A 57,671-nucleotide genomic window follows, 5' to 3' on the forward strand; every position below is an offset into this window, starting at 1 on the left:
CAAAAGAGTTCTGAAGCCAATGCATGTTCTCCATTTCTTCTTATAAATGACAAATAAGTCGTTTTATTTGGTGTAATAGGAACTATCACAACCTTATCTGTTAATAAATTGGTCACCGTTTTTTCCATCACAATTGATACCCCAAATTCGTTAGAAACCATGTTCATAATGAGGTCAATTCTAGTTCCTTTATACGTAATATTAGGATGGAAGCCCACTTGATGACATAAGTCAATAACCGGTTCGTAAAGATTCGTCTCTTTTCCTAACAAAAGAAAGTTATCATTTTGCAACTGAGATAAATGAATGTTATTTTTTCTTGCTAAAGTATGCTGTTCAGGCAGGAGCGCGACAAATTGATCTTTCTCAGTCATAATCGTTTCAAAATTCCCTGCTAATGGACTGAAAGTTCTTGCAAAAACGATTGTGCTGTTCCCGTCCCATGGAAAAGGAACTAATGCAGCACTTTCAGATTCTTTTAATTGGACTTGGATTTCAGGATGTTGCTTCACAAAATCAGTTAACCTTGAAAAGCCTTCATAATTCGGCATGGTAGGAATGGAATAAACAGTTAACATTAAATTTCTTTCCGTTTCATACTCCCTTAGGGTTTCTTTTAAAGAGTAATATTGTTCCACAACTTTTTTAGCATAAGGCAATGCTAATTTTCCCGCTTCTGTTAATTCAATTGTACGATGTGACCGGTGAAATAATTTAACAGCCAATTCTTTTTCTAAAGCTATAATTTGTTTAGAGACATTTCCTTGAGTTGTATATTGTCGTTCAGCTGTTTCTGTGTAATTTTGTGTTTTTGTCAAATCAATAAAAATCTCTAATTTCTGAATTTCCCCTTTTAATCCTTCCTTACTATTCCATTTAAGAATACTGTACCAAAAATTTGAATTGGTATGAGAAATATAAGTTGCTAGAATAAATTCGCATTAAATTTTTTGTGGTGGATTAAGATAATTTGTCATTAAGGTCTACCATACATTTTTTCGAGAGGAGTTTTATTTTTATGCCAACAGGAGTTATTATCAATGCATTGTCAGTTTTACTTGGGGGTTTAGCCGGCGGCTTTTTAGGAGATAAACTGTCAGAGAAATTTAAAACAGAAATCACTATGATTTTTGGAGTTTGCTCAATGGGGATGGGAATTTTTTCTATTGCACCCATGAAGTATATGCCGGCAGTTATTTTTGCCTTAGTGATTGGGACTGGAATTGGTTTAGCTGTACATTTGGGAAACTACATCAATCAAGGGGCAATGTTGATGCAACGCCCTATTTCCAAGTTATTTCCAAATGATAAGCACGGAATGTCACAAGATGAATTCATCAGTACACTAATTACAGTAATTGTACTCTTTTGTGCTAGCGGTACTGGTATCTATGGTAGTTTAGATTCTGGCATGACCGGTGACAGTTCAATTTTGATTGCAAAATCGATTCTTGATTTTTTTACTGCTGCTATTTTTGCTTGTAATTTAGGCTATGTCGTTTCAATTATAGCTATTCCACAATTTATTTTCTTTTATATCTTGTTTTTATTAGCAACAATCATCTTCCCATTAACTACACCTGATATGATTCTAGACTTTAAAGCTTGCGGTGGTTTTTTGATATTGGCTACTGGTTTTCGGATGATCAAAATAAAGATGTTTCCAGTTGCTGACATGATTCCCGCAATGATCCTTATCATGCCCTTAAGCTGGGTCTGGGTAAATTGGGTTTTACCATTACTTTAGAATGGGGAAAAAGCCCACAACCTTGTCTTCTTAATTAAGACTGTATTTTTGAACGTGTTCTAAAAGCTTGAAACATGCCTACAAATAGAACTCCAATTATGACAAAAAAATCTCATAATTGGAGTTCTATTTGTATTCAGTGGTCAAACCACTTTTGCATAACTCTAATATGGTTAAAGTAATAAACATACTACTTTATTATTCTCGGATGTTTCTTCCATTTATTTAGTATACGTTTTTTTCACAAACTCTAATGCGTTATAGGCCGTTATTTCATGTTGCTCAACGGCTGATATAACGGCTTTACCATCTCCAGCTTGATTACCATAATTTCCAAACTGAGCATGGTTACCGCCCTCTATAACAATTTCTGTTAATTTGCGCAACTCACTAAATGCTTCTAAGTAGGAATCCATATTTAATACTTCATCATTGGTCCCATAAATAGAAAGTGAATCTAGTGATGTCTGAGATAATTCTCCTGCTGGATAAGAAGCTAAAAAGATAACTCCTCTTAAAAGTGAAGAGTGATCTTCTGCAAATGAAGATGCCATAACTCCGCCTAGAGAATGGCCTGAGACATACCAGTTACTGATATTTTCATTTTCTTGTATTACTTTACCTGCCGCTTGACTATCAAAAACCGCCAAGTTAAACGGCATTTTCAGCAAATAAACTTCTATTCCCTTTTCTGCTATGCGCTGCATCAAAGGCGCATAAGCTTCTTCTTCTACTTTTCCGCCTTGATAAAATACTAATCCAGCATCGTATAGGTTTTCGTTTGGTTTGAACAGGAAATAATCCTCAGTCTTTACCACTTCCACTTGATTTGTAGTGGATAGAGCTTCAATGGCTCTTTCTTCTGGTTCATAAGCTGAAGAAACATACCAGGTAAAAGCTGCACTTAAAATCAGCACCAGCACTCCTACAATGATCAGTCCTGTTTTTAATTTTTTCTGTTTCATTCGGCAACGACTCCTTTTTGTTCATATTAGGATTTCTTAGAACAGCATAGCATTTTAGCCGCTAAAATAACGGTTCTTCATCTTCTAATGTTGGTAAAGAAATTTCCTTTTTCACCCATTTGGTGCATGAAAAAAAAACCTTTCTGTTAATGTAGATTTTGATAAAAATACAAAACAGAGGGGTTCTATATGTCAAATTCAGGTGATAATCGTTTAAGTTTCAACAAAAAATATTCAAATTTCTTCAAAAAATGAAGAATTATCTTCCTATGGTGGACTCATTCTAATACGTGAATTCCTTGAAAAGATTCATTTTGACCAATTGACAAAGAAAAATGTGTACTTTGAAGATAATCGAAAATACTTTCCCCATTCAAAAGACACAACTTTTCTTCAATTACTGTATCAAATCATTTCAGGTTATAAGGCGGATAGCACAGCCAATTCCTTGCGGCATGATTCCATTTGTAAGCTCATCTTAAATGAAGATGAAGGAAGTTCACAGTCGACTATCTCTCGGCTTCTTTCAGAAGCAACAGAAAAAATACTGGAATAACTGTTACTCATCAAGGCAACTTGCTCCTTGATGTTCAAACACTATTCTTCATCAAGGAAACTTGCTCCTTGATGTTCAAATACCATTCTTCATCAAGGCAGTTTGCTCCTTGATGTTCAAACACCATTCTTCATCAAGGCAGTTTGCTCCTTGATGTTCAAACACCATTCTTCATCAAGGCAGTTTGCTCCTTGATGTTCAAACACCATTCTTCATCAAGGCAGTTTGCTCCTTGATGTTCAAACACTATTCTTCATCAAGGAAACTTCTTCCTTGATGTTCAAACACCATTCTTCATCAAGGCAGTTTGCTCCTTGATGTTCAAATACTATTCTTCATCAAGGCAGTTTGCTCCTTGATGTCCAAACACCATTTTTCATCAAGGAAACTTCTTCCTTGATGTTCAACGCTCATTCTTCATCATCATGGTTTACTTCTAGGTACTCTACGCCCCAAATGGATGAATAAACACGAGTTTTGAGTATCAACTCATAAAACTATGAATTATTCAGAACCGACATCACATATTGTAGAACCAAAATAACTTGCTTAAAAGCTAAGAAAAAGAAGCTAGGTTCTATACCTAACTTCCTTCAAAAATCGTTTATTTGTGTTTTTCCAACACTTCTTCAATTTGCTCTTTGCTGTGGTAGCCGATCAATTTATCTACTACTTCGCCATTTTTTTTCACTAGTAATGTTGGGATACTCATAATTCCAAATGAAGCTGGAATTTGAGGGTTTGCGTCTACGTCCATTTTAACAAATTTTACTTCATCGCCGATTTCTTCGTCTAATTCATCTAAGACTGGAGATTGCATACGGCATGGCCCACACCAAGTTGCCCAAAAATCTGTTACTGATAAGCCATCTTTTGTTTCTGTTTCAAAAGTTGCATCTGTTACTGCTTGTACCATAGTTGAATTCCTCCTATAAATTTCCTTACTACATTCACTTAACTTATAAATAGTAAGTTCTAGTTATTCATATTATAACAAACTCTAAAATAAATTTCTACCCTTATGCTCTAATTTTTGAATTCTACAATTGTTGCACCATTTCCACCTTGATTGGCGGGAGCATAACTAAATCCTTTAACCGATGGATGCCGTTTTAAGGCCTCTGTTACACCTTTACGCAATGCTCCGGTGCCTTTCCCGTGGACGATGGTTACTTGCGGGTAATTAGCTAATAGCGCCGAATCCAAGTATTGATCCATTCGGGCTAATGCATTTTCATATCGTTCGCCTCGCAGATCCAATTGAGGAGATACATGACTTTGACTAGCTGATTTTAAGGAGGTCATTTTACGAGCCGGTTCTTTTTCAGGAGCTGTCAATACTAGATCACTTTCATCTAGTTTCATCTTCAACATCCCCATTTGAACAACCCATTGTTTATCGCCAGCTTTTTCAACGATCGTTCCTTTTTGTCCGAATGATTGAACTTTAACGTCATCTCCTTGTTTCAAGGATTGTTTAGCCTTTTCTTTTTTCAAGACTTTGTTCTTGGCTAGTGCTTCTTCGTGTTTTAAATTTGCTAAACGAGTCTTCGCATCAATAAATTCATGTTCTTTTACAGAACCGTCAAATCCGCTTTCCACTTGTTTATTACGCAAGTCAGCAATGACTTTTTCAGCTTCTTCTTGTGCTTCTTCAATGGTTTGATTGGCTTTAAGTCTAGCTTTCTTCACTAATTCATCTCGCTCGTGCCAAAAGTCTTGAACAGCAGTTTTTAGATCTTGTAATAAAGCATCGGCTTCATCGACGTGTTCTCTTACTTCTTGGTATTCCATTTCTGTCATCTTACGGGTATTTTCTAGATCAGCAATCATTTCATTCAGGTTTTGCGTTTCTCCATCAATTAAGTGACGAGCATTTTGAATGATGTCTGGACTCAGACCCAATCGCTTAGAAATCTCAAAAGCATTACTTCTACCAGGAACACCAAACAGCAAACGATATGTTGGACTCAATGTATCTACATCAAATTCCATACTCGCATTGATCGTTTTAGCATGGTTGTATCCATAAACTTTTAATTCCGGATAATGAGAGGTTACCATAACAGAGCTGCCAATTGAACCAATTTGATCTAAAATCGCAATGGCTAAAGCTGCTCCTTCTTGTGGATCCGTCCCAGCGCCTAGTTCGTCTAAAATAATCAAACTCTTATCGTCCATTTTTCTCAATATCGAAACGATATTCGTCATATGAGAAGAAAAAGTACTTAAACTTTGTTCAATGGATTGCTCGTCGCCAATATCCGCGAATACTTCATGAAAAATACCGATTTGACTTTCTTCAGCTGCAGGAATTTGTAACCCTGACTGCCCCATTAATTGAAGTAACCCTAAAGTTTTCAAAATAACGGTCTTCCCACCAGTATTCGGACCGGTAATAACGACAGCTTGATACTCACCCCCAATAAAGATATCATTTGCTACTACAGCATCTTGATCCAACAAAGGATGGCGTGCACTGTATAACTTCACTTCATTTTCTGAATGAATCTCTGGTCTGACTGCCTGGATACTTTTCGCATAACTTGCTTTAGCACCAATAAAGTCTAGCTGAGCAAGCAACTGCATATTATTAGTGATTTCCTTACTGTATGGTGCAATCTCATTAGATAATTCCGCTAAGATGCGATCTACTTCATGTCTTTCTTCAATTTGCAATTGTCGCAAACGGTTGTTTAATTCCACCACTGCTTTCGGCTCAATAAACAAGGTCTGTCCTGTTGAACTTTGATCGTGCACGACACCACCAAAATATCCTCGGTATTCTTGCTTCACAGGAACTACATATCGGTCATTTCGAATAGTAATCAAGGCATCACTTAAGTACTTGGCACTTTTTCCCCGAATAACCGATTCTAATTTTTCACGAACTGCATTCTCCCCTTTTTTGATTCCCGTTCGAATGCCTCTTAGAGCAGTACTAGCATCATCCAAAACATGTCCATCTTCATTCACTGTAGAGCGAATACGTTGATTTAACCGCGGTGTAGTAACAAATTGTTGTGTGATGTCATACAACCGATAAAATTCAATTCCCGTTTCTTCCAAATCATCAAAAAAACGGCGGATCTCAGTCGTTGTCGTTAATATTTTTCCTATTTGGGAAATTTCTACACCGTTCAAGGAAGCACCAATATCCAATCTTTTCAGATGAGGTCGAACATTCTCCAATCTGGGTATCGGCATCCTTCCGCGTAACCGTTCAATCTGCACACCATCAGCTGTTTCATCTTGCCATTGCTGCACCGCTTCCAAAGATTGGGAAGGTTTCAAGTCTAATACTAATTCTTTTCCCAGACTAGAAGATGCATGAAAAGCTAATTCTTGAATGATTTTTTGAAATTCTAATGTTTTTAATATTTTTTGATTCATGTTTTCACCTCGTTTAAGCTGTTTCTTCTCATTTTGTTCAAAAACAGTCATCCATACGCCAAGAAATCGTTTCTGCTGTATCGAAGAAACGATTTCTTTTTTTCTATCAAATTAGACATCCTATTAAATGATAGTACTTACCCACCAATTGTAAATCTGGTTGGATAGTGCTGGTGTATTCTCCACGATCATTCTCGCTAAAGCACTATTGGCAAATTGTTCTTGGATAAAATCAATAGGAAGCATCGTTAGAACGAACAATACTAAAAAGATACCTACATAAGAAACAATTCCACTCAATACAGCCCCGCCGATTGAATTTGCCTGTTTAACGATAGGCAGGAATTTAACCCCTTGAGCTAAACCACCTATAAAACGTGTTAATAACCAGCCAATAAATAAAATCAGCAAGAAAGATATCCCATGATAAAAGGCCTCATCCAATTGTAATCCTAATGCGCTATTGTAAAACACAAAAGAATCGTTGAGTGACGCTGATGGATAAGGAATCATCAATTGCAAATATTCGCTTAATGCTAGGTAATATTTTCCAGCAAAATAATAAGAGGCTAGAAAACCTAACGAAAGAATCAATTGTAATACCAAACCTCTTCTTGCTCCGCTATATATACCAATCAATAAAAAAACAATGATTCCAATGGTCATCCACATACTTTTTGCTCACCCTTTTATTGTTCGTTCAATTCTTTTTGTTGAACAGTCTCTATTTGTTGTTTAAGAAGTTGCATTTCTTCTTCCATACTCTGCATTTTGATCTGCATCTCGATTTGATCTGAAACCGCATTAACAGCTGCCAACACAGCTCTTCGCTCCGGATCTAATCCTTTAGTTAATTGTTCGATTTGCTTTAATTGTTCATCCAGTGTTTTTTCCACGACTTGCAGATGTTTTACCGAGCGTGCCCCGATAATGGTATACTCTTTGCCTGCTATCGTTGCTTTATACCGTATTTTATCTTTAGACACTGCACACCCTCCTAGTTAAGCACATTTCATTTTATTTTAACATGAAATGAATGTAAAATGTAGGTTTTTGAAAAAAAACCAGGAATTGAAGCATAGCGCTTCTTCCTGGTAATTGAACTTACTATATTTTTGGATTCTAAACGATACAAAGGGGCAATAAATTTATTCACCAGAGTCTAATCGCTTCTGAGCAAAAATCATTTCGATATAGTCTTTTAGCTGGCTCCAATTGCGGTTGTTCGGAGAGTAGGTAACACCGATAACTGGTATGTCTTCGTCTAGTTGCAGTTTGATTTCTGCTACCTCATGATCAGTGACGATTAGTTCGATTCCATCTTCAGGAAAATTTTCCTCGGTTAAAAGAAAACTTTTGAATGTATAAGGGAACCGCACATCAATTATTTCTTTTAAATATCTCTCATGATATAGTCCAAATTGAGAGAGAATAAGCGTATTGATTCTCCTGCGTTTTTTCAAAATTTCAGATGTCAAATTTTCCCAAGTAGAAATGAGAATATAGAAAAAATCAGTAGTATCCGATAAAACGACTCTTCCCCATTTTGTATCTTTAGACTTATGCAGTAACCTTTGGGCTGTTCCCAAAAAACAATCATAAGTCCCTTCATTATTTAAAACACTAAGTTTATTATTACCTACCAGCGAATAGTTTAGTCCTTTAAACTCTAGTTTATAAATATATTGACTAAAGAGACGGTTCTTAAGCTCCTGTTTATTTACTAAAAAAACAGACGCTTCTTTAGATAGCGCTTCCAAAAAAAACTCAATATCATTGTACACACCCAATAATTCAGGGTTAGTTTGTATTGCTTCCTGTTTAAAATTTAAGTAACGGCTTTCCAAAAAAAAGCTGATCATCGTGACATCTGCTATAGTTATCTCAAATGGCAAATGATAGGTAGATTCAAACATAAAGTCTTTTATCCGTTTTGATATAGGAATCATAGTTTGAAAATTTTCTTCGACATGGTATCCTTGCGACAAACGCTCAAAGTAAAGAATAAGCCAAAGAGTGATTTTACTGATCAAAGTAACCGATAGAGAAAGATCCATTTTTTCTTTAAATGCTTTGACCAATTCATAAGCTTCTTTTCTATAGGCGTAATCTAACTTTAGAAAAGAACTTCCGTATTCTTCCCAGAACAATACCCCATAAAAAAATAAAATGTGTTTTTCGCTTCCGCTTATACGAATCGGCTTCTGTTGAATGTCTAGATTATACTTCTTTAGAACAGCTCTTACTTGTTCAATACTTCTTTTAATAGAAGACGTACTCGTATAAAGCGCATCAGCATATTCTTCTAAAGTATGACAAGACTCAGAAAAGAGTAGATTGATAAACTGGACATTTAAACATTCGTGCATAATTTGTTGATAAAAGCTGTCCATATAAAAAGTATCTTGCACAATTAAACGAACACCATTTTGTTTGGAGGTTTCAAAATCTAATTCATTTGAAAAAGAAAGTCGAAAATAGTTGATGTCAGACTTTACTGTACTTTCGGAGCAAGAAAGTTGTTCAGCAATCTTTTCAATTTTCCGCCAATCTTTATTTTGAATCAGACATTCAATCAAATTGAGCCTTCTTAAACTACTTGAATCTAATAATTCACGCAAGATGCTCACCTCATTCAATTAAGTTAAGTTAAGTTACGTTAGATTTAACATTATTATACCATAACGTGTCTAATTGTAGGTTCAGTTTTCTAACTTCCTAACACAAAAAAACTGCTTATGAGGATAAGCAGTTTTTTTGTGCATAAGATGATGACGTAGAGCGAGGTAGTTTGTCTGCTTCTCCTAGAAAGGAAGCGAAGAGAGGCGTTTGGTTCTTCTGTTGTCTTTTTTATCCTTTGAGATTTTGATAAGTAAAAAAATACTTCCTTAAAGTTGCTATTCATTACTGACTAATTTGTGACAAAAATAAGGCAGCAGAACAACTATTTTAAAGAACTTTACTCTTCAAGAATCAAAATAGATGTTTTTATCATATATGATATTTTTAAACGAATATTTAAAAGTTTTTTTTATATTTATTAAGTCCAATGAATTTACGAGTGGCACAGTGCAGGGCAATTGACAGAGAGTATTGTAGGTAAGAAACCTTTACTTGCAATTCGTCACCCCTTTGCTATATATTAAGTTCACTTTAACAAAAAAACATGAACTTTACTTTTCATTTTGTATACTTTGAAAAGTATATTTTGACCGTTATTTTATCTCCATCTATTTGACATTTGATAAAAAATTTATTTCCATTAAATACTTGTGTCATATGTGATAATTTTTCATCTTAAATAAAAAACTATTTTTGGGTTCTGTCTCGTAAAATAAACTTTTTCTTGTACAGCCTGTTATACTATTAAAAGAAACATTTGGACAACAAACGATTAGTTGTCTTTGAAAAGAAATTTTTATGAAATGAGTGGTAGGATGTCTAACGAAGTGCTTTTAGTATCTAAAACGACACTAAATGAAATGAAAGAATATTACAAAAGTTATTTAAAGCCAAATACACCTCCAGGTAGTCTCTTTGCTGCTAAAAAAGGAGCGGTCAACATTACGGCATACAAATCTGGAAAAGTGTTGTTTCAAGGAAACAACTCTACTAATGAGGTAACGATTTGGAAAGCTAAAGGAGAAATCACCAAGAAGAAACCTAAAGTAAAAAGCGTTGACTCTTCTTTGCCTAACGGCTTTAGTGACTGGTCTGTTTTAGGTAGTGATGAGGTAGGAACCGGCAGCTATTTCGGACCATTGACGGTCGTTGCAGCTTATGTCGATCGCTCTCAGTTTGAACTATTGAGAGAATTGGGCGTGCGTGATTCTAAGGAAATGACGGATAAAGAAATTTGTCGTGTGGCAAAAGATTTGGTTACTTTCTTACCATATAGTTTACTGAATGTAATGCCAGAAAAGTACAATCATATTCAACCAACAATGACTCAAGGAAAAATGAAAGCCGTACTGCATAATCAAGCTTTGCATCACGTGTTAACTAAAATTGCACCTATTACACCTGAAGCGATTTTAATTGATCAGTTCGAACTGCCGACAACTTACTTTAAACACATTCAAGATCAAACTGTCCAAGTAAAAGAAAATGTTTATTTTCAAACAAAAGGCGAAAGTCATCATTTAGCAGTAGCTGCGGCTTCCATCATTGCTCGTTATGCTTTTTTAACTGGTTTAGAGGACCTGACAAAAGAAGCTGGTACAAAAATCCCATCGGGAGCCGGATCCAATGTGGATTTAGTCGCTGCAAAATTATTAAAACGCGGCGGTGTGTCTTTATTGAACAAATATGTTAAACTTCATTTTGCCAATACTGAAAAAGCTAAAAAAATTGCAGGATACAAATAAAATAAAACTAGTAGAACATCCAAAATGGACATTCTACTAGTTTTGTTTTTAGCGTATTTCTGCGTTTAGTTGTTTTGCTAAAGCTGTTTTCACTTCTTCAAAAGCTTTTGTGACTTCTTCTTCCACTAAAGTTGCTTCAGGATTTAGATAAGCTAATGTATAAGCCATTGATTTTTTACCCGTTGCAATATGTTCCCCTTGGTAAAGATCGAACAAACGAACGTGTTGCAAGTATTTTCCGCCTTTTTCCACAATAACATCTGCAATTTGTTGGTTTGTAGTTGTTTCATCCACTAATAACGCAACATCTCTTGTCATACCAGGGTATTTAGGAATCGAACGATAAATTGTCGGTTCTTTTTCTGCTTCAATAACAGCATCAAAATTGATTTCAAAAGCATAAGTCTCATTCAAATCTAGTTCATTTGCTGTTACTGGATGAATTTGACCCATAAAACCAATTTCTTTGCCTTCTAAAGTAATAGCAGCCGTACGACCCGGATGCATCTCAGTGTAATTAGCCTCTTGTACATAATCTATTTTGCCCACTAGTCCATAAGTTAAAAGCAACTCTTCTAGAATTCCTTTAAGAACATAGAAATCAACTTTTTGCCCTTCTTCTTGCCAATCCGTTGCAAGCATTGAGCCAGTCAATACACCGGCTAAATGTTCTTGCTCATGCGGCAATACTTGGCCTGCTTCATGATAGAACACACGACCAGTCTCAAACAAGGCTACATGGTTGTTATTGTGAGATAAATTATATTGGACATCATCCAACAAACCGCTTAACAGATTCATTCTTAATGTGCTGCGTTCTTCACTCATCGGCATGTCCAGTTGTGTAGCTTCGCTTTCACGCATCATAAAGCGGCTCGCTTTTTCTGGAGTCGTCAATACATAACTAATGGCCTGCGTTAAACCAGATCCTTCTAAAAAGCGTCTGGTATGACGAACTAAGCGTTGTTTTGTAGACAATCCACCAGGAATAGACTCTGTTTTTGGAAGTGTAGAAGGTAGATTATCGTACCCATAGATTCGAGCGATTTCTTCAATCAAATCAGCCTCGATATGAATGTCCCAACGTCTAGGTGGTACTACGACTTCAACGTTGTCTGCCGAGATCGTTACGCTAAAATCGAGTTGTTGGAAAATAGCTTCTACATCTTCAGCAGAAATTTCAGTCCCCAATGAACGATTGATTTTAGTTAACGTAGTAGTCACAACAGCAGCATTTACCTCTACTGTATCTACCGCTGACACGCCAGAAACAACTGTTCCTTCTCCTAATTCTGCCATTAAAGCAGCAGCGTGTTCACTAGCTTGTTGCAACGTTGCCAAGTTGATCCCTTTTTCAAAACGTGAACTGGATTCACTACGTAAATTCAATTCTTTAGCCGTTTTACGGATCGAGATGGGTTCAAATAAAGCCGCTTCTAAAGCTACTGTAACCGTATCGTCTGTAATGTGAGAATCTAGTCCGCCCATCACTCCGGCTAAAGCTACTGGTTTTTCACCATTCGTGATCACAATGTTAGCTGGAGTCAATTTGCGTTCTTCTTCATCTAACGTCACTAATATTTCGTCTTGTTTTGCACGACGAACTAAAATTTCTTTTGATTTTAACTGATCATAGTCAAAAGCATGTAGCGGTTGACCGTATTCCAATAAAATATAGTTTGTGATATCGACAATATTATTTAATGGACGAATACCTGCATTCATTAATTTCGTTTGCAACCACATAGGACTTTCTTTTACTTTTACGTCTTTGATGACTCGAATCGAATAAATTGGCGCATCCTCTTTATTTTCAATCGCTACTGATAGATAATCTTCAGCTTTTTCTGACGCGTCTTCTTTCAATTCTATCGTTTCAAATACAGGTTTTTGATTGTAAACAGCTCCAACTTCGTGAGCAACACCGCGCATACTTAGTGCATCTGCTCTGTTTGCTGTAACAGCCAAATCAAGAATAGCATCATCCATAGCTAAATAAGAGAAAACTTCTTCTCCGGGAACAGCTTCTTCGGGTAAAACATAGATACCGTCTGCGTATTTTTTGGGAATCACTTTGTCTGAGTATCCTAATTCTTCTAGAGAACATACCATACCATTTGAAACTTCTCCGCGCATTTTACTTTTTTTGATTTTTTTATTGCCTGTAATACGTGATCCAGGCAAAGCCACGATAATTTTTTGCCCAGCCTCAATATTTGGTGCGCCACAAACAATTTGCGAAAGCTCTTCTTCTCCAATATCAACTTGGCAAATATGCAAGTGATCTGAATCAGGATGATCCACTACAGATACTGCATGTCCAACCACGATTTTTTTCAATCCTTCTTGAGGAACGGTCACGTCTTCTACTTCAATTCCAGTACGACTTAACTTATCCGCTAAATTTTCCGGAGTAATCGATTCTAAATTCAAATATTCTGCTAACCATTTATAAGATACGTTCATGTGTCTACTCCTTTACCTTGAATTGATTTAAGAAACGCAAATCATTTTGATAAAAATGACGAATGTCGTCAATTCCATATTTCAGCATAGCTACGCGCTCTGGACCAAGACCAAAAGCAAAACCACTGTATACAGAAGAATCAATTCCTGACATCTCCAACACGTTAGGGTGTACCATCCCGCCACCTAAAATTTCGATCCAACCAGTGTGTTTACATACATTACAGCCGTCTCCTCCACATTTGAAGCAGCTGACATCAACTTCAACAGAAGGTTCTGTAAACGGGAAGTAACTTGGACGCAAACGGATCTCACGATCAGCACCAAATAATTTCTTCGCAAAAAGATCTAATGTTCCTTTCAAATCAGCCATACTGACTTGTTCTGAAACAACTAGTCCTTCAATTTGATGAAATTGGTGAGAGTGAGTCGCATCATCACTGTCTCGACGGAATACTTTCCCAGGACTGACCATTTTTAAGGGTCCATTTGAAAAATCATGTTTATCCATTGTACGAGCTTGTACAGGGGAAGTGTGTGTTCTAAGCAATACTTCATCCGTAATATAGAATGTATCTTGCATGTCTCGAGCTGGATGGTCTTTAGGCAAGTTCATTCGTTCAAAGTTGTAATTGTCTTCTTCAACTTCTGGTCCTTCAATAACTTGATACCCCATGCTAATAAACAAATCTTCGATTTCTTCCATGATTTGTGTCAATACATGGCTTTGTCCTTTAGCAACTTGCTTTCCAGGTAAAGTCACATCGATCGTTTCTTCAAGCAGAGCTTGATGAATCGCTTCTGTTTCTAAAATCGTTTTGCGTTCTTCAATAGCCCCTTGAATAGCATCACGGACCACATTAGCTAAAGCACCTACTATTGGGCGTTCTGAAGGATCAAGATCCTTCATACCTCTGAGTACTTCTGTAATAGGACCTTTTTTACCAAGATACGCTACGCGAACTTGATCTAAAGACTTTAAATCAGCAGCTGATTCAACCTTGTTTAACACTTCAAGTTGCAGCGTTTCAAGTTTCGTTTTTAATTCCATTTTTCTACTCCTATCCAATTATCATTTTTGAACACACAAAAAGCCCCATCCCTATAAAAGGGACGAGGCTTAGATTCGCGGTACCACCCTAGTTTAAGTCAAATAGACTTACACTCAATTGCATAACGGCGCATACCGGAACTTTTTTCATTACGTTAGTGTAAATTCCAAAGTCAACTCAGGAAGTGAACTTCATTCGACTGTTTTTACAAATGCTTCCAGCCAACGGCATTTGCTCTCTTAAAAAAACTGTTCAAATTACTCTTTTCCGTCATCGTTTCTGTGAACTATTCAATTCTCATTTAGTTTAACCGAATCCAAGTGAATCCGTCAAGCTTATTTAGGGGTTATTTGCATTCTTCGGGAGCGATCCATTGATCTGCCCAAAGCTGAACTTCATTCATAACGCCTCTAAAAGCAGTTCCTTTTTCCGTCAATGTATATGCAACACGCATTGTAGCATCTGGATCAACCGTACGCATAACGATGCCTTCTTTTTCCAATTCTTTTAAGCGTTCTACTAATACTCGATCACTTACTTCTGGAATAGCTGAAGCAATATCTTTAAAACGGCGAGGTCCATCTAGTAATACATCGATGATAAGGCCTATCCATTTTTTCCCTAAAAATGAAAAAGTCCGTTCAAATTTAGGACAAATCATTTTCTGTTTAGACTCGCAGATTACAGTATTTTGATTTTCTTTTTTAACAGTTATCATCTTATTTCACCTCTTTTTCCTATAGTATAGCACATTTCATTATTAAAAGTAAGTAGATTTCCGTCAATTTGACTATTTCTCATTAAAAAAACCCACTTAATTATCTCATTAAATGGGGGAACGAACCTACTTTATTGAGATACATTTACTGGTTTCAAGCGCGTCCAAACATTTTTAGCTTTATGTCGTAAATTGGTTTTAAGCAGCTGTGGCAAAGGAGTTAACACTTCTTTGGTCGCACAATACTTATCTACTATTGTTACTACATAACTTTCTTTGAACTTAGGTAACTGACGTATGCAAGCAGGAGATGCCAACCACATATGTTTTACAATAATATCGCACTCTAGGTCGGTTAATTCTGTCAATAATTGAGCATTTTTCAGAGCCACATGGGGATGGTAAGAGGCATGTGAATACCCTGAATAGCTTGAAGCAAAGGTTTCTCGATCTTCATGGAAAAAGTCATGAAGCAAACCTGCACGTGCTATAGCTCGACAATTTAAATTCAATCTTTTAGCAATTTTGTAACTCGTATAAGAGACACTGATTGAATGTTCTAATCTCGTTGAAAAATGATGATGTGTTATGGTCTTTAAACTTTGTACTTCTTCGCATTGAATTAAGTCTTCAATTAAAGCCACATAATCAGAATCTAATTTCCAGCTAGCCTGTGTCATTCAAGAACTTCCTTTATCAAATTAGTATGATGCTTTATTTATGTTGTGTCTTATCATACAGCGTTTAAGTATAAAATAAAAGCGTATTTCATTGAATTCATCATTTCTTACTATAGACTTAACATTTTTGTCATAATCTGTATCAAGTTTACCTCAGCTTTTGAATCATTAGCAGTCTCTCTTTTTTTTTAGAACTGCACGAGGCACTCCACATTGCTACTGAGCTTGCTTTGTGAAACAAAGCTTAGCGAATTGGTACAAAGCGAATGCAATGAGACTTTGCCTCAGTTTATAGTTTCTATTTTCTGGCCGTATCTACCAAGCGGCCTCCGCAGCTTATAAGCTGAACATTAGAATTCCGGCTGCTACTGCTACGTTTAGAGATTCTGCTTGTCCAGTGATAGGGATGTATAGATTTTTGGTAGTTTGTTTTAATAGTTCTTTATCCATACCGTTTCCTTCATTTCCCATCACAAGACCATAAATCTCGGGAGCATTGATTTCACGGTAAGAAGCTGCATCTTCGTTCAGCTCTGTTCCGTAAATCGGGAAATGATGAGATTTAAACAAGACAAACCACTCATTCAAATCACCTTCGTAGACCGGAAAATGAAAATGTCCTCCTTGAGTTGAACGCAACACCTTACTATTGTATAAATCTACCGTACCTTTTCCTAATACTACTCCTCCATAACCTGCAGCATCAGCTGTTCGGATCATCGTACCAACATTTCCAGGATCTTGAACATTATCTAAAAGTAAATAAGGTTTTGTAAAATTTGCTGGCGTACCAGGCATTTCTTTTTCAACAATAGCAAATACGCCCTGTGGTGATTCAGTATCACTTAAATAATCCACTATTTCTTTTGAAATCATGACTACCTTCTCTTGGGGATATTTTTCAAATAGTGTCTCTTTTACTTGTTCAGATACTAAAAATTCTTGGATAGGAGCATTGTGCTCCATCGCTTCTGCTATTAGATGGAAGCCTTCAATCAAATAAACTCCTGTTAATTCTCTTCCTTTTTTTGTATGGAGCTTTTTCCATTTTTTCACTCGATCATTCTTCTTAGATAAAATTCTTTCCATTTTATAAATACCTCTCTTCATTTGCATAGAGTTAGTGTACTAAAAAAAGGTGTGGAACAAAAGTCCCACACCAATTATTCTATTTATTTTTGTTGTACTTTACGTTCTATAAATTACATTCCAAGATATGGTGCTGGATCTGTACGTACTCCATTTTTGTATACTTCAAAATGTAAATGGATTCCTGTTGATCCACCAGAAGTACCCATAGTTCCTACTTGTTGTCCTTGAGAAACTTTTTGTCCAACACTTACACGTAAACTACCTGGTTGCATATGTGCATACAGCGTTTCAATTCCATTACCGTGGTCAATTTTCACGTACCAGCCCCATGAACTATGGTACTGAGCTCTCACTACTGTACCACCTTTTGAAGCTACGATTGGGCCACCGCCGCCAAAGTCCATTCCGCCATGTAATTTATTGACATGTTCGATCGGGTGGAAACGATATCCGTAGGGAGAAGTTGTGTATCCATTAGACGGACGAATGAAGCCAGAACTTGATGTTGTAGAACTTGAACTAGATGAAGAAGAACTACTTGAACTAGACGAGCTGCTTGATTCGCTTGAAGAACTGCTTGAGCTAGATGAACTACTTGATGTAGTAGCCACTTTGCTTGCTTCAGCTTCTTTTGCTGCTGCAGCTGCTTCTTCAGCCGCTTTACGTTCTCTGGCCTCTAATTCTTGACGTTCTTTTTCTTCACGAGCTTTTTGCTCAGCAATGATACGATCTTGTTCAGCTTTCATTTCTACACTTAAAGTACTTGTTTTAGCTGCGATAACTTCTTGCTCTTTCACAAAAGCATTTTTTTGTTCTTCAGTCATATCATAATTAGCAGCTACTTGGATAATTTTTTTATCCAACTCATCTTTTTGAGCCACTAACGTATTGCGGTTCATTTCAATTTCACCTTTTAGTGTTTCGATAGCGACACGTTCGGCTTCAGCTTCAGCTTCTTTAGCTTCTAAGGCTTTTTGATCTTCAATTTGAGCTACAACGATTTCTTGGTTGGCATCTACTAATTCGTTGACCACTCCAACGCGGCCTAACAAATCTGAAAGACTTTCAGCAGAAATAACGATGTCTAACAAATTAGCAGAGTTTCCATCTGTTTGTACTGCTCTAGCTTGGTTATCAATTTTTTCTTGTCTTTGTGCAATCAATACTTTTAATTCTTCAATTTCTTTTTGCAATTGTGCAACTTTTTCTTCTGCTGCTTTCAATTTCTTTTCTTGTTCATTTAATTCACGAACAACTTGATCGATATCTTTTTGTAAATTAACGACATCAGTTTCTAAAGCAGACTTTTCCTCTGCTAAAGTTTTTAAAGTTTCTTCTTGTACGTTGATGTTGTTTTGGATATTTTGATTTTCTTGTTCTAACTGTTCTTTTTCTTGACGCATGTCTTCTAAAGTATCAGCCGCTGCTTCAGTCGGCATAACCAATGGACTGACTAACATAGATGCTGCAAGTAAACCAGTAAGTAATTTCTTTTTCAATTTATTTCCTCCATATGATCAATTCGCTTTTAGTAAAATTCAGTTGTGTTATATTTAGTAAATTTTTTATTGTTTTTTCGCTAAGAAAAATATAGCACACAAAAAAACATTCTAAGATTTTAGTTGTGTAACAAAACGCAAGCAATATTACAGAATGATTACCGCAAACGTTTTCGTCGTATTCTACTCCTCCTAAACGTCTATCTAACAGTAATTGTTCAAATTTCATTCAATTTTACTTTTGTATTTTAAAGCGTTTTCAAATACGTTCGTTTTACTGATTTATCAAGACTAAACTTGTTATTTATTAAAGAAATCTTTAGAATTCAGTTGTTATTTTGTAAAAGTTTTAACTAAAAATAAGACAAAAAGTGTTCAAACATTACGTTATGTATTTTAATCAAAATCTCATTTAATTTCTTTCTTCTAAAAAAAAACCTGTTTTTTTCTACTTTCATAAAACTAGTCTTAAAAAAACCACTCATTTTGAGTGGTTTTTTTAGGACTAGTTTTTTTCTATTCATACCGAACAACAGGTTTTCTTGCAGCAGTTACTTCATCTAATCTTTTTACAGATGTATGATGAGGTGCTTCTGTAACTAATTCAGGCGTCTCATTTACTTCTTTAGCGATTTGAATCATTGCATCTGCAAATTTATCTAAGGTTTCTTTTGATTCCGTTTCTGTTGGTTCGATCATTAAACACTCTTCTACAATCAAAGGGAAATAAATCGTTGGTGCATAATATCCAAAGTCCAGCAATCGTTTAGCAATATCTAATGTACGAACGCCTAATTTCTTTTGTCGATTCCCAGATAATACAAATTCATGTTTGCATACTTGCTTGTAAGGAGAATCATAATAAGGCTCTAGGCGCTTGCGCAAATAATTTGCGTGAAGTACGGCACTTTCGGAAGCTTTTCTTAATCCACTGGCTCCCATGGTACGTATATACGTGTAGGCGCGTACGTTGACACCAAAATTGCCAAAATAGCCTTTGATTCTACCAATAGATAATGGATAGTCTGAGTTTAATTCGAATCCATTAGTTGTTTTTTCAATTCTCGGAACAGGCAGATAAGATTCTAAATAAGCTTTTACACCTACTGGACCCGATCCTGGACCGCCTCCTCCATGAGGTGTACTGAACGATTTGTGCAAGTTTAAATGAACAATATCGAATCCCATAGCACCAGGTGATGTAATTCCCATGATGGCATTCAAATTAGCGCCGTCGTAGTACAGTAATCCGCCCACTTCATGAACAATATCTGCTATTTCAAGAATATCTTTTTCGAAAATACCTAAAGTATTCGGATTGGTCAGCATCAATCCAGCTGTATCCTCTCCGACTTCTTTTTTCAAGGCAGTCAGATCAACTGTTCCATCATCATTTGAAGGAATCTCCACGACATCAAAACCTGCGATTACAGCACTTGCTGGATTGGTCCCATGAGCTGAATCAGGAACAAGTATTTTTCGTCGTTTGTCCAGATCGCCAGTTTTTTCATGATAGGCTTTAATGATCATCAGACCTGCCCACTCACCTTGTGCGCCTGCTGCTGGTTGCAAGGAAATAGCATCCATGCCAGATACGACTTTTAAATCTTCTTGGAGTTCGTACATCAATTGGAAAGCACCTTGAAGAGTTCTAGTCGGCTGAAGAGGATGGATAGAGGCAAATCCACTATAACGAGCAACATCTTCATTGATTTTCGGATTGTATTTCATCGTACATGAGCCAAGTGGATAAAAGCCATTGTCTATACCGAAGTTTTTATTAGACAGAGCCGTATAATGTCTCATCAATTGAGGCTCTGAAATTTCCGGCAATTCGGCAGCTTCCTCACGCAAAAAGTTTTTTGAGAACTTTTCTGCTAACGAAATAAGCGGAACATCACTTTTTGGCAAACTATAAGCTGTTCTTCCTGGTTGACTGATTTCAAATAAGATATCCGTGTAATCATTCATGAGTTAATTCCTCCAGTACAGAAACCAAATCATCGATCTCTTCTTTGGTTCGTTGATCGGTCACACAAAGAAGCATCGTATTCTCCATTTCATAATCAGGTTCCAAGTCATAACCGCCAATAATCCCTTTATCCAAAAGCAAGCTGTTTACTTCTGAAACAGGACGGTTTAATTTCACTGCAAATTCATTGAAGAAAGGAGATTGGTTATAAATGCTAAAGCCTTTATTTTTTAATTGGTTCGCTAAGTAATCAGCTTTGTCCACATTTAATTGCGCCATTTCTTGGATTCCCTCTTTACCTAAAGCAGCCATACACACTGCTGAAGCCAAGGCATTTAAAGCTTGATTGGAACTCATATTCGAAGTCGCTTTTTCACGACGAATGTGTTGCTCACGCGTCTGTAAGGTCATGACAAATCCACGTTTGCCTTCGTTATCCGTGGTTTGTCCGATAATCCGACCCGGAATTTTGCGCAGATGTTTTTTGTTTACAGTAAAATAACCGCAATGTGGTCCGCCAGCTGACATAGTCAATCCTAATGGCTGCATATCTCCTACCACGATATCTGCACCTAATTTCCCAGGAGCTTCCAATACTCCTAAAGCTAATGGATTAGCCATTACAATGAAAAGGGCTTTTTGAGCAGCTGCCAGTTCTTTTATAGCTTTCAAGTCTTCCACAGAGCCTAAAAAATTCGGGTATTGAACAACAACTGCTGCCGTATGCTCATCAATCTTTTCTCTTAGATAAGTAAGATCTGTAACGTCTTTCTTCAATGGAAGTTCTACTAGTTCAAATTCTCGGCCTTTTGAGATGGCTTCTAAAACTTCTCTCCCTTGAGGATGAACTCCTTTAGAGACCAGAATTTTAGAACGTTTTGTAGTGGTTACGGCCAAATTGGCTGCTTCTCCTAAAGAAGTAAACCCATCGTATAAGGAAGAATTAGCAGCTTCCATACCCGTCAATTCTGTGATCATCGTTTGAAACTCAAATATAGCTTGTAATTCTCCTTGACTGACCTCGGGCTGATATGGAGTATAAGCCGTATAAAATTCAGAACGAGAGATAACATGGTCTACTACACTAGGAATGTAGTGATCGTACGTTCCTGCTCCTAAAAAAACAGCCGCATCATCTGTACTGACATTTTTAGCTGCTAGTTGACGCATGTGAGTCGTTAAAGCCGATTCTGAAAGAGTCTCGGGAAGAGTGAACTCTTCTCTCAACCGAATAGTTTCTGGAATATCTTGAAACAACTCTTCAATAGAATGAATTTCCAACGTTTCCATCATTTCAGCTGTGTCTTGCTCCGTATCTGGTAGATAGCGAAATTCATTTGTCACATTATTGACCTTCTTCCTCTTTTAATTCCTTCACATAAGCTTCATAAGCTTCTTGATTCATCAATTGAGTCAATTCATCTGCATCCTCAACTTGAATTTCTGCTAACCAGCCATTTTCATATGGTGATTCATTCACCAATTCAGGACTGTCTTCTAATTCGTCATTCACCTTAATGATCGTTCCCGTTAGAGGCGTAAAAATCTCCGAAGCTGATTTTACAGACTCCACAGTAGCGATTTCTTCTTCGACTGAAACAGCAGAATCTAATTCGGGAACTTCTACAAAAACGATATCTCCTAATTGTTCTGTAGCATATTGGGTAATTCCCATCCGAGCAATATTGCCTTCAAGAACTAGTACCCATTCGTGGTCTTTTGTAAAATACAAATTATTTTGATTGTTTGTCATGTTGCAACTTCCTTCCTTGTATAAAGTTTTATGGTCGTTTGTAAAAAGGTGTAGCGATGATTTGAGCAGCGATTTTTTTCTTTCTCACCCCAACATACACTGTAGTTTCTAGTGCAGTATAATCATTTTGGATCAAAACTAACCCAATACTTTTCTTTAAAGTCGGTGATTTAGTCCCTGATGTGACGACCCCAATTTCTGTTCCGTCTTCTGAGTAAACAGGATAACCTTCACGTGCAATACCTTTGTCCAAAAGCTCAATTCCTCTGATTCTTCTCTTCAAGCCTTCACTACGCTGAGCAGCTAATTTTTCTTGACCGATAAAAGAAGCCGTTTTCTTCGTTTTCACAGCAAATCCAATCCCACCCTCTAAAGGAGTGATGTCATCAGATAATTCGTGTCCGTATAAAGACAAGCCTGCTTCTAATCTTAACGTATCCCTTGCACCAAGTCCGCATGGTCTAAGTCCGTATTCTGCACCGACTTTCAACAAAGAGTCCCATAGTTTTTCGATTTGATTCGCTGCTGTGTACAACTCAAAGCCATCTTCACCAGTGTATCCTGTTCTGGCTATCAGAATGTTGGAAATGTCGGCCACCTTTTCACTTGGTAGAAAGTGATACGATTGAATCGTACTCAAGTCTGCCGTTGTTAATTTACTCAGAATCGTTTCAGCTGTCGGCCCTTGAAGCGCCAGCAGCCCCATTTTGGCAGAAAGATCTTTGAGAGAGACATTGTCTTCTAAGTGTTGATGCATCCATTCCCATACTTTATCTTTGTTTGCCGCATTGGGTGTCATAAGATATTTTTCCTCAGACAGCTTGAAGATGATCAAGTCATCAATAGTCCCTCCGTCTGGATGGCATATTGCGTTGTATTGAGCTTGATTTATCTGGATAGAAGCTACATTATTGGTCAGTAAATGATTCAAGCAAGCTGTCGCATGTGTTCCTTCAATCAAGATTTCTCCCATATGAGACACGTCAAATAATCCAGCTTTTGTACGTACGGCTTCGTGTTCTTCTATAATACCGGTGAATTGAACTGGAAGCGACCAACCACCAAAGTCGATTAATTTTACGTTATTTTTTTTATAATAGTCATATAACGGTGTTTTATTTAAATTAGATTGCTCCGACATTTTATTCCCCCTAACTTTCTGATCACACTTTTTTATTCCTTATCTACATTATAAAAGATTCCGCTACCATTGTCTTTCTTTATTCAAGAAATAATTTTTCGAGAGTGGAGCAAAGTGTATAGCTCGTCGGTTACGAGAAGGGTCCCACTAGTTAGATGCTTTTCCTGTCAGTTTGAATTCAGCTGAAATTTTTTTATTACTGCACAAAAAAAGCTGAGATAATCGTTCTACCTCAGTCTTTTCTTTTTTACTATTAAAGTGCTTTTACCATCCCGCCGTCCACTAAAATAGATTGTCCAGTAACATAAGTATTCGCTCCAGAAACTAAAAATACAGCTGCTTTGGCAAATTCTTCTGGTTTTCCGTAGCGACCGATGGGAATTTCTTTTTCCGATTGTGCGGTGACTTCTTCTAATGACATTCCTTTTGCGTCAGCTTTTCTTTGGTCCATCACTTGAATTCTGTCCGTAGCTATTCTCCCAGGCCCAATCGTATTGACCATGATATGATCAGGCGCCAACTCTACTGCTAATGATTTGCTTAACCCATTGATACCGTTACGAAAAGTATTCGATAATATTAAATCTGGAATAACTGATTTAATAGAAGAACTCGCCACATTTAAGATTTTTCCGCCATTTTCTTTTAAATCTGGCAACACTTCTCGAATCAAGCGAATGTAACTCAATAAATTCAATTCGAATGCGTTTACCCAATCTTCATCCTCAAAATCCGTAAAGTTTCCAGAAGGAGGTCCTCCCGCATTATTGATTAAGATATCAATTTTTCCAAATTGAGTCTTGGTTTCTTGCACTAATGCTCTGATATCTTCTGGTTTGGTAATATCAGCTGGAAAATACGCTACTTTACTTGCAGCTTCAGCTTGAATTTCTTCTGCCGCTTGTTGTAAAGTTTCTTCTGTTCTACTAGTCAACATCACGTTGGCACCTTCTTTAGCCAATTCCTTGGCGATGGCTTTTCCCAATCCTTTACTTGAAGCTACTACAAGTGCAACTTTATTGGTTAATTCTAAATCCATTCTTCTCCCCCTCATATTCAATAATGAAAAACGTTTGGACAAATTATACCATTAATCGATATAAAACAAATAAGATTGAGACTAAGTCCCAACCCTATCTTATTTATTATTTTTATTTAATGAGCGTATAAATTGCTTCAGCATAAATTGCCATGGCTTTCATCAAGTCATCGACAGCCATAAACTCATTTGCTTGGTGCATCGTGTCGACACTGTCAGGGAACATGGCTCCATAAGCTACTCCACGTTTCATTAAACGACCGTATGTTCCACCACCGATAGATTGTTCTTTAGCTTCTAATCCAGTGTGTTTAGCATAGACATCCAGTAACGTTTTTACTAATGGATCATCAGCTGGTACGTAGTGTGGTTCTTTAACTCCGCCACGACTAAGCGTAACGCCATATTCAGCTAGTTTACTATCTAATTGGATTTCGATCGCTTCCACATTCATTCCGCGTGGGTAACGGAAATTCAATGCAATAACTCCTCCATTTTCAGGAGTAAACGTGAATACACCTGCATTCATCGTTAAATCGCCCATTATGTCATCTGCAAAGTTCAAGCCTAATTTTTCGGCTCTTGAATCTTCGTGAATGTATTCTGCAATGATTTGAAGGTAGTTTTGAGCATCTCCGCCGAAGCTAAAGTTGCTTAGGAATGTTGCCAAATAAGTTCCGCCGTTGACTCCACCACGGGGCTCCATTCCATGAGCTGATTTCCCAACGACTTCAATCGTTACTTTGTCGCCATCCACCCCTACAGTTCCTGTAATAGGTGCTGATTCTACATAATCGTAAAAAGCTTTTTCAATTACATCTGCTTCTTCACTGGTAAATACAGCTGCTGCATCACGAGGAACCATATTTTCACGTAAACCGGCATCAAAGCTAAGCAGCGTATTTTTGCCGCCTTCGTTGTTTCCTTTCGTATTTACATACAAGGAAACATTTCCTTTTTCACCGTTGATGATCGGGAAGTTAGCATCAGGAGAAAAACCAAAGTCTGGTTCTTTTTCTACTGATAAATAGTGGTCCATACATTGCCAGCCGCTTTCCTCATCTGTACCAATAATGAAACGTATTTTTTTAGAAATCGGCAGATTCATTTCCTTGATCATTTTGATGGCATAGTATGCGGCCATACCTGGTCCTTTGTCATCACTTGAACCGCGTGCATAAATTTTCCCATCTATGATTACAGGCTCAAAAGGATCTGTGTCCCAACCATTTCCAGGAGGAACTACATCAACGTGAGCTAACACACCCATCATTTCGTCGCCTTCACCGTATTCAAGATGACCAGCTATGTTTCCAGTATTTTTAGAGATGAAACCATCTTTTTCACCCAATGCTAAAAAGGCTTCTAAGGCTTCTTTAGGACCAGGACCTACTGGTGCATCTTTTGATGCTTTGCTGTCATCGCGAACGCTGTCGATTTTCAACAGCATGAACAAATCTTTTAAGAAGTCGTCTTTGCGAGCTTCAGCTTCTTTTTTCCAATCAATTGCCATGTCAAAACTCTCCCCTCTTCATTAACACTTCCATTCTATCACTTTTGATGTCAGTTACCAATGTAGGGCTGAACTTTTTTCGCTTCTATTTGTATAACTTTGGCTTAATATTGTATAACTTTGGCTTAATATTCTTTTAAAACTTATAATGAAGGAGAATAGAGAAAGGAGTTAAGCAAATGAATTCTATTACAGAAGAGATCGTAACATCAACTTTAATCAAACGGTCAGAAGATAGTTATAAAGGGACTTATGGAAAAGTCTTGGTCATCGGTGGAAATGAAGATATGGGTGGAGCCGCCATCTTAACAGCTAGTGCAGCTGTTTATAGTGGTGCCGGCTTGGTCACCGTAGCCACAGCTAAAGCGAATCACGTTTCCTTGCATGCTCGTCTTCCAGAAGCGATGGTCGTGGATAGCGCTGATTTGAAAAAAGTAACTGAGCAAGTAGAAACAGTAGATGTCATTGTTATTGGTCCCGGTCTTGGTTTATCTCAAGAAGCATTGGATATCTTAACTACTGTGTTTTCTAGTGTATCCCAAGACCAGTACATCGTTATTGATGGCAGTGCTATTAGCCTTATAGCAAAATATGATATCCCTTATCCAAAAACACAAGCTATTTATACTCCTCATGTGGGAGAATGGAAAAAAATGACTGGATTGTCTCAAGCTGAACAAGAAGACGAAGCTAACGCGATTCAACAGAAAAAAATTGGCGGGACGATCGTACTCAAATCGAACCGCACAAAAGTTTACTTTAATGATGCATTCTGGAAAAATACTGCAGGAAACCCAGCTATGGCTACTGGCGGGATGGGAGATACCTTAGCAGGTATGATCGCTGGATTTGTGGCTCAATTTGACGATAAAGAAAAAGCCATTCTAGCAGCTGTGTTCTTGCATAGTGAAATAGGAGATACACTTGCAGAAAAACAATATGTAGTTCTTCCTTCACAAATTATCGAGAATATCCCTTATATGATGAAACAATATTCACAAAAATAAGAATGGACTAAAATAAGGTTCTACAATGACTGACGAAAGTTTACACAACTCAAGTCAAATAGATAAAAAATAATAAATTTGAAAAAAAGAGACTGCTTGTATCAGTCTCTTTTCAAGTCTATTTAATATCAACTATTTTCTATTTTTTAAAGACTCGATCTCATCTTGAGTTAACGTTCGGTATTCTCCTAATTGTAAATTTTCGTCTAAATATAATGGTCCCATAGACAAACGTTTTAAATAAGTCACTTCTTTATCTACACTCTCAAACATACGTTTTACTTGATGAAACTTACCTTCATGAATGGTTACTTCAATTTTTGAAGTCCCTTTTGCCCCATCAGTTTCATGAATCACTAATTCTGCAGGTTTGCAATTATATCCATCCTCTAACGTAACACCTTTTAAGAAAGCCACTGCGTCTTTTTCTATTACGATTCCTTTGATTTCGGCTTGATAAACTTTATTGACATGTTTTTTGGGAGACAGCAATTCATGGGCTAAATTACCATCATTGGTTAAAAGCAATAACCCTTCCGTATCAATATCTAAACGTCCTACTGGAAATGGCTCTTGCAATTGATCCTGCGGTTGCAATAAATCAATGACTGTCTCATGCAGATTGTCTGTTGTAGCACTAATAACCCCTTTTGGTTTATGCAACATGAAATAAACGAACTCTTGATATTCTACTTTTTCTCCAAATACCTCTATTAAATCTGTTTCTGGGGAGACTTGAACTTTACCATCTTTTTGAAAAGTTCCATTAACAGTCACAACTTTTTTCTTTAGAAGATTTTTCACTTCTTTTCTCGTACCAAATCCACTATGGGACAATAATTTATCCAATCTCATTTCTAAATTCCTTTCTCAATACACTTATCTGTTTTCCATTATACAGAAAATTGAAAAGAGAGCTAGGACATTAAAAAATCCTAACTCTCTTTTTAAGTGTGGGCTTAACGGCTTACTTCACGCTCTGGTTTTAAACGCGTTGCGTAAGCTTGATTCCCTATGATTTCATTTTACCTTTTCGTTGGGAAAGAACACCCAACTAAACGCCAAAAGTGAACTCTACGAAAGTCTAAACGGTTTGTTCCGCGCTCTGTCCTTAAACGCCTCTCTCCACGCTCTTATATTTTTATTTTTTTTCTAAATGTTGTTGCTTTTGTGCCGATCACTTTATCTGCTAGTCTTGATTTAAAGATTAGATAGCCGTAAACAGCTACCCCTACTAAAGCTACGATCAATATAACTACTAAAGCTAATCCTCTGTCGCTAACTGGAATAAACAGGTAAAGCAACTCTCTGACGACTGTTGTAGCTATCGCCATGATTACAGAGAAAATGGTTATTAACAGTGTCCTTCTCGACAATAATCCTAGATTGAAATGTTCTGTCTGATACATTGCATGAATAATAATAAGGGAAGATACTGCAAAACCAATCATCGTAGAAACCAGCATTCCGTGAGTTTTGAAAGCAGCTAGTAGTGGATATTGTAAAGCTAATTTCACAATCACCCCTATTACTAGCCCCTTTATCGCAGCACGGGGTCTGTTTGCTGACATGATCATAATGCTCACTACTGTGTACAACCCTAAAAAAATAGTCATAATAGCTGACCATTGAGTAATACTCGTTCCAAAATCATCATGTTGATAAAATAATGTATACAATGGTTCAGCCACTACAGCCATTCCCACTGACGCCGGAATGATAATAAGAAACAGCAATTGAATACTATTATTAAATTGTCTGCTCAATCCTTTATGATCTTTTTTAGCCATTAAACTACTGATCAAAGGTACTGAAGTAATGGCCATTGAACTCCCAAACGAAAGTACGATCATGATCAATTTATGCGCATTTGCTGCTGCGACACCGTAAACTCTCTGTATTTCTTTAGGAGTATAATCACTAACAGCTTTCATGATAGGATCAAATGTAAATTGATCGACTAATTGAGCAATCGTAATTCCAGCTCCGATGATAATGAAAGGAATAGCCGTTTTGATAATAGAAAACAAGATTTGATTGGTTGAAACAGTTATGTTGCTGCTAGAACTGGAACCAATAGTTGGTTTCGCATTTAACTGTTTTCTCCACACTACATAAACCAAAAATACCATACTGGCTAATGCCCCAACAAAAGCTCCAAAAGTAGACCATGATACAGCATCTACAACTGACCCATCAAATACTTGACGGATAAAGAATACTGAAGCCAGCATAAATATGACCCGCACAATTTGTTCAACAACTTGTGAAATAGCGGATGGAGCCATTGATTGGAACCCTTGAATATACCCTCTAGTTACACTCATCGTTGGAATCAGCAGTAAAGCTATAGACAATGTACGAATCACTTGTGTTCCGTCTGCAGCAGAAGCTGTTGGGCTATTTGCTGCGATAAATGGTGCTAATGCGTACATCAGGATAGCGGAAGCGATACCTGTAATTGACATAACTTGTAACCCTCGTTTATATATGTCCTTACTGATATCATACTCTCCCAACGAATTATAATGAGAAACTTGTTTAGCTATGGCAGAAGGGACACCTGCTGTAGCGACACTTAAAAACAAAGCATAAGGTGTATAACCAACAGTATATAAGGCATTGGCTGCCTCAGCTGTCGCTTTATCTCCCATCCAAGCCATCCAAGGGATAATGTAGATAGCACCTAACAGTCTAGAGATAATACTTGCAGCAGACATCCAAGCAGAACCCGATAACATTTTACTCTGTGAATCACTTTCAACATGTTTCGTTTTTTTACTTATCGTTTCATTTGACATTTATAAGCCTACTCTCAAAATATTTTGCTAGCTTACATTCTACTTATAAAGTAGACAAGATGCAATGTCTAAAGAGCCAGCTCAATCAAAATTTAATGCTTTTTTAACTACTTTGAATTAATGTAGACACCTTTATCCTTTTGCCAATAATAATGACATCTCATTTTCAGATAAAGTGAAGTCGAATACCTGTAAATTTTCTTCTAAACGATCTTTGCTTTCTGTTTTGGGTATGGGAATAACGCCCCGTTGGATATTCCAACGAAGTGCAATTTGTGCGGGCGTTTTTTGATATTTTTCTGCTAATCTTTGGATATCTCTATCATCCAACGTTTTCCCTCTATGAATTGGACTATAAGCCATCGATCGAATACCACTTTTTTCGCAAAACACTCGCAAATTTTCCTGACTGTTGCCTGGATAAGAAGAGTACTGGTTCACTACTGGTTTGATATCTCCCCATTCAAATAAGTAATTTAACTGCTCTTCATCAAAATTGGAGACACCGATAGCTTTTACTTTGCCACTATAATAAATTTCTTCTAATGCTTTCCAAGTCTTGATATTCACGTCATTGGAAACATCTGGCCAATGGATCAATACTAAATCAATGACATCCAGATTCATAGCTCCATAACTTTTCTCAAAAGCTCTCAGGGTCTTTTCGTATCCCAAATCTGTTTTCCAAATCTTGGTCACAACAGTAATCTCTTCACGTGGAATCCCACTGTTTACTGCTCTTCGAACTGCACGACCTACCTCAGCTTCATTTTCATACATCGCAGCCGAATCAATTAAACGATATCCTTTCATTAAAGCGCTATAGATCGTTTCTTCTGCTGTTTTAGCATCCATATTATAAGTGCCCAGCCCAATTAATGGAATGAGCTGCCCATTGTTCAAACGAATCATCTTTTGTCTGTTTTGTTCCATTGTATCTCCACCTTTTATTGGGTTGTATTTGTCCTGAACATATAAAAAAGCGAATAGACTCTTCGCTTTTTTATTGAACCATTATTGCTCGTCATCTTTTTCTTTTTTCTTACGTTTCTTTTTCTTATCATCAAATAAACCAATGGCAACTGCTACAGCTATCCCTATGGCCAACCAACTTGCAGCATCCATTAAAACCCCTCCTAAGAATGTTTTATAAGGCATAAAAAGATGTGCTACTATTCCTTTATAAGAATAATAGCACACCTAATGTGAAAAAAAGAATGTTAACCATCCAATACGAAACGGATCAGTTAGCTACAATATTGACTAATTTTCCAGGAACAACGATCACTTTACGGATATTTTTCCCTTCAATATATTGCTGGACTTTTTCATCTGCCATCGCTAATTTTTCCATGTCATCTTTTGAGATTTCTTTGGAAACTTGAACTTTTGATCTCAGTTTGCCATTAACTTGGAAAACAACTTCTACTTCATCTTTTTGCAAATATTTCTCATCATATGTTGGCCAAGCTGCATAAGAAATACCTTCTTGAGATTGGGTCACTTTTTGCCACAATTCTTCTCCTAGATGAGGAGCGATTGGCGCCAATAGTTGAATCAATCCTTTAATATACTCAACAGGCAACGCTTCTGCTTTATATGCTTCATTTACAAACACCATCAATTGAGAAATGGCTGTATTGAAACGTAATGCATCATAATCTTTAGTAACTTTCTTGACCGTTTGATGATATACCACATCTAACTTACCATCATTAAAAGTCGTGATACGATCACGTAACTTATCATCTTCATCCATGATCAAACGCCATACGCGGTCTAAGAACTTGCGACTTCCTTCTAGTCCGTTTTCACTCCATGCAATAGAAGCATCTAACGGTCCCATAAACATTTCGTAAACACGTAATGTATCTGCTCCATATTGTTCTACCACATCATCAGGGTTGACTACATTCCCTTTTGATTTAGACATTTTCTCATTGTTCTCTCCTAGGATCATTCCTTGGTTGAACAATTTTTGATACGGTTCTTTTGTTGGAACGACACCGATATCGTATAAGAATTTATGCCAGAAGCGTGCATACAATAGATGCAATACAGCATGTTCTGCCCCGCCGATATAAATGTCTACCGGCAACCATTCTTTTAATTTTTCAGGGTCCGCTAATTGTTCTGAATTGTGGGGGTCAATGTAACGCAAATGATACCATGAACTACCTGCCCATTGCGGCATCGTATTTGTGTCACGTTTCCCTTTTTTACCGGTTTCTGGATCAACTACGTTTACCCAATCAGTGATATTTGCAAGCGGAGATTCACCAGTACCACTAGGTTTGATTTCATTAGTTACTGGCAGCAACAATGGCAATTCTTCTTCTGGGACAGTAGTGGTCGTACCATCTTCCCAATGAATAACAGGAATAGGTTCTCCCCAATAACGTTGTCGAGCGAACAACCAGTCGCGTAAACGATAAGTCGTTTCTTTTTTGCCGATTTCTTTTTCTTCCAACCAACTATTCATTTTTTCGATAGCAGCTTCTTTTCCAAGTCCATCCAAAAATTCTGAATTGATATGAGTCCCATCCTCAGTGAAAGCTTCTTTTGTGATGTCTCCACCTTCAAGTACAGGGATGATCTCTAAATCAAATTTAGTCGCAAATTCCCAGTCACGTTGATCATGAGCTGGAACAGCCATGATAGCTCCCGTTCCATATGAAGCCAGTACATAATCTGCGATCCAGATAGGCATTTCTTTCCCGTTTACCGGGTTGATTGCATAAGCTCCAGTAAAGACTCCTGATTTGTCTTTATTCAAATCTGTACGGTCTAAATCGCTTTTCAGACTACTCTCTTTTATGTAGGCTTCAACAGCTGCTTTTTGTTCTGGTGTAGTGATTTTTTCAACCAAATCAGACTCAGGAGCTAAAACAGCATACGTCGCCCCAAAAAGTGTATCTGGTCTTGTCGTGAACACAGTAAATTCTTCACTAGATTCTTTCACGCTAAACGTTACATTGGCCCCTACCGATTTACCGATCCAATTGCGTTGCATATCTTTGATATTTTCTGGCCAATCTACTAATTCTAAATCTTCTAGCAAACGATCTGCATAAGCTGTGATTTTCAGCATCCATTGTTTCATTGGCTTACGGTAAACAGGATGTCCTCCGCGTTCACTTTTGCCATCAATGACTTCTTCATTAGCCAAAACTGTTCCTAAAGCAGGACACCAGTTTACAGCTACTTCTGCTTCATAAGCCAAACCTTTTTCATATAATTTCGTAAAGATCCATTGAGTCCATTTGTAATACTCTGGATCAGTAGTGTTGATCTCACGGTCCCAGTCCAAACTGAATCCTAGAGAATTGATTTGACGTTTAAACGTTTGAATGTTTTCAGCTGTAAATTCAGCCGGATCATTTCCTGTATCCAGTGCGTATTGTTCTGCTGGCAGACCAAAGGCATCCCAGCCCATAGGATGCAACACGTTGTACCCTTGAGCACGTTTCATTCGAGAAAGAATATCCGTTGCAGTATAGCCTTCTGGATGTCCTACGTGCAGTCCTGAACCTGATGGATATGGGAACATGTCCATTGCGTAAAACTTATCTTTTTCAGGATCTTCTATTACGCGGAAAGATTTATTTGTATCCCAATATTGTTGCCATTTCTTTTCAATGGTTTTGTGATTAAAACTCATTCCTAATTACCTCTTTTCTTAATATTAGTGTAAAAAAAATCGCCCTAAAAATACAAAGGCATTTATTCCTTGTATTCTTAGGACGAACTCAATTTTATAGTCGTGGTACCACCTAAATTTACTGCAATAATCTCTTGCAATCTCATCTTATCCTTAACGCGGATGAAACGTCTCTGCCTACTTGAAAGTCTTTCTCAGCAAAGCAACTCCTAAGGCGAGTTCAAAATGTATCTCTGCGCATTTTCACCAACCATGCGCTCTCTAAAAAAGAGCCATTCCTACTGATCCTTATCACTGTCTTTTGATTATTGATTTCATTTTAACAAATTCTAGTTCTAGATTCAATTAAAGATTTAAAAACTTTTCTCTAAGCGAACAAGAGAGCAGGAGTAAAAAAACTCAGTGCACACTTTAAAGCTTATTATCGATAAGTTACTTTTATATTTATCTAATGGCAAAAAAAATTGATACTAAAAACAGTTATTTTTTCTTCTTCCCTATTGCTTTATAAGCACCTTTGATAACCTCAAAAAAGCTCAATGAGTGTACCATGTAATCGGGGTCAACGTATTCGCGTATCGCACGAAGAACTTTTTTAGGGTCTTTTGAAGAAAAAGTAAACGTACCCGATTTTTTCGTCTCGATCGCATAACGCGGGATCCATCTGCCTTTAAACATGACTGAAGCAATCACAAGATTTACCTCTTCCCAAGGAATTTGAATAAATTTGTGCGGATCCCGCGTATTATAAAATTCAAATCCTCTATCACCGATCATGATTTTCCCATAATCTGTTAGTCCCGTAAAAGCGGTGGCATCGATCACCAAATCCACTTTTGTGTTAATTGATTCAACCATTCAAACCGCTCCATTTCATTTATCGTCTTACAGTCATTATACGTTTCTTCATTCAAATAAACCACAAAAAAAACGACTGAGACAAAAATCCCAGCCGCTCTTTTTACGATCCACTATTCATTTACAGAATTGAATCGACTGATGTTTCTTTCAGTTATTATAGTAGTCCGATCAAGTGTCCGCCGATACCAACTACGAATAAACCTAAGATGATAACAATTGGGCTAACATTTTTCTTCAATAACCACATACAGAATAATGTTAACAATAACGGTGCCAATCCTGGAATCAATTGGTCTAAGTTATCTTGTAACGTGGTCACTTTAGTAGGAGAAAGAGCCATACCTGAATTTACTTGTTCAAAGGCTTGACGCATTCCTTCTCCACCTGCAGGTAGCTGATCCCATTCAATAAATGCTCCGTCCTCCAATTGTACTTCGGAGATAACGGGTTTGAAACCAATCGATACCCATCGTTGTACTAATGCTGCCAGTACAAACATCCCTAAAATAGATGCACCTTTAGTAATATCTTGCAATAAACCACCAGAAAGGTCTTCTGTGATTTTAGAACCGGCTTTGTAACCGAATTCTTGTGTGTACCACATGAAGCCCCAACGAATCAAATTCCAAGCTACAAAGAATAAGATTGGTCCAAGAATATTTCCTCCCATTGCTAATGAAGCTCCTAGAGCTCCTAACATTGGACGTACAGTAAACCAGAACACCGGGTCACCAACACCGGCCAAAGGACCCATCATACCAACTTTAACCCCTTGGATAGCTACATCATCAACAGGAACGCCATTCGCACGTTCTTCTTCAAGAGCTAAAGTAACACCAAGAATTGGTGAAGCGATATATGGGTGAGTATTAAAGAATTCTAAGTGACGTTTCAATGCTGCTGAGCGGTCCTCTTTAGATTTGTACAATTTTTTAATGGCTGGAATCATTGAAAATGCCCAACCGCCGTTTTGCATACGTTCATAGTTCCAAGAACCTTGGATAAATGTTGAACGCCATGCCACAGCTAAGCGATCTTTTTTAGATAAAGTAATTTTTTCTTCCATGTCAATTTCTCCTCCTTCAGGATTAATAATCGTTTAAGATATCGCCAAGCGGATCACCAGTATTGTTTCCGCCGTTACTTGAAGAACCACCCATTTTAGAAAGGTTCAAGTAAATAAGAGCGATAGCAACTCCGATTGCTCCTAGAGCGATCAATGTCAATTCAGAAACGGCTGCTACTACGAAACCAAGAACAAAGAATGGCCATACTTCTTTAGATGACATCATGTTGATAACTAGTGCATAACCAACAGCAACAACCATTCCACCACCGATAGCCATACCATCTGTCAACCATGCAGGCATTGATTCTAAGAATCCTTGAACTGTTGTTGCCGGGATAAATAATAGCGCTGCAGCTGGGATAGCGATACGGACACCTTGCATACAGATTGCTAAAATTTGTAAGATTTCAATTTTTCTGAAATCTCCTTCTTCAGCTGATTTATCCATTGCGTGTACAATAGGTACAGCTAATGTACGAACAACCATTGTCAAGAAAAGTCCTGCTACTGCAAGAGGAACCGCAATCGCGATAGCTGCTGGAACTCCGGCAACCCCTTGTCCACCTAAAACTAAAATAATTGCTGATGCAACTGATGCCAATGCAGCATCGGGTGCTACGGCTGCTCCAATGTTAGCCCAGCCAAGCGCGATCATTTGAAGCGTACCTCCAAGAACGATACCTGCTGTCAAATTCCCTGTTACTAAACCGATCAAAGTACATGCTACTAGAGGTTGATGGAATTGGAATTCATCTAAGATTCCTTCAATACCAGCTAGAAAAGCGACAAGTATTACTAAAATTATTGATATAATAGACATAATAGCCCTCCTAAATAATTTATTTCTATTGTATTATTATGCTTTTGCTAAATCATTTTTTGCTTTTCTCAAAAGTTCATCCATGTTCGCACGAGAGTCATTAGGAACTTTACGTACATCAAATTTGATGCCTCTTGATTTCATTTCTTCAAAAGCTTTTACATCTTCTTGTCCCATTGAAAGAACTTTGTTTACAACGACTTTCCCAACTGAGTGAGCCATCGAACCAACGTTTACCTCATCGATTTCAACGCCGCCATCAATTGCACGTATCACATCTGTAGGATTTTCAAATAAAATCAATGCTTTTGTATTTCCAAAGCGAGTATCTTTTGTAATCTCAATCAATTTATCGACTGGGATAACATTTGCCTTTATTCCAGGAGGAGCAGCTTGTTCAATCAATTTTTTACGCATGTCGTCGTGTGCTACTGAGTCTGAAACAACGATGATACGGTTTGGTCCTACAGATTTAGACCATGATGTCGCAACTTGACCATGTAATAAACGAGAGTCTACACGTGTTAAGACGAATTTGATTTTTCCGTCTCCAACTACTGTATTTGGAGCAAGTGGTCCTTTAGGTTGTCCGTCTTCTGCAACTGGAACTTTCGCAGTGTCTGCTACCAATTCTTCCGGTTTAGCCTTGACCCCTTCTCTTCCCGCTTCAACGATATGTGCTGCAATTTCATGAGCAGATGTCATTGATAAACGAGATCCATAAGCTTCGATCAGCATCGGTAAATTCAATCCTGCAACGATCGCCCATGTATCTTTGTGTTCTTCAAATAATGCATTTGCTTGATTAAATGGCGTACCTCCCCATAAATCCACTAAGAACAACACTTCATCTTGATCATCAAAAGACGCAACTGCATCTTTCATTTTTGCTCTTACATCTTCTGGACCTTCACTTGGCATTAAAGTAATAGCGCTAACGTTTTCTTGTTCTCCAAAAATCATTGCTCCAGATTGCAAGATGCCTTCAGCGAATTCGCCATGGCTTGCTAGAATAATTCCTACCATATTTTTACCTCCTAAATAAATGATTTTACTTTTTAATGATTTGGTGCTTAAATTAAATCTGCGTTTTTTTTTTCCTCTTCTCTCTTTCTTACCCCTTTCTGTTTAGTATTCCTCTTATTTCTAAGCTCTTAAAAGCAGAGGTTATTCAAAACTTCTATTAGATGTTGTTTATTAATAATGACTGTTTAAATTTCCCATTCTTTTTTATCCGTAAATGAATAGGTAGAAATAAATAGTAAGAAGACCCTTACATTACCTAATAGTTTAGTTGATTAAACCTCAATTAATATAGCCAGGCTAATTTATTAACCGTGCTTCAGCTTTCATTTATATATAAGCAATTTTCGTGCCAATTTTAGTGAGTTATCTAGAAATCCCCTAATAGCAAGAGAATAGATCTGAAAGACCTGGATAAAAGACACACTAATTAGTGTGTCTTTTATCCAGGTTTACTGTATTTAGATATTATTTTTGTGTATTATCAACAAATTTGAACTTAATCTATGTTATTCATGCTCTATTTTATTGTTTAACAGTATCTATATTGAGATATGTATATCCATACACAAAAACCTTTAATAAATGGTAAAATAAACTCACCATTCAAATAGTCCTGTAAATTATTCGTGTTTGCAATCTATTCTAAAAGCAAGTAAATATAAAAAGCTTTTATATACCTTACTATATATTAGATAAAAGTAAACAAAAATTTATTCGGCATCGGATGGGCTTCATACATCAGTATATGAACTACTATTGAAAAGAGGTTGTATTTTGAAAAAAGATTATCAATTATACGAGCACCAAGCACAATACTATGAGACGGATCAAATGAAAATCATCCACCATTCGAATTATATTCGTTGGTTCGAGGAAGCTAGGACTGACTTAATGGACCAAATAGGTTTTGGTTACGACCAAATGGAAAAACGCGGTATCATTGTCCCAGTACTCAGTATAAATTGTGAGTACAAATCAATGGTCCGTTACAATGACCGAGTTTACATTATTCCTAAAATTGAAGTGTTCAATGGTATTCGTTTAGAAATTTCTTACCGTATCATCGATAAAAAGAGCGGCAAATTGCGCTCTTTCGGTGAAAGCAAACATTGTTTTTTAAGTGATAAAGGTCGCCCGGTTTCTTTAAAGAAAATAGATAAAGAGTTATATGATTTATTTGATGCATATGTTGGTATAGACTTTGTGCCTGAAGAAAACTAAATCTGAAAAGGAGACATAAACTATGATTACTATTGGTCTGACTGGTTGGAGCGATCATGCATTGCTTGAAACCAGTAAAAACACGAAACTAGAAGATTACGCTGGCCATTTTCCTTTCGTGGAATTAGATACTAGTTTTTACGCCATTCCTTCAGAAAAAAATCTTCATAGCTGGATCACTAAAACTCCCGAATCTTTTCAGTTTATTCCAAAAGCTTATCAAGCTATGACGCAGCATAGAAAATGGATTGAAGACTTTTCTAGCGAATCTCAGATGTTTCAAGCTTTTCTCACTCGTTTTGAATCTATGCTGGAACAAAACCGGATCAAAGCATTTTTATTCCAGTTCCCGCCTTATTTCGGTTGCACAAAAGAAAATGTGGACTACTTAAGAAAAATCAGAGCTTGGATGAAAGACGCCCCAATAGCTATTGAGTTTCGTAATTCCAGTTGGTACAGCACTCAAAATAAAGAATCTACTGTAGCATTTCTAACAGAACATCAATTTATTCATACGGTAGTCGATCAACCTCCAACGCCAAATAACAGCGTTCCCCTCGTTCCTGAGAATACGAATAAAACGTTAACTCTTCTACGGCTACATGGCAGGAATTTTGAAGGCTGGCAGGATGGAAACAGTAAAAATTGGCGTTCAGAAAGGACTCTTTATGAGTATAACCAAGAGGAACTGAGAGAATTTGCGGACATTATTCTAGAATTAGAAAAAGAGACGGATGAAGTAGCCGTTATCTTTAACAACAACTCTGGAGGACATGCTGCAAAAAATGCCAAAGAATTGCAAGCTATTTTAGGGCTTACGTTTACCGGATTAGCTCCAAGACAATTAGACTTGTTCTAAAAAGAACCACTAAAAGAGTTCAAACAACCTCTTTTAGTGGTTCTTTTGCTAGTTGTTCTTTTCTCTGAATCAATCGTTCCAGACGCGGTCGATTATACCGTTGAACGATAATAAAAGGTAAATTAGCTACAAAAGCATATGCCACCATGATCCAACCTGCCCATGGAGGATTCCACAAGAAAAACAAAAACGCCGGTGGAATCATCATCCAATGCGCGAATTCTCCACGCCTAGTCTCAATTACAAAGTGTTGTAAACTAGCTTGATCAAAATGTTTTAAATGAGTTTTATCAAAACCCTTCTTGGTAATTTTCGTTCCATCTGGTAAATACGGTTTCCACGAACGAACTCGAAACCTTTTTTGCCAAATGGCTCCAGATTTTTCCCATTTTCTTATTCGAAACCATTCCTGCTTTTTCCAAAAAAATTCATTTGATATATTACGTGCCGCCCAAGAAATAGACAGATGAAAAATATACCAAGCGATTACATCGATTAAAATAGTCCATGTATTTGGTAAATAGATGAGCTGCATGCCCAGTCCTCCTCTATTCAATCTTAATTTTTCGTCCTTTCCACGTTACCGCACCCAATAAATGCGTCTGTACTATTGACCAACTAAACAGAACAATAAAAAATAAAAAAAGGATAGGGTAACTTAATATGGCTAATAGATTAAAACGTCCCACTCTTTTTGCAAAAACAAAAAATTGCACCAAATAAATGAAGTACATCATTACTGCCCCTACTAGCCAAGAATTAGAAGCTGTTATCAATGATACGATGAGGAAAATTCCAGTTCCTATTCCGCCACTTATCCAATACACAATTAAAAGCAAGACCACTGGATGAGTAGATTGAGAAGCAGTGGCAAAATTCTTTGACCAACCTTCTATCAATTGCTGAATTCCTTCAGAATACATTCGAAAATGCACAACTTCTTTTCCAGCATACAGCTTCAACGCAAGCCCTTGCTGCTGAAATTTTTTACCTAAAACAAAGTCTTCCATAAGTGTTGTTTCAGATTCTTCGTGCCCGCCTATTAAAAAGTATTGTTCTCTAGAACAAAGCAAACAGGGCCCAAAAGCACCTGCTGCAGTAAACTGTTTTTTGAAGACGGTAAATACATTCATCCCTGCTAAGACCATAATATTGAAAACAATAGAAAGTGATTCGTACAAACTCTGCACAGTATGGTACGGTTGAACCGATAAAATCCCGTCACAGTCTTGTGCATGGTACGCAAGAGCAAACCGTTGTAAACTTTCAGGATCGTTTAAATAAGTATCCGCATCTAAAAAAAGCAGCCACTCTCCTGTTGCAGCTTTCGCCCCTCTAAGACAAGCAGCAGATTTACCAACAACGGATTCTTTCTCATTCTTTTTTACTACGTTTGCTCCAAATTTTTCAGCTATTTTTACTGTGTCATCTTCTGAATTGTCGTCTACGACAATAACTTCTTTAGGTTGAAGCTTTTGCTGCTTTAAAGAGGTCAATAATCTAGGGAGATTGCTCTCTTCATTCCGAGCAGGAATAATAACGGAAATTTCAGCTTCTGGACTTTCTTCAGTTGTTCTTTTTGGAAGAAAAGGCACTTTAAAAAATGCCAACCATCCTGCCAAAAAAGCGTAACTTAACAAACAAAGAATGAATATCAACATCTGAGGACCTCCTAAAAAAGCCATTTCCGCCACTTTTTCAATCTTTTCAACTGACTAATCTGATAAGGCGGATATTGTTGCGGTAAGCTTCTCGCGTTTTTTTGTTCGTAATAGACTTTTTGATAACTGAAAGCTTGAAGACCAGCAAATCCATGATAGTTCCCGACTCCACTTTCCTTCACTCCTCCAAAAGGAACAGATGAATGAGCTGCATGACGAATGACCTGATTTACACTAAATGCTCCGCTGCGCAATTGTTGCTCTATGTTCTTGATGCTAGCTTTATTTTTGCTGAAAACATAGGTCACTAGAGGAACAGGCTGCATAAGCAGTTTATTTGTTAAAGATTCAATAGATGAATAAGGTATGACCGGTAAAATGGGTCCAAATATTTCTTCTTTCATAATTGAGCTGCCTTTTTGAATATCTGTCAAAATCGTCGGTGCTAGATAGAGCTGTTCCTCCTCAAAAGTTCCTCCATAAACTACTAATCCGTCCTTCAAATAGCGCAACAATTGGTTTAAATGCTTTTGATGAATAATCCGACTATAATCGCTACTGTTTTTAGGGGAAGCTCCATAGAACATCTCGATCTGTTTTTTTAGCTGATCTAAAAACTGGGGATAAATGGACTCATGAACGTAAACCGTATCTGGCGCAATACACGTTTGTCCTGCGTTCAAGAATTTCCCCCAAGCGATTTGACGGATAGTCTCTTTAGTCAGACCTGTTGGCTCTACAATACAAGGGTTTTTCCCACCTAATTCGAGGACAACGGGAACCTGACGTTCAGCTGCAGCTTGATATATTTTTTTCCCCACCTTTTTACTGCCAGTAAAGAAAATAAAATCCCAATCTAATTCTAAGAGCTCTTCAGCAACGCTGCTGTCTCCTTCTACGACTGTAATAAGTTCTGCATCAAAGTATTTCGGAATCAATTCGGAAAACATGGAGCTAACTGCCGGTGCAAATTCTGACGGTTTGATAAAACAGCTGTTGCCTGCAGCTATTGCTCCAATCAACGGCATCAATGTTAGTTGAAGCGGATAATTCCAAGGAGAAATAATGAGTACTGAACCATAGGGCTGATAGGAGAGAGAGCTTTTTCCTAAACCACCTATTCCAATATGATAAGACTGATTTGGCTTAAGCCACTTTTTTAAGTTGCTTTTGACATAATCAATTTCGTTGAACAAAATAGCTAATTCCGAAGCATAACTTTCTACAGCGGATTTCCCCAGATCTTTCTTAAGAGCTTCCATAAAAGCTTCTTCATGTTCTGTCAACATTTTTTTCAAACATTCAAGTCGCTCAATACGTTTTAGGTATGGACGTTCTTCTCTTGTCCAAGCAATTTCCTTTTGGCGTGTTAATAAACTTTGGTAAGCCATTGTTTGTTTAGATTTCATGGGCATTTTGTTCCTTTTGTACAATTTTATCTCGTACTTGTTGGCCGCTAAGTGTTACCATCGGCATTCCGCCCCCTGGGTTGACTGTTCCTCCGACAAAATAAAGGTTATCGTACTTTTCACTGTGTTTAGCATGCTTAAAGCCATGGTTTTGTTTACGATTCGATACCGTTCCATAAATTGCTCCACGGTGAGAAAGATAGGTTTCTTTGATATCTTCAGGAGTCCACATGTCTTCTGTCACAATGTGCTTTCTCAAATCAGTTAATCCCATGCGTTCTAATTTGATCAATACTCTTTCTCTCAAAGCAAGGTAGTCAGATTCAGTAAAAGGCTTATCTTGTAAATGAGGAATGTGCGGCAAAATTTTGATATTCTCGTGGCCTGGTAAAGACTGTGATGCATCTGTTTTATTGACATTCACCAAGTAGATAGTCGGATCATCAGGCAACTCATGACGATGAAAAATCTGCTCATAATTTTTCTCAGAATTTTCAGAAAAGAAAAAGTTGTGGTGAGATAATTGAGGATATAACTTATCTACTCCTAAATGAAGTACTAAACCTGAACTAGCCGGTTCAAATTTATCTTCCAACTTTTGGATAAATGTATCGTCTTCTTCAAGCAGTTCATCATAGGCAGGTATAACTTCCATATTCGAAATAAAATAATCCGCTTTCAATATTGTTTTATTCTCTAACTCAGCTGCTTCAATGTTGCCATACTGGTCAGGTATCAGGCGAACAATTTTTTTACCTGTATAAAATTGAACTCCTAGCTCGCTTCCTAATTGAGCGATCCCTTCTGCAATACCATGCATACCTCCAGGAACATACCAAACCCCTTGTTTGTGTTGCATATAAATCATCATATTTAATACAGCAGGAGCATCGTAAGCTGAGGATCCAACGTATTTAATAAAGTAAGCCAGCATATCTCTTAGCTTTTGATTGCTGATTCGTTTGGCAATACCATCGTACATGGAAGAAAAATAATCGAATCCCTTTATCGCTTCAATTACTCCATGATGGCGAATAACATCCAACGTGCTGTCTAATCCTTCAGCAAAATAACCTTTTTCGGTTAGTTCATACAACTGTTTAGCATAATCTAAAAAATTCTGGTATTCTGCCATATCTTTTTCACTGAGAGCTGGATTTTCATGCGCCATCTTTTCCAAATCACCATATAAATCAATCTGTGTTCCATCTGGGAAGAACGAACGCCACTCGTGTTCTAAACGAATCGTTGGAATATAGTCTTCCATTTTTTTATGGCTGCGTGTAAACAGTTTTTTGAAAATTTGCGGCATCGTTAATATAGAAGGCCCTAAATCAAAACCAAAACCATCTTGCTCCAGTCGATTTAATTTTCCACCAAGGTGTTGATTTTTTTCATACAAGGAGACTTTAAAACCGCTTTGCGCTAAAGACACTGCGGCTGAGAGACCTCCGAGTCCACCACCAATAATCACTACTGACTTTTGTTTTTCTTGCATTGGATCACCACCCTTTTGTTTGATAAACATAACCTTTTTTTGAATTTACTCCACTGTTTATGCTTTTAAAAACTGTTTTGTTTCACGACGGATTTTATCCATTTCTACGAGAGAGACTGCATTGCGTTTATCAAAACAATTGTACTTGCTTTTTCTTACCGCATCCAATATCCCACGATAAACATTTGCAGATATAAGGACGGGTAATTGACTTTCTGGGTCATACAAATGTATATCTTTTTTAAAGTGATCATAAAGTGCTTCTGAACGACTAGCTAACTGTTCCCAAGTACGGATAAATGCTGCTGTAATAGAACCATTTTTCAAATCTTCTATTGTATAGTTTTCTTGACTTAAGATATCGTTTGGTAAATAAACCCGGTTATTTTCTTTTAAATCTTCTCCAATATCGCGTAAGATATTGGTCAATTGCATAGCTATACCCAAAGTTAATGCACTTTCTGTAGCTTCTTGAGTATGTCTTTTAGCTAAAATAGGTAACAGCATCAATCCAACTGTTCCTGCCACGTAGTAGCTGTAGTCTTCAAGGTCTGCCAATGTATCTGGTGATGTAAAATCAATATCCATTCTCTGTCCTTTAATTTGATGATAGAAGGGTTCAATATTCATTGGGTACCGTTCAAAGACATCTGTTAAAGCACGCCAAACTGGATTATCTACCGGTCGGTCCTCTTCGAACAAGGTTAATTCGTGTTCTAATCGATCTAAATTTTTACGTTGTTGTGCGGCAGTTGGTGCCATATCGACAGTATCATCCGCTCTCCTGCAGAATGCATAAATGGCATATATCGCTTTAGCTTTTTCTTCAGGTAATTGTGAAAAAGCATAATAAAAACTTCTTGAATGTTTCTTTATTACTTCTTCGCAATAAAGATAATCCTTTTCTAACATTCTATCTAACGGCTCCTTCATATTTTTTTCCTCCTTACACCAATTGTTATGCATGAACTGGCTGATCATCTAATATTAATTCTTCAGTAGCTATTTTCGCTGACAATAATACAATTGGAACTCCAGCTCCTGGATGAGTGCTGCTTCCAGTAAAATAAAGATTTTCACAATTCTTAGCTTTACTTTGCGGACGGAAATGGTTGCTTTGAAGTAAGTTAGGCTGTAACCCAAAACAGGCTCCATTGTAGGCGTTAAATCTTGATTCAAAATCTAACGGTGTGATGTAAGATTCAGAGACAATTTCCTGCTCAATATTTTCAAGGCCTGGTAAATTTTTCAACGATTGTAACGCTTTTTCTCTGTAATACTGAACGGTTTCATCAGTCCATTCATACTGAGCTGTAGATAATTCTGACACCGGAACAAGCACATACAAACCATCCTTGCCTTCTGGGGCTAGCGTCGGGTCCATCTTAGATCCCATGTACAGGTAAAGAGACGGATCACTCAATTTAGTGCCATTAAAAATTTCTTCAATGTTTTGATCTAAATCTTCAGAAAAAACAAAATTATGTGTGTTAGCCAATTCTTGGTATTTACGATCCATTCCTAAATACAAAATAAAACAAGAACAAGAATATTTCATACTGTCGATCTTTTTATCCGTGTATTTTCCTTTTGCCTTAGGTTCTTTCACTAAATTCTTCATAGCGTACGGAAAATCAGCATTGCACATAACAAAATCAGAATAAACTTCGCTATCTGCCAATTTGATTCCTTTAGCCTGTTGGTTTTCAATCAGAATCTCTTCAACAGGAGTATGATAATGGACTTTACCGCCTAATTCAATAAACAATCTTTCCATGGATTCAGCCATTGTATGCATCCCGCCTTTGATAAACCACACACCATAAAGGAGTTCAATCATCGGAATAATTGTGTACAAAGAAGGACCATTTTTTGGAGATAATCCAATATAAAGGGTTTGGAAACTCAGCATTTGCTGCAAACGTTCATCTTTAACGTATTGACTGATCATATGATCTGCACTATCAAATGTTTTCAATTTAAGCGCTTGTTTAATCACAGAAGGTCTATAAAAATCACTGGCATTGCGAAAAGGTCGTTGTAGAAAGTGATCTTTAGCTACATTAAACCGTTCATAGATATCTTTTAAGTAATGCATAAATCCTTGAGCATCTTCTTCACTGATTTCTTCTAATGTCTTCGTCAGACTTACTAAATCAGAAGAGACATCAAACTGCTCTTTTCCTCTATTGAAATGAGCTGTGTACATAGGGTCCAATCTCTCCATTGGAATATAATCATCAGGGTTGCGCCCTGTTAATTCAAAGACTTCACGGTAAAGGTCTGGCATCATCACAATGCTTGGTCCCAAATCAAAACGGTAACCATCCTTTTCTACCAAATTCATTTTTCCACCAGGAATACTTTCTTTTTCAAATAACTCAACGCTGTAACCAGCATGTTGCAGACGAATAGCACTTGCTAATCCGGCTACACCAGCTCCAATAACACTGACTGTTTTTTTAGTTTTCATTAGTATCCTCAATTCTAACTTTTTCACTCTTACGTGCTTTATTCTCAGCTAATTTTTCTGTTCGCTCAAATTCACTGTTAAGATTTTTTAAGTTGTTTAAAAAAAGTTCCCCATCCATTTCTAGACGGTTGCATTGCACTACCTCATGCAAAATACTCAATGAGATAGCTTTTTTTTCTCTGTGTGATTTTTCCGTCAGTATCACTACGGTAGCGCGTTTGTCTTCAATAGATGTTTTTTTTTCTGCCCATCCCTGTGAAGTTAACCGATTCAAAATTGGATTTAAGGTTCCAATAGACATTCCCAGACGTTCACTAATGACTTTAACGAAAACTTCGTCCCCTTCCCACAACGCCAGTAAAACCAAATATTGTGGAAAAGTTAGATTGAATGGTTTCAATGCTCTTTTATACAGCTTTGAAAATCCATTAGCAGCTTTATATACTTCAAAGCAGAGTTGGTTTTCTAGCGAACGTTCAAAAATTGATTCATCCATTCACTTAGCTCCTTTCAATTACTACTCGTTTAATGTGTAAAAATGATTTTTCTAGTCGTTCTTTCGCAATGACAAAACTCCATCTTTCATGACATAAACCTTATCACATTTAGTGATTAGTCGTTCGTCATGAGTAACCATAATCGTCGCTTTTTGTTTGTTTTTTGTTTCTCTTGCTAAAATATCCACTACTTCAAAAGCTCTTTCTGAATCTAAACTGGCAGTAGGTTCATCTGCTAAAATAACAGAAGGATCGTGATAAAGTGCTCTTGCAATCGCCACACGTTGCCGCTCTCCTCCTGATAAATCACTAGGGTAACTTTTTCCTAGTCTTAAAACATCTAATTCTTCCAATAAGCTGTCTGTTTCCTCTATTTCCATCTTAGTTTTCTTCACTTTATTCACTAATCTCAATTGATCTCGAACGTTTAAGAAAGGGACAAGATTGGATGCTTGTAAAATAAAACCAATTTCTTTAAATCTTAAAGCAGCCCGTTTCTTTTCTTCTTCTTCACTAAAGGGATTGTTTCTAATCAATACTTCTCCTTCACTAGGACCTTGCAATCCTCCAATAATTGTTAGCAACGTACTTTTCCCAGAACCACTAGGCCCAATAATCGCCACAAACTCTCCAGCTTCTACTGAAAAGTTCGTTTCTTTTAACGCTTGTACTTCTGTGTGGCCGTCTCCAAATGTTTTCGAAATATTTTTACATTCAATTAACTTCATCTTATTTCCTCCTTATTTTTAACCAATAGCTTCTAGTGGATCGATTTTGACAACTGTTCTTACAGAGAACAAGGCCCCTGAAACAGCTACTAAAATCAATAGCGCAGTAATAGCAATTAAAAAGAGACTATTGTTTTGATAAGGAACTGCAGCTGGTAATACTAGAGAGGTTCCTAGAGTCAATAATAATCCGATACCTACTCCGACAGTTGACAAGATAAATGTTTGAGCGATAACTGATTTTGCTATATACCCCGAAGAGATTCCTTGTGCTTTCATAACACCAAACAAACTAGATTTTTGTAACGTTAGCACATAAATAAAGATTCCTATAACAACTGCCGCAATAACTACTAAAAATCCAATCATTAACCCAAATGTTAACACTTGTGCACTGTAGCCTGGTATTTTGAAAATATAATCGTTTATGGCATATGGAATTAAACCATCGTCTCCAATTTCAACACCTGTTAAATCTTCTGAGTTATCTCTTACAATAACAGCACTGATTCTTCCATTTTCGGAATCATCAATCGCTTCAAACCGAATTTCTTGATAAGAATCAATCGTAGTATACAGAACAGGAGCAACGTTGAATTTAGCATTCTCAGTAAAACCTGTGACCGTTACAGTTTTATCACTACCTGCTAATTGGATGTTGTCACCAATTTCAATACCATCTTCTTCTTTCAAACTGATATCTGCTACTACCTCATCTTTGTTTGAGAAAGGTTTTCCTTCAATAACGTCCGGCATAATGAATTCATCAGGATCGATTCCAAAAAAAGTTACATTGATTTTTGAGGATTCGCCAGTTTCCCCTTCTTTGCGAACAACTCCAGCAGTTTGACCTAATAAAGCTGTTTCATCGCCTGAAACTTCTTCTGCTTGTCCCAAGGTGATCATGGACATGTTGATATTCGTATTCGATTCATCCGTTAATACAATCGCATCTGCATCCCATTTATCTACACTAGTTCGGTTATCTTGTGCTAGACCATATGCTAATCCGGTTAAAAAATAAACTAAGTAAGATACTAATACCATAACTCCAATGATCAATGCAAAACGTGTTTTTGAATATTTTATTTCTTTCCATGCTAGAAACATGTTGTCAACCCCTTTAATTTTTCAGTTAAACCTTTTTACTGATTCCTAACATCTTATATTAAATCGTGTACGATGTATATTAAAATGCTCATAAAAAAGACAACATATTTTTATCTATGTCGTCTTTTTTATATTGTTATCAAACATCAAAAAATAAAGACTGCAATAAATAGCGTTCCTCATATTTCTGTGCTAATTTCATCAGTTGGTTTTTCAAACTTTTCACAGTTGCCTTTTCTTCTTGGAACGCAATCAATTTACGTTCAAAAGCTCTTGTCTCTTTTTCATCTGCTTCTTCTTTCAAATGTCCCCAAACATGTTGTGCTGCATTGATTGTATTGCCTCGCTGAGCTTCTTCCTCTAGAGAGTCTTTGACTAATTGGTAAAACTGTTCTACTGGATACGACTCTTTATCTTTTAATAAAGTTCGAATTTGCTGGTATCGTTCTGGGCTATGTTCCAATACCAAGTATTTATACCTCATCCATTCTTTTTCCAAATATTTGATAGAAGGATTTAAGCGAGTTGCATTGATGCATTTAACAGCAGAAACGTTTTTGTCCTTTACTTCCAGCATAATATCAATCGTTTGGTCGTACAAACTGTTGTAAAACTCCATAAAAGGTTCTAGATAAATTGTCGCTGTATGTGCTCCTGAACGCTTATCTAAAGCTTGTTGAGAATAATGGACTTTTTGTCTCCCATCCTCTTCTTTCCATGTCTTACCGGCTTCTAAAATACACTCCGCATCGCTGTTAAAATTTCCGCTAGGGTTTACAGCATGGTGCAAATTATCATAGACGACTGGAATATTGATCTGTTTAGCAATCGATAAAACATCCTCAATGGTATATAATCGATCATCGTTTTCAATAATCAACCGTTGTTGAATAGCCGGTTCCAATTTTTGAAAATTTTCGATAAATCGCTTACTGGCTGTTTTTTTATCTTCATAGACTCCGCCGATATGCAGAACGATTTTATGTTCATTATTGACACCTAAACATTCCAATACACGATTGTGATACTGCAAATCTTCTATCGCTCTAGCAACAGTCTCTTCTGTAGGAGAATTTAATACTGTATATTGTCCTGGATGAAAAGAGACCCGCATACCGCTATCAGCAATTTTATGACCAATGCGCTCAAAAGTTTCTTTAAAAATATCCCACCACGGTAAGCCATTGACTGGACTTGAGCCAAAAGGAATCACATCTGAACTGATTCGGTACAACTTGATATCGTTCTCAATATTGTAATCAATCATTTTTTCTAACGCTAACAAATTGTGTAAGGTGACTTCATTTAATTTTTCCTCTGTTGCATTTTTCTTAATAACTTTGCGCATATTAGTTTTTGTTACTCCTACCACTAAACAGGCATATCCAATACTCATTTTATCTATCCTCTCAGCAATACTTTTCATTTATTTTCTATTTTCTCACAATGCATTATCATTCGTACAGAAAAGTTACTTGCAACATTTTTTCACTAGCAACTTAACAACTGTTTACTCAATTGTTTTGCTGAAAAATGTGATGATTTCTACATTTCTTATGTCTGTATCATTTTGAAAGCGATCCACTTGAATGGTAAAATAAAGCTAGAAATTCAATCATTTAATAGGAGGGAATATCATGGAAACAAGTCAGAAGAAAAAAAGATTTTCAATGCCATCATCTTATACTGTACTCTTTCTTATCATTCTTGCGATTGCCATCCTTACTTGGTTTGTCCCTGCTGGGGAATATCAAGTAGACGAGGCAGGAAATATCCTTTCGGGAAGTTATCAAGTCATCGAACAACATCCGCAAGGGTTGTGGGATGTCTTCATGGCGCCGGTCAAAGGGATGATTGGTACTGAAACTACACCCGGTGCCATTGAGGTTTCTCTATTTATCATTGTAGTAGGCGGTTTTTTAGGTGTCGTTAACAGTACTGGAGCATTAGATACCGGGATCGCACAAGTGGTTAAAAATTACAAAGGGAAAGAAAAACTATTGATTCCTATTCTAATGTTTATTTTTGCATTAGGGGGCACTACTTATGGAATGGCCGAAGAAACGATGGCTTTTTATGCCTTGATCATTCCCGTTATGGTAGCGGTAGGTTTTGATACATTAGTTGCTGTTTCAGTGGTACTTCTCGGTTCAGGTGTAGGAGTACTGGCTTCCACAGTGAATCCTTTTGCCACAGGCGTGGCCTCTCAAGCTTTGGGGATCAGCCCAGGAGAGGGAATCCTTTGGCGTCTGATATTCTTTGTGGTCATGTATGGTATTGCAACGCTGTTCGTTTATCGCTACGCTGTTAAAGTTCAAAATGATCCAACGAAATCATTGGTTTATAAAGATTATGAAAAAAATCAAAAGAAATTCGCTGTCTCTAGTATAAAAGAAGAAATGACAAAAAAACAAAAAGTGGTCATGGTTCTCTTCGGTCTGGCTTTTCTGATCATGGTTTTAGGATTAGTTCCTTGGTCAACATTAAATGAGAATTGGACCTTCTTTGAAACTATGAATGATTGGCTGATGGGACTTCCAATCATCGGTACAGTCCTTGGTCAACAAATGGTCGCGTTAGGAAATTGGTACTTCATGGAGATCACGATGTTGTTCTTCTTAATGGCGATTATCATCGGTCTGTATTACCGTATTCCAGAAGGTGAAATTGTTTCTACCTTTATGGAAGGAGCCAGAGATTTATTAGGCGTAGCTTTAGTGGTTGCTTTAGCTCGTGGGATTCAGGTTGTGATGAATGAAGGGATGATCACTGCAACTATTTTACATCTCGGAGAAGAAAATCTATCCAACTTATCGCCTGTCTTATTTTCTATCTTAACCTATATTTTCTACATTCCTATGTCGTTCCTTATCCCATCCACATCAGGATTAGCAGCAGCAACCATGGGTATCATGGGACCTTTAGGATCTTTTGCAGATGTCCCCCAACATGTAGTCATCACAGCTTATCAAGCAGCGAGTGGAATTATCAATCTGATTACCCCAACTTCCGGAGTTGTTATGGGAGCACTGGCTATAGCTGGTATTGAACTGACCACTTGGTGGAAATTTACAGCTAAACTGATTGGTATCATTTTTATTGTAAGTTGTATTATTCTAGGCTTTGCTGCAGTTCTCGGGTAGTGATGCTGCAATAAAAAAAGAAAAAAAAGACAAGTGCCGGAAGTCAAAAAATCCAGTACTTGTCTTTTTTTTCTTTTTATATATGAGTTGAATAGATAGGCACTTATGGATTAGTCTTCTGAATACTCTCTAAAGTAATCAACATCTTTAAATGTCAATATTTTATGCTCGTGTTCCAGCTTGCCCATTTCTTTTAACTGCTTGATTTTATTTCCAACCGTTTCTCGAGAGCATCCGCTGATCGTTGCAATTTCGCAAACAGTAATTGGATAAGAAATCACTACTTTCCCTTTTCCACTTAACTCGCCTAGCTCTTTCATCAAATAAGCTAAAGCTTTTACAATTCGACTTGCAGCACTAGTGCCGACAAAATACTGAATTCGTTCTTCATGATCGATCAATATATCTGCTAAACGTTTATAAAAATAAATGAGCTGCTCTCTATTGCCGGCAAGGACCTCTTCAAATAGCATTGCTGGAATAGTATACAATTGAATATCTGTTAATGCATATGCTGTATAACGGTATACTTTGCCAGAAAATATTTCTCCGTAAGGAAATAACCTATCTTCTTTCACATAATCCGTATACATATAAACAGCGCTCTCATCATATCTCTCTAATTTAACCAAACCCTCTATCAAATAAAAAAACTTATCTTTTGTATCTCCTTCATCAAATAAAACTTGTCCTTTTTTATATTGGCGTAACTGCATCCCTTTCTGCACAGTTTTAAATTCCGCCTCTGTAAATGCAGAAAAAACAGTTTTATGCTTTAAGGTATCGCTTTTGTGCACCTTTTCTTGGATAGATAACATTTTTATCCCCCCCGCTCACTGGTTGCTGCTAAGTATGGTTATCTTTACTGAACAAAATAATTTCTTCACAATATAAGTATAACATAGAAGCATAAAGTAAAAAAACGTTTACTTTATGCTTCGTTTGTATTTCCTCTTATCCTACGAAGAATTTTTTAATTAGATTCATCAGCTGTAATAATCGTTCCGCCTTCTTCTTTCAGCACTCCACTGATATTTTCCAATGAAGTAATAACAGCCTTTCCTTCCGGATGCCGTTCTACAAACTGAATAGCGGCTTGAACTTTCGGCAACATACTGCCCGCTGCAAATTGATTTTCTTCCATGTATTGTTTCATTTCACTTACAGAGACTTGTTCCAGTTTCTTTTGAGATGGCTGATTGAAATTAACATAGACATTATCTACCCCTGTCAAAATAACTAAAAGATCCGCTTCGACTAATTCCGCTAATTTTTGAGAAGCAAAATCTTTATCAATAACAGCTTCGATTCCTTGTACACCGTTTTCTTTTTGAATAACCGGTATACCTCCACCACCTACAGTAATGGTTACAACCCCTGATTTTACCAACTGATCAATCACTTTATGTTCTTTAATACTGATCGGTTGTGGTGAAGGTACTACTTTACGCCAACCGCGACCAGCATCTTCTTTAAACACTGCGCCAGATTCACGCATTTCTTTTTCCGCTTCTTCTTGAGATAGAAACGGCCCAATCGGTTTACTTGGTCTTTCAAAAGCTGGATCATTTTCATCGACCACAACTTGAGTGACCACAGAAACGACTTCTTTATCCAATTGACGCTCCGAGAGAACTTGGTTCATCGCGTTTTGCAGCCAATAGCCAATACTGCCTTGTGTCATCGCCACACAAGTATCCAACGGCATTGCAGGGTTCTTTTCATTATCAGCTGCTTCTTGCTGCAACAATAAATTCCCAACTTGTGGTCCGTTTCCATGGGAAATAATAATGTCATCCCCATTTTCAATAAATTGTACTAGATACTCTGCTGTGTGTCTCAATGCATCTTGTTGAGCTTTGGCACTGGCCTCTTTAGACAAAATCGCATTCCCGCCTAGTGCAACCACTATTTTTCTTTTGTTCATGTCTTTTTCTCCTCGTATTCTCTATTTTAATTTGATTCAAAAAAGAGACCATGATTGATTCACAGCCTCTTTTATCGTCTCTGCTAGACTTTTGGAATAAACAAGTTTCCTAATGTTGCAGCCATGATAGCCTTAATAGAGTGCATCCGATTTTCTGCTTGATCAAATTGACGTGCGTATTTGCTTCGGAACGCTTCATCCGTTACTTCCATTTCACTGATTCCAAAGTTTTCTTTGACCATTTCACCATAATCGGTTTCTGTGTCATGGAAAGCTGGTAGGCAGTGTAATAAAATAACGTCTTCTTTTCCAGTAGCACGAATCATGTCCATATTGATTTGGTAAGGTTTTAATAAGTTGACCCGCTCTTCAAACTTATCTTCTTCCCCCATCGATACCCAGACATCCGTGTACAAGACATCCGCATCTTTGACCCCTTTTTGAACATCATCAGTGATTATCAATTGACTGCCGGATTTTTCAGCAAATTTTTGCGCCATATCTACGATTTTTTGATCTGGGAATAGGTTCTCAGGAGCAACTATACGCACATTTGTTCCTAAAATAGCTCCTGTAACCAGAAGACTGTTGGCTACATTATTTCGTCCATCTCCAACATACACTAGCGTAACGCCTTCGACAGTTCCAAAATTTTCTTTAATGGTTAAATAGTCGGCAATCATTTGTGTCGGGTGCCACTCATCCGTCAACCCATTCCATACCGGAACGCCTGAATATTTCGCCAGTTTTTCTACATTGGTTTGTTTGAATCCGCGGAATTCGATTCCATCGAACATACTTCCTAAAACACGTGCTGTATCTTCAACAGATTCTTTTTTCCCTAATTGGATATCATCTTTACCGAGGTATTCTGGTTTAGCCCCTAAATCAACAGACGCGACAGTAAAAGCAGCCCGAGTACGCGTAGATGATTTTTCAAACAGCAAAGCAATGTTTTTCCCTTCTAGATAACGATGAGGAATCCCTTTTTTTTTCATTTCTTTCAAGTGTTGCGAAAAATCGATTAGATACATTAATTCTGCTTTCGTAAAGTCTTTTTCTGCTAATAAACTACGTCCTTGAAAAATATTTTCCATTATTTTTTCCTCCATTAGTTCATCTCTTTAGTTTAAATCTTCACGGACAAGCGGCATACTCATACAACGGGGGCCTCCACGCCCTCTAGATAATTCACTTGAAGCAATCTCAATCACTTTGATGCCATGCTCACGCATCAAATCATTTGAAATGTGGTTTCGATCGTAAGTCACTACTACACCTGGAGCAATAGCCAATGTGTTCGAACCATCATTCCATTGCTCACGGGGAGCAGCAATAGCATCTCCACCACCACAAGGGATCAATGTTAGTTCTTCAACTCCCAAAGCTTCTTTCAAGACTTCTTTTAGATCCGTTTTGTGAGTGATTTTCACTTTCCCAGGATCATCACTTTTTTCAAGAATATAGATATCAATTGAACCTCCAATTCGTTGAATACCTGGATGAATAGTAAATTTATCGTAATCCACCATTGTGAAAACAGTGTCCAAATGCATCATAGCTCGAACATTCGGGATTTTGATCGCTAATACCTTTTCAAATGGAGCTTCTTGATCAAACAACTCGATTGCCAGTTCCTCAATCGCTTGAGCTGAAGTACGTTGTGAAATACCGATAGCCAGTACTTTGTCATTTAAAACCAGTTCATCTCCGCCTTCTATATAGGAAGTATGGTTACGGTCCCGCCACACTTTAATTCCATTTTCAGCAAACCGAGGATGGTGTTTGATAATGGTTTCCATGAATAAAGATTCCCGTTGTCGTGCTTCAAACATCATACGGTTGATCGTTACCCCGTTCCCCATAGCAGCAGCGGGGTCCCTAGTAAAGTAAAGATTTGGCATCGGATCCATATAAAATGGATAATCATCATCATTGGAAACATCGATTAAATGGTCTGTCTCGTCACTGGTAAAGTAAGCATCTCCCGTTCCCTCTGGTTTAACAGGATCTCCTCCACCTTCAGCTACGTCGCTCAAGTGTTCTTTAGCAATATCCACATCTATTTTTCGAACACCAGCCATAATGGTATTAACCATTTCTATGGTTTTCATATTTAACAAATAGCCTTTTAAGGTGTTGTAAACACTAGGGGATTGAATATTCGATTCCTCAAGCATTTTTTCAACAAAAGATTCTTTCACATCTCCAGCATCTATGGCTTCTGCAGACAAATTTTCTAAATATAAAACTTCCACCCCGTTGTCTTCTAGCGCTTTAGCAAATGCATCATGTTCTTTTTGAATCACCCGCAAATGTGGGATGTCATCAAACAATAGTCGTTCCATAATTTCAGGTGTTAAATTTTCTACTTCTTTTCCTGGCCTTTTTAACAGTACTGTTTTAAGAGCACCAATTTCCGAATTGACTTGGATTGGCTTAGTTGGTTCTGACATGATAATATCCTCCTCTTTTTCTTATCTACAGCACCATCATAGCGTTTTCACTATTAATAAACAAAAGAAAACATACATCCGAAATGTCGATTTGGTCACAATATAAAAAGCCGTTTTATAAATATTCACCCTAAGCATAATTCATTCGCTTGCATCCTTGGAACTGTATAAAAAAATGTATTTATACAGTGTTTATTAAAGATGAGAATTTGCTAAAAAAATAATAAACCATTTGAAAGAATTCAATATTCAGTTCTATAACAAGTTTTCTTCTCCAACCCTTAACTGTTTTTTATTTACAAAAAGAGCCAGTTGCTAAATTGCAAACCGGCTCTTTAATCATACTTAGTGATGTTTTAATTTTGACATTTCATCTGCTACAAATTGAACCTCAGTCCCGACTATAACTTGGATATTGTGGTTACTTACCTTATTGATGCCCGCAACACCGGCAGATTTAATTTTAGCGTCATTAACGATCGACATATCTTTTATTTCTAACCGAAGTCGGGTTGCGCAATTGTCGATAGAGGTTACATTCTCTTCTCCCCCTAAACCTGCAAGAATAATTTCAGCTTTTCTTCTAAATTCAGCATCCTTTGTACTTAACTTACTTCCATTTGTTGTCGTTGGTTCATCAGCAAACACTGTTGAATCCAACACTTCCTCTCCACGTCCTGGAGTGGCCAAATCAAATTTAAGAATAATAAAGCGGAATAAGAAATAATAAATAACAGCAAATACTGCCCCTTGAACAAGCAACATGTATGGTTGATGAGCTAATGGTAAGTTGAAAGAAAGAATATAATCTACTAACCCTGCCGAAAATCCAAAACCAGCTGTCCACTGGAATGCAGCTGCTATAAACAACGAAATACCTGTTAGAACTGCGTGTGTAACATATAATGCCGGAGCAACGAACATAAAAGCAAATTCTAGCGGTTCAGTTACACCTGTAAAGAATGAAGCAAAACCTGCAGCCATCATCAATGAAGCCGTCGTTTTCTTCTTATCTGTTTTAGCAGTATGGTACATTGCTAAAGCTCCAGCTGGAAGTCCAAACATCATCACTGGGAAGAATCCAGCTTGATACATACCTGTAACACCTTTTACTCCGGTTCCAGCCCAGAAATTTCCGATATCATTGATGCCTGCAACATCAAACCAAAAGACAGAATTTAGTGCATGATGCAAACCTGTAGGAATCAACAAACGATTGAAGAGTCCATAAAGACCTGCTCCCACAGCACCTAGTTCACTAATAGATGTTCCAAATGCTACTAAACCATTATAAACTGGAGGCCATACAAATAATAAGACCATTGCAACAACCATCATTACAAATGAAGTCACAATCGGTACTAAGCGTTTTCCACTAAAGAAAGCTAATGCTTGAGGCAATTTGACATTGTGGAATCGATTGTATAAAGCCCCAGCAATTAAACCACAGAGTATTCCAATAAATTGTGTTTTGATGCTTCCAAATGCAGG

Annotated in this window: 49 protein-coding genes and 2 other annotated features (2 of these 51 cut by a window edge); of the genes, 7 read left to right on the forward strand and 42 right to left on the reverse strand. The window is 37.2% G+C overall.

Annotated elements, in window-relative coordinates; all coding sequences use genetic code 11:
• Positions 1 to 884, reverse strand: the 5' portion of a protein-coding gene (locus ACEN36_RS05230) for a LysR family transcriptional regulator (RefSeq protein ID WP_407095779.1). It extends 28 nt beyond the left edge of the window; the window shows 884 of its 912 coding nt (coding positions 1-884); the start codon lies at positions 882 to 884; its stop codon lies off the left edge, out of view.
• A gap of 134 nt (positions 885 to 1,018) precedes the next feature.
• On the opposite strand from ACEN36_RS05230, the gene ACEN36_RS05235 reads away from it, so the two are divergent.
• Positions 1,019 to 1,747 (forward strand): DUF554 domain-containing protein, encoded by a 729-nt coding sequence (locus ACEN36_RS05235; RefSeq protein WP_407102776.1) that lies wholly within the window; start codon positions 1,019 to 1,021, stop codon positions 1,745 to 1,747.
• A 221-nt stretch (positions 1,748 to 1,968) separates the two neighbouring features.
• Here ACEN36_RS05235 and ACEN36_RS05240 read toward each other — a convergent pair whose 3' ends face one another.
• Positions 1,969 to 2,712 (reverse strand): alpha/beta hydrolase, encoded by a 744-nt coding sequence (locus ACEN36_RS05240; protein WP_407102775.1) that lies wholly within the window; start codon positions 2,710 to 2,712, stop codon positions 1,969 to 1,971.
• A 232-nt stretch (positions 2,713 to 2,944) separates the two neighbouring features.
• On the opposite strand from ACEN36_RS05240, the gene ACEN36_RS05245 reads away from it, so the two are divergent.
• Positions 2,945 to 3,268, forward strand: a complete 324-nt coding sequence (locus tag ACEN36_RS05245) for a transposase (RefSeq protein ID WP_407102790.1) — start codon at positions 2,945 to 2,947, stop codon at positions 3,266 to 3,268.
• Between the two features lie 604 nt (positions 3,269 to 3,872).
• Here ACEN36_RS05245 and trxA read toward each other — a convergent pair.
• From trxA to ACEN36_RS05270, 5 genes are all read right to left on the reverse strand, one after another.
• Entirely contained in the window at positions 3,873 to 4,184 is a 312-nt protein-coding gene (trxA, locus tag ACEN36_RS05250) for a thioredoxin (protein ID WP_407095627.1), read from the reverse strand.
• A gap of 110 nt (positions 4,185 to 4,294) precedes the next feature.
• Complete coding sequence (locus tag ACEN36_RS05255) at positions 4,295 to 6,661, reverse strand: endonuclease MutS2 (protein ID WP_407126111.1); 2,367 nt, start codon at positions 6,659 to 6,661, stop codon at positions 4,295 to 4,297.
• A gap of 123 nt (positions 6,662 to 6,784) precedes the next feature.
• A complete protein-coding gene (locus tag ACEN36_RS05260) occupies positions 6,785 to 7,333 on the reverse strand; it encodes a CvpA family protein (protein ID WP_407095625.1) in 549 nt (182 codons plus the stop codon).
• 17 nt (positions 7,334 to 7,350) lie between these two features.
• On the reverse strand, positions 7,351 to 7,647 hold the full coding sequence (locus ACEN36_RS05265) for a cell division protein ZapA (RefSeq protein WP_407095624.1): 297 nt from the start codon (positions 7,645 to 7,647) through the stop codon (positions 7,351 to 7,353).
• Positions 7,648 to 7,809: 162 nt separating this feature from the next.
• A complete protein-coding gene (locus ACEN36_RS05270) occupies positions 7,810 to 9,282 on the reverse strand; it encodes a helix-turn-helix domain-containing protein (protein WP_407126112.1) in 1,473 nt (490 codons plus the stop codon).
• Between the two features lie 816 nt (positions 9,283 to 10,098).
• Between ACEN36_RS05270 and rnhC the strand changes: the two genes are divergently transcribed.
• Complete coding sequence (rnhC, locus tag ACEN36_RS05275; RefSeq protein ID WP_407095622.1) at positions 10,099 to 11,028, forward strand: ribonuclease HIII; 930 nt, start codon at positions 10,099 to 10,101, stop codon at positions 11,026 to 11,028.
• A gap of 48 nt (positions 11,029 to 11,076) precedes the next feature.
• On the opposite strand, the gene pheT is transcribed toward rnhC, so the two are convergent.
• From pheT to pepV, 12 genes are all read right to left on the reverse strand, one after another.
• Positions 11,077 to 13,494 carry a phenylalanine--tRNA ligase subunit beta gene (gene pheT, locus ACEN36_RS05280; protein ID WP_407095621.1) on the reverse strand — a complete coding sequence of 806 codons (2,418 nt, stop codon included), beginning with the start codon at positions 13,492 to 13,494 and terminating at the stop codon, positions 11,077 to 11,079.
• Positions 13,495 to 13,498: 4 nt separating this feature from the next.
• Positions 13,499 to 14,545, reverse strand: a complete 1,047-nt coding sequence (pheS, locus tag ACEN36_RS05285; RefSeq protein ID WP_407095620.1) for a phenylalanine--tRNA ligase subunit alpha — start codon at positions 14,543 to 14,545, stop codon at positions 13,499 to 13,501.
• 55 nt (positions 14,546 to 14,600) lie between these two features.
• Positions 14,601 to 14,829 (reverse strand) — a binding site (T-box leader).
• A 63-nt stretch (positions 14,830 to 14,892) separates the two neighbouring features.
• On the reverse strand, positions 14,893 to 15,264 hold the full coding sequence (locus tag ACEN36_RS05290; protein ID WP_407095619.1) for a winged helix-turn-helix transcriptional regulator: 372 nt from the start codon (positions 15,262 to 15,264) through the stop codon (positions 14,893 to 14,895).
• 131 nt (positions 15,265 to 15,395) lie between these two features.
• On the reverse strand, positions 15,396 to 15,944 hold the full coding sequence (locus tag ACEN36_RS05295; protein WP_407095618.1) for an HD domain-containing protein: 549 nt from the start codon (positions 15,942 to 15,944) through the stop codon (positions 15,396 to 15,398).
• Positions 15,945 to 16,280: 336 nt separating this feature from the next.
• Positions 16,281 to 17,033 carry a TrmH family RNA methyltransferase gene (locus tag ACEN36_RS05300; protein ID WP_407095617.1) on the reverse strand — a complete coding sequence of 251 codons (753 nt, stop codon included), beginning with the start codon at positions 17,031 to 17,033 and terminating at the stop codon, positions 16,281 to 16,283.
• A 113-nt stretch (positions 17,034 to 17,146) separates the two neighbouring features.
• Positions 17,147 to 18,535 carry a peptidoglycan DD-metalloendopeptidase family protein gene (locus ACEN36_RS05305; RefSeq protein WP_407095616.1) on the reverse strand — a complete coding sequence of 463 codons (1,389 nt, stop codon included), beginning with the start codon at positions 18,533 to 18,535 and terminating at the stop codon, positions 17,147 to 17,149.
• 516 nt (positions 18,536 to 19,051) lie between these two features.
• The gene (gcvPB, locus tag ACEN36_RS05310; protein ID WP_407102773.1) at positions 19,052 to 20,506 is read right to left on the reverse strand and encodes an aminomethyl-transferring glycine dehydrogenase subunit GcvPB; all 1,455 of its coding nucleotides are present in this window, start codon (positions 20,504 to 20,506) and stop codon (positions 19,052 to 19,054) included.
• The gene (gene gcvPA, locus ACEN36_RS05315; RefSeq protein WP_407095614.1) at positions 20,499 to 21,851 is read right to left on the reverse strand and encodes an aminomethyl-transferring glycine dehydrogenase subunit GcvPA; all 1,353 of its coding nucleotides are present in this window, start codon (positions 21,849 to 21,851) and stop codon (positions 20,499 to 20,501) included. Before gcvPA ends, gcvPB begins: the two co-directional genes overlap by 8 nt.
• Before the next feature lies 1 nt (position 21,852).
• Complete coding sequence (gcvH, locus tag ACEN36_RS05320; RefSeq protein ID WP_407095613.1) at positions 21,853 to 22,260, reverse strand: glycine cleavage system protein GcvH; 408 nt, start codon at positions 22,258 to 22,260, stop codon at positions 21,853 to 21,855.
• A 28-nt stretch (positions 22,261 to 22,288) separates the two neighbouring features.
• Complete coding sequence (gcvT, locus tag ACEN36_RS05325; RefSeq protein WP_407095611.1) at positions 22,289 to 23,401, reverse strand: glycine cleavage system aminomethyltransferase GcvT; 1,113 nt, start codon at positions 23,399 to 23,401, stop codon at positions 22,289 to 22,291.
• A 253-nt stretch (positions 23,402 to 23,654) separates the two neighbouring features.
• Positions 23,655 to 24,440: an SDR family oxidoreductase gene (locus ACEN36_RS05330; RefSeq protein WP_407095610.1), complete on the reverse strand. Its 786-nt coding sequence runs from the start codon at positions 24,438 to 24,440 to the stop codon at positions 23,655 to 23,657.
• Positions 24,441 to 24,552: 112 nt separating this feature from the next.
• Positions 24,553 to 25,953 (reverse strand): dipeptidase PepV, encoded by a 1,401-nt coding sequence (gene pepV, locus ACEN36_RS05335; protein WP_407103179.1) that lies wholly within the window; start codon positions 25,951 to 25,953, stop codon positions 24,553 to 24,555.
• Positions 25,954 to 26,132: 179 nt separating this feature from the next.
• On the opposite strand from pepV, the gene ACEN36_RS05340 reads away from it, so the two are divergent.
• The gene (locus tag ACEN36_RS05340; protein ID WP_407095606.1) at positions 26,133 to 26,960 is read left to right on the forward strand and encodes an NAD(P)H-hydrate dehydratase; all 828 of its coding nucleotides are present in this window, start codon (positions 26,133 to 26,135) and stop codon (positions 26,958 to 26,960) included.
• A 132-nt stretch (positions 26,961 to 27,092) separates the two neighbouring features.
• Here ACEN36_RS05340 and ACEN36_RS05345 read toward each other — a convergent pair whose 3' ends face one another.
• The 8 genes from ACEN36_RS05345 to ACEN36_RS05380 form a co-directional block, all read right to left on the reverse strand.
• Positions 27,093 to 27,815, reverse strand: coding sequence for a pseudouridine synthase (locus ACEN36_RS05345; protein WP_407126113.1), 723 nt, complete (start codon positions 27,813 to 27,815; stop codon positions 27,093 to 27,095).
• A 278-nt stretch (positions 27,816 to 28,093) separates the two neighbouring features.
• Complete coding sequence (locus ACEN36_RS05350; RefSeq protein ID WP_407103180.1) at positions 28,094 to 29,761, reverse strand: polysaccharide biosynthesis C-terminal domain-containing protein; 1,668 nt, start codon at positions 29,759 to 29,761, stop codon at positions 28,094 to 28,096.
• Between the two features lie 132 nt (positions 29,762 to 29,893).
• Positions 29,894 to 30,694, reverse strand: coding sequence for an aldo/keto reductase (locus ACEN36_RS05355; protein WP_407095602.1), 801 nt, complete (start codon positions 30,692 to 30,694; stop codon positions 29,894 to 29,896).
• A 310-nt stretch (positions 30,695 to 31,004) separates the two neighbouring features.
• Entirely contained in the window at positions 31,005 to 33,422 is a 2,418-nt protein-coding gene (gene leuS / locus ACEN36_RS05360; protein ID WP_407126114.1) for a leucine--tRNA ligase, read from the reverse strand.
• Between the two features lie 75 nt (positions 33,423 to 33,497).
• Positions 33,498 to 33,726, reverse strand: a binding site (T-box leader).
• A gap of 176 nt (positions 33,727 to 33,902) precedes the next feature.
• Complete coding sequence (locus ACEN36_RS05365; protein WP_407126115.1) at positions 33,903 to 34,280, reverse strand: DUF956 family protein; 378 nt, start codon at positions 34,278 to 34,280, stop codon at positions 33,903 to 33,905.
• 157 nt (positions 34,281 to 34,437) lie between these two features.
• Entirely contained in the window at positions 34,438 to 35,349 is a 912-nt protein-coding gene (locus ACEN36_RS05370; RefSeq protein ID WP_407103182.1) for a PTS system mannose/fructose/sorbose family transporter subunit IID, read from the reverse strand.
• A gap of 22 nt (positions 35,350 to 35,371) precedes the next feature.
• The gene (locus ACEN36_RS05375; protein ID WP_407095596.1) at positions 35,372 to 36,172 is read right to left on the reverse strand and encodes a PTS mannose/fructose/sorbose transporter subunit IIC; all 801 of its coding nucleotides are present in this window, start codon (positions 36,170 to 36,172) and stop codon (positions 35,372 to 35,374) included.
• Between the two features lie 36 nt (positions 36,173 to 36,208).
• A complete protein-coding gene (locus ACEN36_RS05380) occupies positions 36,209 to 37,198 on the reverse strand; it encodes a mannose/fructose/sorbose PTS transporter subunit IIA (protein ID WP_407095594.1) in 990 nt (329 codons plus the stop codon).
• 774 nt (positions 37,199 to 37,972) lie between these two features.
• Between ACEN36_RS05380 and ACEN36_RS05385 the strand changes: the two genes are divergently transcribed.
• Positions 37,973 to 38,419, forward strand: coding sequence for an acyl-CoA thioesterase (locus tag ACEN36_RS05385; protein ID WP_407126116.1), 447 nt, complete (start codon positions 37,973 to 37,975; stop codon positions 38,417 to 38,419).
• Between the two features lie 22 nt (positions 38,420 to 38,441).
• Positions 38,442 to 39,278 (forward strand): DUF72 domain-containing protein, encoded by an 837-nt coding sequence (locus tag ACEN36_RS05390; RefSeq protein WP_407126117.1) that lies wholly within the window; start codon positions 38,442 to 38,444, stop codon positions 39,276 to 39,278.
• A 19-nt stretch (positions 39,279 to 39,297) separates the two neighbouring features.
• Here ACEN36_RS05390 and ACEN36_RS05395 read toward each other — a convergent pair whose 3' ends face one another.
• The 10 genes from ACEN36_RS05395 to uvsE form a co-directional block, all read right to left on the reverse strand.
• Entirely contained in the window at positions 39,298 to 39,813 is a 516-nt protein-coding gene (locus ACEN36_RS05395) for a glycosyl-4,4'-diaponeurosporenoate acyltransferase (protein WP_407126118.1), read from the reverse strand.
• A 13-nt stretch (positions 39,814 to 39,826) separates the two neighbouring features.
• Positions 39,827 to 40,939: a glycosyltransferase gene (locus ACEN36_RS05400; protein ID WP_407126119.1), complete on the reverse strand. Its 1,113-nt coding sequence runs from the start codon at positions 40,937 to 40,939 to the stop codon at positions 39,827 to 39,829.
• 11 nt (positions 40,940 to 40,950) lie between these two features.
• Positions 40,951 to 42,348, reverse strand: coding sequence for an aldehyde dehydrogenase family protein (locus ACEN36_RS05405; protein ID WP_407126120.1), 1,398 nt, complete (start codon positions 42,346 to 42,348; stop codon positions 40,951 to 40,953).
• Positions 42,338 to 43,846 carry a phytoene desaturase family protein gene (locus ACEN36_RS05410; protein WP_407126121.1) on the reverse strand — a complete coding sequence of 503 codons (1,509 nt, stop codon included), beginning with the start codon at positions 43,844 to 43,846 and terminating at the stop codon, positions 42,338 to 42,340. Before ACEN36_RS05410 ends, ACEN36_RS05405 begins: the two co-directional genes overlap by 11 nt.
• 57 nt (positions 43,847 to 43,903) lie before the next feature.
• Positions 43,904 to 44,779 carry a phytoene/squalene synthase family protein gene (locus ACEN36_RS05415; protein WP_407126122.1) on the reverse strand — a complete coding sequence of 292 codons (876 nt, stop codon included), beginning with the start codon at positions 44,777 to 44,779 and terminating at the stop codon, positions 43,904 to 43,906.
• A gap of 25 nt (positions 44,780 to 44,804) precedes the next feature.
• Positions 44,805 to 46,319 (reverse strand): phytoene desaturase family protein, encoded by a 1,515-nt coding sequence (locus ACEN36_RS05420; RefSeq protein ID WP_407126123.1) that lies wholly within the window; start codon positions 46,317 to 46,319, stop codon positions 44,805 to 44,807.
• Positions 46,309 to 46,815 (reverse strand): MarR family winged helix-turn-helix transcriptional regulator, encoded by a 507-nt coding sequence (locus tag ACEN36_RS05425; RefSeq protein ID WP_407126124.1) that lies wholly within the window; start codon positions 46,813 to 46,815, stop codon positions 46,309 to 46,311. The genes ACEN36_RS05420 and ACEN36_RS05425 overlap by 11 nt, the downstream gene beginning before the upstream one ends.
• Before the next feature lie 51 nt (positions 46,816 to 46,866).
• Positions 46,867 to 47,544, reverse strand: coding sequence for an ABC transporter ATP-binding protein (locus tag ACEN36_RS05430; RefSeq protein WP_407126125.1), 678 nt, complete (start codon positions 47,542 to 47,544; stop codon positions 46,867 to 46,869).
• An 18-nt stretch (positions 47,545 to 47,562) separates the two neighbouring features.
• A complete protein-coding gene (locus ACEN36_RS05435; protein ID WP_407126126.1) occupies positions 47,563 to 48,654 on the reverse strand; it encodes an ABC transporter permease in 1,092 nt (363 codons plus the stop codon).
• Between the two features lie 139 nt (positions 48,655 to 48,793).
• Entirely contained in the window at positions 48,794 to 50,050 is a 1,257-nt protein-coding gene (gene uvsE / locus ACEN36_RS05440) for a UV DNA damage repair endonuclease UvsE (RefSeq protein WP_407126127.1), read from the reverse strand.
• Between the two features lie 241 nt (positions 50,051 to 50,291).
• On the opposite strand from uvsE, the gene ACEN36_RS05445 reads away from it, so the two are divergent.
• Positions 50,292 to 51,797, forward strand: coding sequence for a YfcC family protein (locus ACEN36_RS05445; RefSeq protein WP_407126128.1), 1,506 nt, complete (start codon positions 50,292 to 50,294; stop codon positions 51,795 to 51,797).
• A 110-nt stretch (positions 51,798 to 51,907) separates the two neighbouring features.
• On the opposite strand, the gene ACEN36_RS05450 is transcribed toward ACEN36_RS05445, so the two are convergent.
• From ACEN36_RS05450 to nagE, 5 genes are all read right to left on the reverse strand, one after another.
• Positions 51,908 to 52,615, reverse strand: coding sequence for a Crp/Fnr family transcriptional regulator (locus tag ACEN36_RS05450; RefSeq protein ID WP_407126129.1), 708 nt, complete (start codon positions 52,613 to 52,615; stop codon positions 51,908 to 51,910).
• Between the two features lie 155 nt (positions 52,616 to 52,770).
• Positions 52,771 to 53,724 carry a carbamate kinase gene (arcC, locus tag ACEN36_RS05455; RefSeq protein WP_407126130.1) on the reverse strand — a complete coding sequence of 318 codons (954 nt, stop codon included), beginning with the start codon at positions 53,722 to 53,724 and terminating at the stop codon, positions 52,771 to 52,773.
• An 83-nt stretch (positions 53,725 to 53,807) separates the two neighbouring features.
• Positions 53,808 to 54,824 (reverse strand): ornithine carbamoyltransferase, encoded by a 1,017-nt coding sequence (gene argF / locus ACEN36_RS05460; RefSeq protein WP_407126139.1) that lies wholly within the window; start codon positions 54,822 to 54,824, stop codon positions 53,808 to 53,810.
• A 24-nt stretch (positions 54,825 to 54,848) separates the two neighbouring features.
• A complete protein-coding gene (locus tag ACEN36_RS05465) occupies positions 54,849 to 56,180 on the reverse strand; it encodes an arginine deiminase family protein (RefSeq protein ID WP_407126131.1) in 1,332 nt (443 codons plus the stop codon).
• A gap of 345 nt (positions 56,181 to 56,525) precedes the next feature.
• On the reverse strand, positions 56,526 to 57,671 hold the 3' portion of the coding sequence (nagE, locus tag ACEN36_RS05470) for an N-acetylglucosamine-specific PTS transporter subunit IIBC (protein WP_407126132.1). 330 nt of this gene lie beyond the right edge of the window; 1,146 of the gene's 1,476 nt are visible here — the last part of the coding sequence; its start codon lies beyond the right edge, outside the window — the gene reads right to left on this strand; the stop codon is at positions 56,526 to 56,528.

The sequence above is a fragment of the Desemzia sp. FAM 23989 genome (assembly GCF_045528345.1).
In the GTDB taxonomy this organism is placed as follows: Bacteria; Bacillota; Bacilli; order Lactobacillales; family Carnobacteriaceae; genus Desemzia.

Excerpts from the sequence above, each read along its gene's own strand:
- ACEN36_RS05235 (WP_407102776.1), top strand. The coding sequence starts at position 1,019 with ATGCCAACAGGAGTTATTATCAATGCATTGTCAGTTTTACTTGGGGGT.
- ACEN36_RS05240 (WP_407102775.1), bottom strand. The coding sequence starts at position 2,712 with ATGAAACAGAAAAAATTAAAAACAGGACTGATCATTGTAGGAGTGCTG.
- trxA (WP_407095627.1), bottom strand. The coding sequence starts at position 4,184 with ATGGTACAAGCAGTAACAGATGCAACTTTTGAAACAGAAACAAAAGAT.
- ACEN36_RS05255 (WP_407126111.1), bottom strand. The coding sequence starts at position 6,661 with ATGAATCAAAAAATATTAAAAACATTAGAATTTCAAAAAATCATTCAA.
- ACEN36_RS05260 (WP_407095625.1), bottom strand. The coding sequence starts at position 7,333 with ATGTGGATGACCATTGGAATCATTGTTTTTTTATTGATTGGTATATAT.
- rnhC (WP_407095622.1), top strand. The coding sequence starts at position 10,099 with ATGTCTAACGAAGTGCTTTTAGTATCTAAAACGACACTAAATGAAATG.
- pheT (WP_407095621.1), bottom strand. The coding sequence starts at position 13,494 with ATGAACGTATCTTATAAATGGTTAGCAGAATATTTGAATTTAGAATCG.
- pheS (WP_407095620.1), bottom strand. The coding sequence starts at position 14,545 with ATGGAATTAAAAACGAAACTTGAAACGCTGCAACTTGAAGTGTTAAAC.
- ACEN36_RS05290 (WP_407095619.1), bottom strand. The coding sequence starts at position 15,264 with ATGATAACTGTTAAAAAAGAAAATCAAAATACTGTAATCTGCGAGTCT.
- ACEN36_RS05295 (WP_407095618.1), bottom strand. The coding sequence starts at position 15,944 with ATGACACAGGCTAGCTGGAAATTAGATTCTGATTATGTGGCTTTAATT.
- ACEN36_RS05300 (WP_407095617.1), bottom strand. The coding sequence starts at position 17,033 with ATGGAAAGAATTTTATCTAAGAAGAATGATCGAGTGAAAAAATGGAAA.
- gcvPB (WP_407102773.1), bottom strand. The coding sequence starts at position 20,506 with ATGAATGATTACACGGATATCTTATTTGAAATCAGTCAACCAGGAAGA.
- gcvH (WP_407095613.1), bottom strand. The coding sequence starts at position 22,260 with ATGACAAACAATCAAAATAATTTGTATTTTACAAAAGACCACGAATGG.
- gcvT (WP_407095611.1), bottom strand. The coding sequence starts at position 23,401 with ATGTCGGAGCAATCTAATTTAAATAAAACACCGTTATATGACTATTAT.
- ACEN36_RS05330 (WP_407095610.1), bottom strand. The coding sequence starts at position 24,440 with ATGGATTTAGAATTAACCAATAAAGTTGCACTTGTAGTAGCTTCAAGT.
- pepV (WP_407103179.1), bottom strand. The coding sequence starts at position 25,953 with ATGGCAATTGATTGGAAAAAAGAAGCTGAAGCTCGCAAAGACGACTTC.
- ACEN36_RS05340 (WP_407095606.1), top strand. The coding sequence starts at position 26,133 with ATGAATTCTATTACAGAAGAGATCGTAACATCAACTTTAATCAAACGG.
- ACEN36_RS05345 (WP_407126113.1), bottom strand. The coding sequence starts at position 27,815 with ATGAGATTGGATAAATTATTGTCCCATAGTGGATTTGGTACGAGAAAA.
- ACEN36_RS05350 (WP_407103180.1), bottom strand. The coding sequence starts at position 29,761 with ATGTCAAATGAAACGATAAGTAAAAAAACGAAACATGTTGAAAGTGAT.
- ACEN36_RS05355 (WP_407095602.1), bottom strand. The coding sequence starts at position 30,694 with ATGGAACAAAACAGACAAAAGATGATTCGTTTGAACAATGGGCAGCTC.
- leuS (WP_407126114.1), bottom strand. The coding sequence starts at position 33,422 with ATGAGTTTTAATCACAAAACCATTGAAAAGAAATGGCAACAATATTGG.
- ACEN36_RS05365 (WP_407126115.1), bottom strand. The coding sequence starts at position 34,280 with ATGGTTGAATCAATTAACACAAAAGTGGATTTGGTGATCGATGCCACC.
- ACEN36_RS05370 (WP_407103182.1), bottom strand. The coding sequence starts at position 35,349 with ATGGAAGAAAAAATTACTTTATCTAAAAAAGATCGCTTAGCTGTGGCA.
- ACEN36_RS05375 (WP_407095596.1), bottom strand. The coding sequence starts at position 36,172 with ATGTCTATTATATCAATAATTTTAGTAATACTTGTCGCTTTTCTAGCT.
- ACEN36_RS05380 (WP_407095594.1), bottom strand. The coding sequence starts at position 37,198 with ATGGTAGGAATTATTCTAGCAAGCCATGGCGAATTCGCTGAAGGCATC.
- ACEN36_RS05390 (WP_407126117.1), top strand. The coding sequence starts at position 38,442 with ATGATTACTATTGGTCTGACTGGTTGGAGCGATCATGCATTGCTTGAA.
- ACEN36_RS05395 (WP_407126118.1), bottom strand. The coding sequence starts at position 39,813 with ATGCAGCTCATCTATTTACCAAATACATGGACTATTTTAATCGATGTA.
- ACEN36_RS05400 (WP_407126119.1), bottom strand. The coding sequence starts at position 40,939 with ATGTTGATATTCATTCTTTGTTTGTTAAGTTACGCTTTTTTGGCAGGA.
- ACEN36_RS05405 (WP_407126120.1), bottom strand. The coding sequence starts at position 42,348 with ATGAAATCTAAACAAACAATGGCTTACCAAAGTTTATTAACACGCCAA.
- ACEN36_RS05410 (WP_407126121.1), bottom strand. The coding sequence starts at position 43,846 with ATGCAAGAAAAACAAAAGTCAGTAGTGATTATTGGTGGTGGACTCGGA.
- ACEN36_RS05415 (WP_407126122.1), bottom strand. The coding sequence starts at position 44,779 with ATGAAGGAGCCGTTAGATAGAATGTTAGAAAAGGATTATCTTTATTGC.
- ACEN36_RS05420 (WP_407126123.1), bottom strand. The coding sequence starts at position 46,319 with ATGAAAACTAAAAAAACAGTCAGTGTTATTGGAGCTGGTGTAGCCGGA.
- ACEN36_RS05425 (WP_407126124.1), bottom strand. The coding sequence starts at position 46,815 with ATGGATGAATCAATTTTTGAACGTTCGCTAGAAAACCAACTCTGCTTT.
- ACEN36_RS05430 (WP_407126125.1), bottom strand. The coding sequence starts at position 47,544 with ATGAAGTTAATTGAATGTAAAAATATTTCGAAAACATTTGGAGACGGC.
- ACEN36_RS05435 (WP_407126126.1), bottom strand. The coding sequence starts at position 48,654 with ATGTTTCTAGCATGGAAAGAAATAAAATATTCAAAAACACGTTTTGCA.
- uvsE (WP_407126127.1), bottom strand. The coding sequence starts at position 50,050 with ATGAGTATTGGATATGCCTGTTTAGTGGTAGGAGTAACAAAAACTAAT.
- ACEN36_RS05445 (WP_407126128.1), top strand. The coding sequence starts at position 50,292 with ATGGAAACAAGTCAGAAGAAAAAAAGATTTTCAATGCCATCATCTTAT.
- ACEN36_RS05450 (WP_407126129.1), bottom strand. The coding sequence starts at position 52,615 with ATGTTATCTATCCAAGAAAAGGTGCACAAAAGCGATACCTTAAAGCAT.
- arcC (WP_407126130.1), bottom strand. The coding sequence starts at position 53,724 with ATGAACAAAAGAAAAATAGTGGTTGCACTAGGCGGGAATGCGATTTTG.
- ACEN36_RS05465 (WP_407126131.1), bottom strand. The coding sequence starts at position 56,180 with ATGTCAGAACCAACTAAGCCAATCCAAGTCAATTCGGAAATTGGTGCT.